Consider the following 56089-nt stretch of genomic DNA (forward strand, 5'->3'; position numbering starts at 1 on the left):
CGGCCCAGGATGTAGTCGAGCCCGGCGAACACGCCGTCGCGGTAGCGCGCTTCGCCCGTCAGGTCGAAGGCGGCGCCGACGACCACGAGCCGGTTGAGCACCGCGGAGTTCGAGCCCCAGTCGAAGCCGTTCGCCCCGTAGCCGAGGTCCCACGGGCTCGCGTCCTGCTCGTCCAGGTACACGTCCGCACCGGCGACGACCTCGGCGATGACGTCGTCGCGGCCCGGGAGCGCGTTCGGCACCAGCGCGAGGTCGAGCTTCGCGAGCTGCGCCACCTCGCCCCACCAGAAGCCGCTCGCGGCGAAGACGTCCTCCTCGTGCAGCTCGGAGCCGAGCACGTCCGCCTCGTAGGCGTCGGCACCGGTGGTCAGGAACAACTCGGCCGCCGCCCAGTAGAACTCGTCGGTGACCTTGTTGTCCCCGTAAGGACCGCCGCCCGCGCCGCGGTCGACCGCGTAGACCTCGGGGTTCGCCAGCGCCGCCGCGTAGGCGGTCTCGGCCGCCTCCAGGGCCTGCGCCGCGAACTCGGGGTCGTAGGGCTCGAACAGCCGCGCGGCCTGCGCGGCCGCGGCCGCCAGGTTGAGCGTCGCCGCCGTCGACGGCGGCTCCAGGAACCGCGCCTGCGGGTCGTCGGACGGCATGAGCGGCAGGCCGGTCCAGTTCTCGTCGTGGATCTTGTGGTGGGCCATGCCCGCCAGCTCCTCGCCGGCCGGCACTTGCATCGACATCAGGAACTCGACCTCCCAGCGGGCCTCGTCGAGGACGTCGGGGACGCCGTCGCCGTGCTCGGGGAGGCGCAGGGTCCCGTCGGCCAGGCGCGCGGGGTCGCCGGTGGGCGCGTGGAGCGTCCGCTCGTACACCGACATGAGCTGCGCGACCGAGATGCCGCCGTTGACCACGTACTTGCCGTGGTCGCCCGCGTCGTACCAGCCGCCGGTCACGTCCAGCGTGTAGTCGCAGGCCCCGCCGTAGCAGGTCACGGCCCCGTCGCCCTGGTTCGGCGCGACGTCGACGTGCCCGGCCTCGCGGCCGTACCCGGGGGCTACGCCATCGTCGATGGCGATGCCCGAGCGCTGCGGGTAGTAGAAGGAGAGCGCGTCGACGGCGAGGTCGCCGTAAGCGGCGGTGCCGATCGCGAACGGGTACGAGGTCTCCCCGTCGGCCGTCAGCGTGTAGCCCTCGCCGGCGGCGGTGACCTCGGAGAAGTCGATGACGTGCACCGACTCCCCGGAGGTCGACTCGGGCCCGTGCGGCGCGGAGTCGCCCTCGGCGACCAGGGCGCCCTCGGCGTCGTGCAGCTGCCAGGCCAGCGGGTCCTCGGACTCGGTGACGAGCGTGGCCCGCTTGGGGCCGTCGGGCAGGTAGCCGACCTGGTTGACCCGCACGCGCGGGCCGGTGTCGGGGTCGTAGACGGGCGGTTCGGCGCCGGTGAGCAAGGCGACCTCCGATAGGCACAGCTGCCAGGGTGCGTCGTTGCGACCGATCTGGAACGCGAGCTGTGCGTCCGGCCAGTCGGCGCTGGCGGTGAAGGCGTAGCTGAAGGTCTGCGCCTCCGCGGTCAGCGAGGGGAATTCTTCCAGGGCCGTCATCCAGGGGTCGACCGGCTGCTGGACGAGGGCGCGGACGCTGACGTCGGCCGAGGCCCGAGCGGTGAACTGGAGTTCGTAGGACTCGCCGGTGACCAGGGGCAGGTTGTCCTGGCCGACGATGGCGTCCCAGGGGTTGAGGGTCCCGCCGGGGACGTCGATGCACCACTCGCCGTCGGCGACCGCGCCGGTGAGGTTCGCGGTGGTCCACCATCCGTTGGTGCCGTCGGCGAAGTCGCCGTTGGTGACCAGGTTGGTCGGTTCCTCGTCCTGCGCCTGCGCGGCGGGAGCGGCGGCAATCGCTCCCACGGCGAGTGCGGTCGCGGCCGCGAGCGCGACGCGCCGGGGTGCTGATCGGGCTGGTGGTGCCAGTGCGGTTCGTGGCATGGAGGTGCTCTCCTCGAAAGGGTTGGGAGCGTTACCACCTGCATCCTTTCATTGAAGTATTTGAATGTCAATGACTCTTTCCCGTCGTTTCGACGGAAAGCGTTGTCGCCATTCGATTCCGGCGGCCCGCCCCCGCGGACCGCCGGGTACGCCTCAATGGGACGGCGGCCCGCTCGTGCCGCGGACCACCAGCCGCGACTCCAGTTTCAGCGTCGCCCCCGCCTCGCGGGCGCCGCGCAGCTGCTCGTCCGCCGCCGCGACCGCCAGGCGGGCCAGGCGCGGCACGTCCTGGCGCACCGTCGTCAGGTCGATGTGGCTGAGCCCGGCGATGTGGCTGTCGTCGTAGCCGACGATCGAGACCTGCTCGGGGACCTTCACGCCCGCGCGCGTGAACACGTCGAGCAGGCCGATCGCGCTCAGGTCGTTCGCGGCGAACACCGCTGTCGGCAGCGGGCCCTCGCCCTCCAGCAGCGCCCGCGCGGCCTCGGCCCCGCCCTCCTCGAAGTGGTTGCCCGGCAGCACCCGGATCCACTCCTCCAGCCCGTGCGAGCGCATCGCGTCGCGGTAGGCCCGGCGCCGCTCCGGCCCGCCCGGGCGGCTCCCGGCGTCCACGTGCACGATGTCGCGGTGGCCCAGGCCCACGAGGTAGTCCACCACCGCCCGCGTGCCCGGCCGGTCGTAGGAGGTGACCACGTCCACCCCGGCGTCCTTGATGAGGCGCCCGATCACCACCGTCGGCACCCGCCGGGCCAGGGCCGCGACCGCCTCGTCGTCGATCGTCGGCCCGCACAGCAGCAGCGCCTCGCTGCGGTGGCCGATGAGCGCCTCGATCGCCTTGTGCTCGTCCCTGGTGGGCACCGCCGCGCTCAGGACCAGGTCGTAGCCCAGCTCCTCGGCCGCCGGGTAGACCGCCTCCACCAGGTCCACGTGGTACGGGTTCCTCGCCGTGAACAGCACCCCGAGGACCCGGCTGCGCCCGCGCGCGAGCAGGCGCGCGGCCATGTCGGGCTTGTATCCGAGCCGCGCCGCCGCCGCGAACACCCGCTCGCGGGTCTCCGGGCTCGCGCCAGGCTGGCCCCGGAAGACCAGCGACACCAGCGCTCTCGAGACGCCGACCTCGGCGGCCACGTCCGTCATCGTGGGTTTGCGCGACCGCCGTGCCGGGAGGCGGTCCGCGGATCTCCGTGCGCGTTGGGGACTCATCGCACCGTCGTCCTTCCATCGTCGACTTGCTTGAAACTTGCAGTATCCCGTGTCTGACCTGCGCACATGATCGCCCGAGTCTAGCGGTGCGGCCCCACTCGCCCGCGGCGCGAGGAGGCCGTGAGTCCTCTGTGGCGCAACGGCTTCGACGCCCGATTCGGGCCCGCCGCCCGGCCCCCCGGCACCGGCCGGCCCATCCGTTGGGACACCACGTCCACCAGGTGCCGAATCACAGCCGTCCCAGTGGCAGACTTGACGGCGTGTTGCGATGGATGACTGCTGGAGAATCACACGGCCCCGAACTCGTGGTCACGCTCGACGGCCTGCCCGCCGGGATCGAGCTGACCACCGGCGCCGTCGGCGCCGAGCTCGCCCGCCGGCGCCTCGGTTACGGGCGCGGCGCCCGCATGAAGTTCGAGGCCGACGTCGTCAACTTCATCGGCGGCGTCCGCCACGGCCGCACCCTCGGCTCGCCCGTCGCCATCCGCGTGGGCAACTCCGAGTGGCCCAAGTGGGAGACCGTCATGGCCGCCGACCCGGTCGACCCCGCCGAACTCGCCGGGATCGCCCGCAACGCCCCCCTCACCCGTCCCCGCCCCGGCCACGCCGACCTCGCAGGGATGCAGAAGTACGACCACGAGGACGCCCGCCCGATCCTGGAGCGCGCCTCCGCCCGCGAGACCGCCGCGCGCGTCGCCGGCGGCACCGCCGCCAAGGCCTTCCTCAAGCAGGCCTTCGGCATCGACATCGTCTCCCACGTCAAGGCCCTCGGCGGCGTGCGCGCCAAGGAAGGGCTCGTCCCGACCCCCGCGGACTTCGCGGCCGTCGACGCCGACCCGTTGCGCTGCATGGACCCCGAGGCCTCCGCGCGCATGGTCGCCGAGGTCGACGCCGCCAAGAAGGACGCCGACACCCTCGGCGGCGTGGTCGAGGTCCTCGCCTACCACGTCCCGCCCGGGCTCGGCTCCCACGTCCAGTGGGACCGCAAGCTCGACGCCCGCCTCGCCACCGCGCTCATGTCCATCCAGTCGGTCAAGGCCGTCGAGATCGGCGACGGCCTCATGCAGGCCGCCGTGCGAGGCTCGCTCGCCCACGACGAGATCGTGCCCGGCCCGGACGGCGTCGAGCGCCTCACCGACCGCGCCGGCGGCCTCGAAGGCGGCATCACCACCGGCCAGCCCCTGCGCGTCTCGGCCATGCTCAAGCCGATCTCCTCGCTCACCCGCCCGCTGCGGACCATCGACACCGTCACCGGCGAGGCCGCCGAGGCCATCAACCAGCGCTCCGACGTCTGCGCCGTCCCCGCCGGGGCCGTGGTCGCCGAGCACATGGTCGCCTACGTCCTCGCCGAGGCCGCACTGGAGAAGTTCGGGGGCGACTCGGTCGGCGAGTCCCGCCGCAACTTCGAGCAGTACCTCGACCACCTGCGGGTCCGCTGAACCGCCCGCCGACCGCCGTGCACGCCACCGAACCGGAGTGAACCCATGAGTCTCGTCGTCGTCGTCGGGCCGCCCGGCTCGGGCAAGACCACGATCGGCCGCGCGCTCGCCGAGGCCCTCGGCGCGACCTTCCGCGACACCGACGCCGACATCGCCGACGCCGCGGGCAAGTCGATCCCCGACATCTTCGTGGACGAGGGCGAGGAGCACTTCCGCGCCCTCGAACGCGAAGCGGTCCGGCGCGCCGTGGCCGAGCACGAGGGCGTCCTCGCCCTCGGCGGCGGCGCCGTCATGGCCGACGACACCCGCAAGCTCCTCGCCGCCGTCACCGTCGTCCACCTCACCGTCGACCTCGGCGAGGCCGTCAAGCGCACCGAACTCGACCGCGGCCGCCCGCTCCTCCAGGTCAACCCGCGCGCCCAGCTGCGCCGACTCATGGACGAGCGCCTCCCGCTCTACCGCGAAGTCGCCGACATCGAGATCGACACCACCGCAAGGGAAGTGGACGAGTTGACCGCGGAGATCAAGGCCCGCCTCGCGGTGCGCACCGTCGTCGTCAACGACGCCGACGCCCCCTACGACGTCCTCATCGGACGCGGCACCGTCGAACGCCTCCCCGCCTACCTCGGCCGGGCCGCCCGCGTCGCCGTCCTCCACACCGCGAACACCGCCGCGCTCGCCGAGCGGGTCGGATCGCTCCTGCCCGACGGCGTCGAGCCCACCCTCATGGAGCTGCCCGACGCCGAGGACGGCAAGACCGTCGCCGTCGCCGAGCAGGTCTGGGACGCCCTCGGCGCCGAAGGCTTCACCCGCACCGACCTCGTCGTCGGCGTCGGCGGGGGAGCGGTCACCGACCTCGCCGGCTTCGCCGCCGCCTGCTGGCTCCGCGGCATCGGCGTCGTCCACGTCCCCACCTCCCTCCTCGGCGCCGTCGACGCCGCCGTGGGCGGCAAGACCGGCGTCAACACCGCCGCCGGCAAGAACCTCGTCGGCGCCTTCCACCCGCCCCGCGCCGTCCTGGTCGACCTCGACGCCTTCGTCTCGCTGCCCGTCCGCGACCTCGCGGCCGGACTCGCCGAGGTCGTCAAGGCCGGATTCATCGCCGACCCGGTGATCCTCGACCTCGTGGAGGCCGACCCCGAGGCCGCGCTCGACGCTCAGAGCCCGGTCCTCGCCGAACTCGTGGAGCGCGCCATCGCCATGAAGGCCGCCGTCGTCGCCGCCGACCTCAAGGAGGGCGGCCTGCGTGCGATCCTCAACTACGGCCACACCTTCGCCCACGCCGTCGAGAAGCTCGAACGCTTCACCTGGCGCCACGGCGACGCCGTCGCCGTCGGCATGGTCTACGCCGCCCACCTCGGCGCGATCACCGGCCGCGCCGACCTCGTCGCCCGCACCGAGGCCGTCCTCGAATCCCTCGGCCTCCCCACCTCCTACGAGGCCGGACGCTGGGACGACCTCCTCGCGACCATGAAGATCGACAAGAAGAACACCGGCGCCACCCAGCGCTTCGTGCTCCTGGACGAACTCGCCCGACCCGTGCTCGTGGACGACGTGACCATCGAGCAGCAGCGCGAGGCCTATGAGAGGCTGACGGCATGAGCGACGACTGGAAGATCCTCATCCTCAACGGCCCCAACCTCAACCGCCTCGGCCTGCGCGAGCCCGCGATTTACGGCGCCACCACCTACGCCCAGCTCGTCGCCCTCTGCGAGCGGCGGGGCGAGGAGCGCAAGGCCCCCGTCGAGGTCCGCCAGACCAACGCCGAAGGCGAGATGATCGACTGGCTCCACGAGGCCGCCGACCGCGGCTGGCCCGTCATCCTCAACGCCGCCGGCTGGACCCACACCTCCGTCGCCATCGGGGACGCCTGCGCCCAGCTCAGCGGCCTCCTCATCGAGGTCCACATCTCCAACATCCACAAACGCGAAACCTTCCGCCACCACAGCTACGTCTCCCCGCACGCGGACGGCGGCATCATCGTCGGCATGGGCGTCGCCGGGTACCTCCACGCCGTCGACCGGATCGCCGACGAGGCCCAGACCGACGCCGAATAGCCCGCCCGCCGATTCGCGAAACGCCATTTGCGACGGTCACCGGAGTGGTCGAATGAACCGGTGGAACTCAAGGACACCGTCTCCGGCCTGATGCCGCGCCTGTGCGACGAACTCGAACGCCTCGTCGCCATCCCCTCGATCGCCTTCCCCAACCACCCGAAGGAACCCGTCCGCCGGGCCCACGACTACGTCGTGGACCTCCTGCGCGACGCCGGGGTCCAGGACCTCGACGCGATCGAGCTGCCCGACACCTCCCCGGTCATCACCGGCCGCATCCCCGCCCCGCCCGGCGCGCCCACCGTCCTCCTCTACGGCCACTACGACGTCCAACCCGCGGGCGACGAATCCGCCTGGGAGACACCGCCGTTCACCCCCACCCGCAAGGACGGCGCGATCTACGGCCGCGGCGCCGCCGACTGCAAGTCCAACCTCATCGCCCACATCGGCGCCCTCCGCGCCCACGGCGGCCGACCGCCCGTCGGCGTCCGCATCGCCTTCGAAGGCCAGGAGGAGTACGGCTCCGCCTTCGACGACTACCCGCCCAGCGACCCCGGCCGCTTCGCCGCCGACGCCATGCTCATCTGCGACATGGGCAACGTCCGCCCCGGCTCGCCGACCCTCACCGTCGCCCTCCGCGGCGCCGCCGACGTCTACGTCGAGGTCCGCACACTCAAGCACCCCGTCCACTCCGGCGAGTTCGGCGGCGCCGCACCCGACGCCCTGCTCACCCTCATCGCCGCCCTCGCCACCCTCCACGACGCTAACGGCGACGTCGCCGTCCCAGGGATGCGCCGCGACGCCTGGGACGGCACCGCCTACTCCGACGAGGAGTTCGCCCACCTCACCGGGATGCTCCCCGGCACCGCCCAGCTCGGCACCGGACCCATCGGCGAACGCCTCTGGCACGGCCCCGCGATCACCGTCATCGGCCTCGACGCCCCCGCCGTCGACTCCGCCGCCTCCGCGGTCGTGCCCTACGCCCGCGCCTACCTCAACGTCCGCGTCCACCCCGAACAGGACGTCAAGGAAGGCCAAGCCGCCGTCATCCGCCACCTCGAAGCCCTGCGGCCCTTCGGCAACGAACTCAAGGTCACCGGCGGCGACGCCGGCGCCGGATACGCCGCCACCATGGGCGGCCCCGCCTACCGCGCCATGCGGCGCTCCATGGCCGCCGCCTGGGGCGCCGACGTCGCCGAGATGGCCTCCGGCGGCTCCATCCCCCTCGTCAACGCGCTCGCCAAGGCCCAACCCGCCGCCGAGATCCTCATGTTCGGCGCCGAGGACGGCGAATGCGGCCTCCACGGCCCCAACGAACGCGTCCTCATCGACGAACTCGAGAAGACCGTCCTCGCCGAAGCCCGGTTCTTCGACGAATACGCGAAGGAGGCCGGCCGATGAGCGGCACCGACACCGAGGCCCCCGCCGAGGAGACCGCGTCCAAGCAGTGGAAGTTCCCCACCGCCTACACCGTCCTCGCCGTCGTCACCCTCGCCGTCTGGGCCCTGACCTTCGTCATCCCGCCCGGCCAGTACGAACTCGACGACGACGGCCGCCCAGTCCAAGGCTCCTACCAGCAGATCGACGCAGACCAGTCCTTCGGCGACCGCCTCTACGACCTCTTCGTCTCACCCGTCAACGGCCTCTACGGCATCCAGGACCCCACCACCGGACTCGTCGGCCCGAACAACACCGGCGACCTCTACGGCGCCGTCCAGGTGTTCCTGTTCGTCCTCGCCGTCGGCGCCTTCATCACCGTCACCTTCGCCACCGGCGCCCTCGACCGCGGCATCGGCCGCCTCGCCCACCGCCTCCGCGACCGCGGCATCCTCCTCGTCGTCGGCATCATGGTCATCTTCGCCATAGCAGGCACGGTCGAAGGCTTCGCCGAGGAGACCCTCGGCTTCTACGCCCTCATCGTGCCGCTCACACTCGCCCTCGGCTACGACCGCATGACCGCCGTCGGCGCCATCATCCTCGGCGCGGGCGTCGGCGTCCTGTGCTCCACCGTCAACCCCTTCGCCACCGGCACCGCCTCCTCCGCCGCCGACGTCCCCATCGGCGACGGCATCGGCCTGCGCCTCGCCATGCTCGTCGTCCTCACCGCCGTCACCGTCCTGTACGTCCTCTGGTACGCCCGCCGCGTCAAGAAGGACCCCGCCAAGTCCCTCTCCGGCTGGCAGGACGGCGACCGTGAGTCCAGCGCCGCCGAAGCGCCCGTGCCCGACCCGCTCACCGGCCGCCAGCAGTTCGCCCTCTGGTTCGTCGGCTTCACGTTTCTGTTCATGATTTTCGCGATCATCCCCTGGGCCTCCGTCATCGAAGGCCCCGACGCCGCGTCCTACGCCTGGCAGCTCGACTGGTACTTCCCCGAACTCACCGCCATGTTCCTCGTCGCCTCCGTCATCACCGGCGTCGTCGGCGGCCTCGGCGAAGAGGGCGTCACCGGGAAGATCGTCGCGGGCTTCGGCGACTTCGTCGGCGCCGGACTCGTCATCGTCCTCGCCCGCGGCATCACCGTGATCATGAACAACGCCCACATCACCGACACGGTCCTGCACTCCCTCGAAGGCGTGGTCTCCGGCACCTCCTCGGGCGTCTTCGCCATCGCCGTGTTCATCGTCAACATCCCGCTCGCCTTCCTCATCCCCTCCACCTCCGGCCACGCCACGCTCGCGATGCCGATCATGGCCCCGCTCGCCGACTTCGCCGGCGTCCCCAGGTCCCTGGTCATCACCGCCTGGCAGTCGGCCAGCGGCTGGATGAACCTCATCGCGCCCACCACCGCCGTCGTCATGGGCGGCCTGGCGCTGGCGAAGGTCCGCTACGACCGCTACCTGCGGTTCGTGGGCCCGCTTCTGCTCATCCTGTTCGTGCTCATCTGCGGATTCCTGGTGCTGGGGACCGCGGTGGCCTGACCCGCTCCGGGGCGGGGCGCTGCGCCGCTGGACACAGCGGGCGCGGGCGGGGCACTGACCTGCGGGACCGGCAGCTACCATTGACGGTCGTCAACTCCGAACCTCGATTGAAAGAGACGAACGCCCGTGGCATCCACGAACGATCTCAAGAACGGCCTGGTGCTCAACCTGGAGGGCCAGCTCTGGCAGGTGCAGGAGTTCCAGCACGTCAAGCCCGGCAAGGGTCCGGCGTTCGTCCGCACCACCCTCAAGCAGATCCCGTCGGGCAAGATCGTCGACAAGACCTTCAACGCCGGCACCAAGGTCGAGACCGCGAACGTCGACCGCCGCACCATGCAGTACCTCTACAAGGAGGGCGAGGACTTCGTGTTCATGGACATGGAGTCCTACGACCAGTTCCCGCTCGGCCCGGGCCTGGTCGGCGACGCCGCCAAGTTCATGCTGGAGAACTCCGAGGTCACCATCGCCTGGCACGACGGCAAGGCGCTCTACGTCGAGCTCCCCGCCTCGGTCGAGCTCGTCATCACCTACACCGAGCCGGGCCTCCAGGGCGACCGCTCCTCCGGCGGCACCAAGCCCGCCACCGTCGAGACCGGCGCGCAGGTCCTCGTGCCGCTGTTCATCGACAACGGCGAGAAGATCAAGGTCGACACCCGCGACGGCAAATACCTCTCGCGGGCATAGGCGTGGGCAACCAGCAGAGCGGACCTGATCGGCTCACCGCCCGCACCAAGTGGCGGATGCGGGCCGTCGAGATCCTCTACGAGGCCGAGAGCCGCGACACCGAGCCCTCGAAGGTGCTCGCCGAGCGCGCCTCCCGCGCGTTCGCCGACCCCGAGGCACCGCGCCTGCCGGCCTACTCCGAGGAACTGGTGCGCGGCGTCGCCACGCACCTGGACGAACTCGACGCCATCATCGGCCGCTCCGCCTCCGGCTGGGCGGTGGAGCGGATGCCCGCCGTCGACCGGAACGTGCTCCGCGTGGGGCTCTACGAGATCCGCCACGTCGCCGACGTCGACACGCCGGTCGCCATCAAGGAGGCCATGCGCGTCGCGGAGCAGATCGGCTCCTCCGACGACACCTCCTTCGTCAACGCCGTCCTGGACGCCGCCGCCAAGGCCGCCCCGAAGGTCGAGGCCGAGGACGACGTCCCCGGCTGGAACCAGGTCGTCGTGGACGAGGACCGGGACTGACGCGAGCAGCTTGAAAGCGGCCGGACTCAGTGGAGTTCGGCCGCTTTCTCGTTGGGGTGCAAAGAAACGGCCAAGCCCTCGCGGTCGCATGAGCACTGTCAGGGCCCGGCCGTTCGCGGTTCTTCCACCCGGGCAACGAAAAACGGCCAAGCCCTCCGATCCAGGGCCCGGCCGTTCGAGTGGTGCGGTCCTACTCCTCCGAGGCGAAGAACGCCTGGAGGTCGTGGACGAGGACGCCGAAGTCCTCGAGCTTCTCGATGAGGCCCGAAGGCGTGGTCGAGTAGACGACGGCGAGGGTGTAGAGGTCGTCGGCGCGGATCGAGAGGATGCGGCCGTTGTAGTCGCCGCGGCGCTGCTGGATCGAGCGGGCGAGCTTGGCGACGTGCTCCAGCTCGGCGTCGGGGTGGTCGTACAGCGCTTCGAGGTTGAGGACGATCTTCTCGGCCTGCTCGACCGGGAGCGGAACGCCCTCGGGCAGCAGCTCGGAGACCGGGATGCGGTAGAAGTCGGCCAGTTCGGCGAGGCGGCTGACGGTGATCGACCTGTCGCCCCGCTCGTAGGAACCGATGACGACGGCCTTCCACTTGCCGCCGGACTTGTCCTCGACGCCTTGCAACGACAGCCCCTGCTGCATGCGGATGTCACGCAGCCGGTTGCCGAGCGACTTGGCGTAGTCAGATGTCGCCATGCTGGATCAACTCCAATTTTCGGTACGAGAGGAATCCTATTGTTGACTACGGTCGGTGACCATCGGCCGTTGGGGTGCCCCCAAACAGTGTTCTTCGTCGCGTGAGACCTTCGCGACCGCCGTGCAAACTCTACTAAATCAGTCATCAACGCCCGTAATGACGTCATGCTTTTGGGATCCGTCTTTACGCTCCGTCACCGGCGACGTAGTATGGCCCGCGACGAAACCGTTCTTTAACAGACCGTCCAGTGAGGCGGAGAAGGAGGTTCGCGTGGTTTCCCCTGCCCTCAGGCAGAACGAGGAAGACCCGTCGGGCAAGCACATCCTCGCGGCCGACGACATCGGCCGCATCCTCGACCGGATCGCGCACCAGATCCTGGAGAAGACCAAGGGCGCCCCCGACACCATGCTCCTGGGCATCCCCACCCGCGGCGTCGCCCTCGCCGGGCGCCTCGCCGACCGGATCAGGCGCTTCGCCGACCTCGACGTCCCCGCCGGGACCCTCGACATCACGCTGTACCGCGACGACCTGCGCCGCAACGCGCTCCGCGCGCTCGGCCCGACCGAGCTGCCGCCGGGCGGCGTGGACGACCAGCGGGTCATCCTCGTCGACGACGTCCTCTACTCCGGGCGCACCGTCCGCGCCGCGCTCAACGCGCTCTACGACCTCGGCCGCCCCGCCAGCGTCCAGCTCGCGATCCTGGTCGACCGCGGCCACCGCGAGCTGCCCATCCGCGCCGACTACGTCGGCAAGAACATCCCCACCGCCCGCGACGAGAACGTGGCCGTGCGCCTGACGGAGTACGACGGCTTCGACGCGGTGGTCCTGACCGGAGGCCGGGAGCGATGAGACACCTGCTCGACACCAGCGACCTCAGCCGCGAGGAGGCCGAGCTCGTCCTCGACGTCACGCAGCAGATGGCCGACGCTGTCACCGGACGCGAGGTCCCCAAGCTCCCCGCGCTGCGCGGGCGCACCGTCGTGAACCTCTTCTACGAGGACTCCACGCGCACCCGCACCTCCTTCGAGACCGCGGCCAAGCGTCTGAGCGCCGACGTCGTCAACTTCGCGGCCAAGACCTCCAGCGTCAACAAGGGCGAGAGCCTGCGCGACACCGCCCTCACCTTGCAGGCCATGGGAGCCGACGCGGTGGTCATCCGCCACCCGGCCGCCGGGGCCCCGCAGCGGCTCACCGAGTGGCTCGACGGCGCGGTGCTCAACGCCGGCGACGGCACCCACGCGCACCCGACGCAGGCCCTGCTCGACGCCTACACGATGCGGCGCCGCCTCGGCGGCGTCGAGGGCCGCACCGTCGCGATCGTGGGGGACATCCTCCACTCGCGCGTGGCCCGCTCGAACGTCTGGCTGCTGTCCAAACTCGGTGCGAACGTGCGCCTGGTGGGCCCGCCCACCCTGCTGCCCAAGGACATCGACGGCTGGCCCGTCGAGATCGGCTACGACCTCGACGCGAGCCTCAAGGGCGCCGACGCGGTCATGATGCTCCGCGTCCAGCGCGAGCGCCAGAACGCCGCGTTCTTCCCCACCGCGAACGAGTACGCGCGCCTCTACGGCCTCGACGAGCGGCGCCTCGCGCTCCTGCCCGACCACGCGATCGTCATGCACCCCGGGCCGATGAACCGCGGCATGGAGATCGCCGCCACGGTCGCCGACTCGCCCCGCGCCACCATCACCGAGCAGGTGACCAACGGCGTCTGGGTCCGCATGGCCGTCCTCTACCTGCTGCTGACGAACGGAGAAACCCGGTGACCGACACGCTCATCAAAGGCGCCGACCTCCTCGGCAGGGGCCGCGCCGACGTCCTGATCCGCGACGGCCGCATCGCCGAGACCGGCTCGCTCTCCGCCCCCGGCGCCCGCGTCGTGGACGCCGACGGCCTGGTGCTCCTGCCCGGCCTGGTCGACCTCCACACGCACCTGCGCGAACCCGGTCGCGAAGACGCCGAGACCGTCTACACCGGAACGCGGGCCGCCGCCAAGGGCGGCTACACCGCCGTGTGCGCCATGGCGAACTCCTATCCGGTCGCCGACACCGCCGGCGTGGTCGAGCAGGTCGCGGCCCTGGGCCGCGCCGCCGGATACGCCGACGTGCAGCCCATCGGCGCCGTCTCCGTCGGACTCGAAGGCAAGCGGCTCGCCGAGATCGGCGCGATGGCGCACTCCGCCGCCGCGGTGCGCATGTTCTCCGACGACGGCCACTGCGTGTGGGACCCGGTCCTCATGCGACGCGCCCTCGAATACGTGAAGACCTTCGGCGGACTCGTCGCCCAGCACGCCGAGGAGCCGCGCCTCACCGAAGGCGCCCAGATGAACGAGGGCGCCGTCTCGGCCGAACTGGGCCTGCCCGGCTGGCCCGCCGTCGCCGAAGAGGCCATCATCGCCCGCGACGTGCTCCTCGCCGAGTACACCGGCGCACGCGTCCACTTCTGCCACGTCTCCACGGCCCGCTCGGTCGACATCATCCGCGAGGCCAAGGCCCGCGGCGCGAACGTCACCGCCGAGGTCTGCCCGCACCACCTGCTGCTCACCGACGAGTCGGCCCGCACCTACGACCCGGTCTACAAGGTCAACCCGCCGCTGCGGCGCGACGCCGACGTGGCCGTCCTGCGCGCCGCCCTCGCCGAGGGCGTCATCGACGCCGTCGCCACCGACCACGCGCCGCACGCCCCGCAGGACAAGGACTGCGAGTGGGCCGCGGCCCGCCCCGGGATGCTCGGACTGGAGACCGCCCTGTCCATCAGCGTCCTCGCCCTCGGCGGACCCACCGAAGTGGACTGGGACCTCCTCGCCGAGCGCACCTCCCGCACGCCCGCCCGCATCGCCGGCCTCGACGCCCACGGCCGCGACCCCGAACCGGGCGCCGAGGCCAACCTCACCCTCGTCGACCCCGCCGCGTCCTGGACCGTCGTCCCCGCCGACCTCGCGTCCCTGTCGCGCAACACCCCCTACGCCGGGATGACGCTCCCGGTCACCGTCCAGGCGACGTTCCTCCGGGGACGCGCCACCGTGCTGAACGGCACCATCGCAGAGGAGATCCAATGAGCCGAGCACCAGCGATCCTCGTCCTCGAGGACGGCCGCGTCTTCCGCGGCGAGGCCTTCGGCTCCGTCGGCGAGACCTTCGGCGAGGCCGTCTTCAACACCGGCATGACCGGCTACCAGGAGACCCTCACCGACCCCTCCTATTACGGGCAGGTCGTCGCCCAGACCGCCCCCCAGATCGGCAACACCGGCTGGAACGACGAGGACGACGAGTCCCGCCGCATCTGGGTCGCCGGCTACGTCGTGCGCGACCCCTCCCGCCTCGCCTCCAACTGGCGCGCCAAGCGCGGCCTCGAAGACGAACTCGCCTCCCAGGGCGTCGTCGGCATCTGCGAGGTCGACACCCGCGCCCTTACCCGGCACCTGCGCGAGGCCGGCGCCATGCGCGTGGGCATCTCCTCGCGCACCACCGACGCCGAGGAGCTGCTCGCCCGGGTCCTCGCCTCCCCGCAGATGGCCGGCGCGAACCACGTCCCCGCCGTCACCACCGCCGAGCCCTACACGTACGAGGCCAAGGGCACCGCCGCTTACACCGTGGCCGCCGTCGACCTCGGCATCAAGCGCAACACCCCCCGCCGCCTCGCCGAGCGCGGCATCACCACCACGGTCTTCCCCGCGAGCGCGAGCGTCGACGAGCTCCTCGCCGACGGCCCCGACGCCGTGTTCCTCTCCAACGGCCCCGGCGACCCCGCCACCGCCGGCCACCAGATCTCGGTCACCCGCGAACTGCTGCGCCGCCGCGTCCCGGTCTTCGGCATCTGCTTCGGCAACCAGATCCTCGGGCGCGCCCTCGGCCTGGACACCTACAAGCTCAAGTTCGGCCACCGCGGCATCAACCAGCCCGTGCTCGACCGGCACACCAACAAGATCGAGATCACCGCCCACAACCACGGGTTCGCCCTCGCGCCCCCCGAGAGCGGCGAGTTCTTCGAGACCGAGTTCGGCCGCGTCCAGGTCAGCCACGTGTGCCTCAACGACGACGTCGTCGAAGGCCTCACCTGCCTCGACGCGCCCGCCTACTCCGTCCAGTACCACCCCGAGGCCGCCGGCGGGCCGCACGACGCCGACTACCTGTTCGACCGGCTCGTCGAACTCATCGACACCGTGCGCTCCAACGACGCCAAGGGGGCCAAGGCAGATGCCTAAGCGCGACGACATCAAGCACGTACTCGTCATCGGCTCCGGCCCGATCCAGATCGGCCAGGCCTGCGAGTTCGACTACTCCGGCACCCAGGCCTGCCGCGTCCTGCGCGAGGAGGGCCTGCGCGTCACCCTCGTCAACTCCAACCCGGCCACGATCATGACCGACCCCGAGTTCGCCGACGCCACCTACGTCGAGCCGATCACCACCGAGGTCATCGAGCAGATCATCGCCAAGGAGAAGCCCGACGCGATCCTGGCGACCCTCGGCGGCCAGACTGCCCTCAACGCCGCCGTCGGCCTCCACGAGGCCGGCATCCTCGAGAAGTACGGCGTCGAACTCATCGGCGCCGACATGGACGCCATCCAGCGCGGCGAGGACCGCCAGCAGTTCAAGGACGTCGTCCTCAGCGTCGGCGGCGAAGTGCCCCGCTCCGCGGTCTGCCACTCCATGGACGAGGTCCGCGCCACCGTCGAGGACCTCGGCCTCCCCGTGGTCATCCGCCCCTCCTTCACCATGGGCGGCCTCGGCTCCGGCATGGCCTACACCTGGGAGGACGTCGACCGCATCGCCGGCAACGGCCTCGCCGAGTCCCCCACCACCGAAGTCCTCATCGAGGAGTCCGTGCTCGGCTGGAAGGAGTACGAACTCGAACTCATGCGCGACCGCAACGACAACGTCGTGGTCGTCTGCTCCATCGAGAACGTCGACCCCATGGGCGTGCACACCGGCGACTCCGTCACCGTCGCCCCCTCCATGACCCTCACCGACCGCGAGTACCAGCACATGCGCGACGTCGGCATCGCCATCCTGCGCGAAGTCGGCGTCGACACCGGCGGCTGCAACATCCAGTTCGCCATCGACCCCGCGAACGGGCGCATGATCGTCATCGAGATGAACCCTCGCGTCTCCCGCTCCTCCGCGCTCGCCTCCAAGGCCACCGGCTTCCCGATCGCCAAGATCGCCGCGAAGCTCGCCATCGGCTACACCCTCGACGAGATCCCCAACGACATCACCAAGGCCACCCCCGCCGCCTTCGAGCCCACCCTCGACTACGTCGTCGTCAAGGTCCCGCGCTTCACCTTCGAGAAGTTCCCCGGCGCCGACCCGGTCCTCACCACCACCATGAAGTCCGTCGGCGAGGCCATGAGCCTCGGCCGGACCTTCCAGCAGGCCCTCCAGAAGGCCCTGCGCTCCACCGAGACCAAGGCCGCCGGCTTCTGGACCCGCCCCGACCCCGAGGGCGCCACCCTGGAGAACACGCTCGAAGCGCTCCGCACCGCCCACGACGGCACCCTCTACACCGCCGAGCGCGCCCTGCGCCTGGGCGCCACCGTCGCCGAAGTCCACGAGGCCTGCAAGATCGACCCCTGGTTCCTCGACCAGGTCTCCCAGCTCATCGACCTCCGCGACCGCATCGAGGCCGCCGCCGTCGTCGACGAGGCGCTCCTGCGCCGCGCCAAGCGCGCCGGGTTCTCCGACGCCCAGATCGCGGCCCTGCGCCCCGAACTCGCCGGCGAGGACGGCGTCCGCCGCCTGCGCCACAGGCTCGGCCTGCGCCCCGTCTTCAAGACCGTCGACACCTGCGCCGCCGAGTTCGAGGCCCACACGCCCTACCACTACTCGACCTACGAGGACGAGACCGAGGTCGAGCCCTCCAACCGGCCCAAGGTCATGATCCTCGGCTCCGGGCCCAACCGCATCGGCCAGGGCATCGAGTTCGACTACTCCTGCGTCCACGCCGTCCAGGCCCTGCGCGAGGTCGGCTACGAGACCATCATGGTCAACTGCAACCCCGAGACCGTCTCCACCGACTACGACACCGCCGACCGGCTCTACTTCGAGCCGCTCACCTTCGAGGACGTCACCGAGGTCTTCCACGCCGAACACGAGTCCGGCAAGGCCGCGGGCGGCCCCGGCGTCATCGGCGTCGTCGTCCAGCTCGGCGGCCAGACCCCCCTCGGCCTCGCCGAACGCCTCGAAGGCGCCGGCCTGCCCATCGTCGGCACCTCCCCGAAGGCCATCGACAACGCCGAGGACCGCGGCGTCTTCGGCCGCCTCCTCGACGAACTCGGCCTCGTCGCCCCCGCCGGCGGCACCGCGTTCTCCTACGAGGAGGCCCGCGAGGTCGCCGCCCAGATCGGCTACCCCGTGCTCGTGCGCCCCTCCTACGTCCTCGGCGGCCGCGGCATGGAGATCGTCTACGACGAGGACACCCTCGCCGGGTACATCTCCCGCGCCACCGAGGCCAGCCCCGAGCACCCGATCCTCATCGACCGCTTCCTCGACGACGCCGTCGAGATCGACGTCGACTGCCTGTGCGACGGCACCGAGTTCTACCTCGGCGGCATCATGGAGCACATCGAGGAGGCCGGCGTCCACTCCGGCGACTCCTCCTGCGCCCTCCCGCCGATCACCCTCGGCGCCGGCGTCATCGAGCAGATCCGCGACTACACCGCCAAGCTCGCCTTCGGCATCGGCGTCCGCGGCCTCATGAACGTCCAGTACGCCCTCAAGGACGAGCAGCTCTACGTCCTCGAAGCGAACCCGCGCGCCTCCCGGACCGTGCCCTTCGTCTCCAAGGCCACCGCCGTCCCGCTCGCCAAGGCCGCCGCCCGCATCGCCCTCGGCGCCACCATCGCCGAACTGCGATCGGAAGGCCTCCTCGTGCCCGAGGGCGACGGCTCCGACGCCGGACCCGACGACCCCATCAGCGTCAAGGAGGTCCTCCTGCCCTTCAAGCGCTTCCGCACCGTCGAGGGCTCCGGCATCGACGCCGTCCTCGGCCCGGAGATGAAGTCCACCGGCGAGGTCATGGGCATCGACGCCACCTTCGGCCTCGCCTTCGCCAAGGCCACGCTCGCCGTCTACGGCAAGCTCCCCACCTCCGGGAAGATCTTCGTCTCCGTCGCCGACCGCGACAAGCGCTCGATCGTCTTCCCCGTCCGCCGCCTCGTCGACCTCGGCTTCACCGTCTACGCCACCGAGGGCACCGGACTCGTCCTCAAACGCCACGGCATCGACTTCACCCCCGTCGCCCGCCACAGCGGCGCCAAGGGCGAGGGCGTGCCCGACGCGGTGAGCCTCATCGCCTCCGGCGAGATCGACCTGGTCATCACCACGCCCTCGGCCTCCACTGGACCCCGCACCGACGGCTGGGAGATCCGATCCGCCACCGTCGTCGCCGACGTCAGCTGCGTCACCACCATCCAAGGCGCCGCCGCAGCCGTCCAGGCCATCGAATCGGCCTCCCGAGGCGAGATCCGCGTGGCCTCCCTCCAAGCGCTCCACCGCCGCCTCCGCGGCGCCGAGACCGTCGCGGCCTGAGGCGGCGGCGGAACCGGAGCGACGAGAATGACAACCCCACCGGGTGAGCGACGAGGCACCAGTGTCGGTGTCGCTCACCCGGTGAATTGACGTATACAGGAATGACCATGCTGTATCAGAATCTGGCCCGCCCGGTCCTGTTCCGGATCGCACGCGGGGACGCCGAGCGAGCGCACGAGTCCACCCTGCGCTGGCTCGTCCGCCTGTCCGAACAACGGCAGGTCCGCAACGCGCTCATCAAGGTCAACCGGCCGAGCGCCCCCGTCACCGTCTTCGGCGTGCCCTTCCCCAACCCCGTCGGCCTCGCCGCCGGGATGGACAAGAACGGCATCGCCGTCGGCGCCTGGCCCGCCCTCGGCTTCGGCTTCGCCGAGATCGGCACCGTCACCGCCCAGCCCCAGCCCGGCAACCCCAAGCCGCGCATGTTCCGCATGCCCCGCTCCCAGGGCATCGTCAACCGCATGGGCTTCAACAACGACGGCGCGCAGGCGCTGGCCGCGCGGCTCTCGGCCGCACCGGCCGTCGACTGCCCGCTGGGCATCAGCATCGGCAAGTCCAAGGCCGTGCCGCTCGACGGCGCGATCGAGGACTACCTCCAGTCGATGCGCTTCCTCTACCCCTTCGCCGACTACTTCGCGATCAACGTGTCCTCGCCCAACACCCCGGGCCTGCGACAGCTCCAGGACGCCTCGTCCCTGCGCGACCTGCTCGGCGCCCTGCGCGTCGAGGGCGAGCGCCTCGCCGCGGGCCGGGCACAGCGCCCGGTCCTGGTCAAGATCGCCCCCGACCTCACCGAGTCCGCGATGTCCCAGCTCCTGGAGGTCTGCCTCGAAGCCGGGGTCGCCGGGGTCATCGCCACCAACACCACGCTGGGACGCGACGGGGTCGACCCCAGCGAGGACGCCGTGGCGGCCGAGCCCGGCGGCATGTCCGGGAGGCCCCTGACCGCCGTCTCCCGCGAGATCGTCCGCTTCGTGCACCGCGAGACCGGCGGGCGCCTGCCGATCATCGGCTCAGGGGGCGTCATGACCCCCGACGACGCCCAGGCCATGTTCGACGCGGGAGCCAGCCTCGTCCAGATCTACTCCGGCCTCGTCTACAACGGCCCCGGCCTGGTCCGCGGCAGCGTGCGCCGCTTCAAGAACCCCGCCAAGCGCCGCCACCGCGCCCCGACCCGAACCTGAGAGCCCGAACCGCCGGCTCCCGCACCTCCGAACCGAAAGAAGCGAACCAATGCCTGCCAGCAAGGAATTCGGCGCCCGCGCCTACCACCTCTCCCAGGTGCGCGGCCCACTGTGCGCCGGGATCGACCCCCACGGCGCGCTCCTCCAGTACTGGGGCTTGGACGACGACCTCGACGGGGCGGAGCGCTTCTGCATGACCCTCGTCGAGGCCCTCACCGAGCACGTGGCCTTCGTCAAGCCGCAGTCGGCGTTCTTCGAGCGCTTCGGCTCGGGCGGCATCGCCCTGCTCGAACGCGTCATCGCCGAGTCCCGCCGCGCGGGCGCGCTGGTCATCCTCGACGTCAAGCGCGGCGACATCGGCTCCACGATGGCCGCGTACGCGCAGGCGTACCTCGACCCGGCCTCCTCCCTCGCGGTCGACGCGATCACCGTCAGCCCCTTCCTGGGCACCGGCTCGCTCCAGCCCGCCTTCGACCTCGCCTCGGCCCACGGCAAGGGCGTGTTCGTCCTGGCCCGCACCTCGAACCCGGAGGGCAAGCAGGTGCAGAAGGCCCGCCGACTGGACGGCAAGTCGGTCGCCCAGGGCGTCATCGACGAGGTGAACGAGCACAACCGCGACGCCGAGCCGATGGGCTCCTTCGGCATCGTCGTGGGCGCCACCATCGGCGCGTGCGCCACCGAGGGGGACGCCCGCCTGCGTGAGTCGACTTACGGAATCACCCACACCACCGTGAGCCAACGTGACTCCGCTCACGACCTCTCCCAGTTCAACGGCCCCATCCTGGTTCCGGGCATGGGCACCCAGGGCGGGCGTCCGAGTGATCTTCCGCGCGTCCTCGGCCCGGCCATGAACTTCGCAATCCCGTCCTATTCTCGACAAATCGCACAGCCGGGGCCTGCTGCGGCGAGCATTCGCACCGCCGTCGAGGCGTTGCAGGAGGAATGCCGCGCCGCGATGGGGGAATAAACCGCCGATAACCCGGTCCGAAAAATGCCCCACCCCCGGTCGCAGGCGTGTCGGACCCTGGGGTTACCGTTCCCGAGCTGGGTATGCTTCACCGATACCCGCACGTCAAGGTCCACAGGGACGAAAACCACGACTGCAAGGAGACCCCGTGCCGCTCCCTAAACTGACTCCGGAACAGCGCGCCGCAGCCCTTGAGAAGGCGGCAGCCGCCCGCAAGGCCCGCGCCCTGCTCAAGGAGAAGCTGAAGTCGGGCGAGACCACCCTGGAAGCGGTCCTCAAGTCCGCAGCCACCGACGACATCTCGGGCAAGATGAAGGTCTCGGCCGTGCTCAAGGCCCTCCCGGGCATCGGCGACAAGCGCGCCACCCAGATCATGGAGAAGCTGAAGATCGCCGACTCCCGTCGCCTGCGCGGCCTGGGCGAGCACCAGCGCGCCGCGCTTTTGGATGAATTCAAGGGCGACCAGGCCTAAGTTCGGGTAGTAGTAGTCGCGTGAGCATCGATCGTCACCACGCAGCCCTCGCTCAGCGCCTGACGGTGCTCTCCGGCCCGTCCGGAGTCGGCAAGGGCAGCGTCAAGGCCCTCATCCAGGAGTACTACCCGTGGGTCTGGCTCTCCGTGAGCTGCACGACCCGCAAGCCGCGCCCGGGTGAGGTCGACGGCGCCGACTACCACTTCGTGTCGACCGAGCAGTTCGAGTCGATGATCGCCGCGGGGGAGTTCCTTGAATGGGCCTCCTACGCGGGGAACCTCTACGGAACCCCCCGCGGCCCGGTCGAGGAGCGCCTGCGCGCCGGACTCCCGGCGCTGCTGGAGATCGAACTGCAGGGCGCGCGCCAGGTCCGCCGGGCCATGGCCGACGCCCAACTGGTCTTCCTGGCCCCGCCGTCGTGGGACGAACTCGTCCGCCGCCTCACCGGGCGGGGGACCGAGGACGAGGCCACGATCGCGCGCCGCCTGGAGGCCGCCCGTTCCGAGCTGGCCTCGGAGGCCGAGTTCGATCACACAGTCACCAACGTGTCGATCGAGCAGGCGGCCGCCGAGCTGGTAGAGTTGCTCAGTTCTCCGGCCCTCGCGTCGGCATCGCCGTCGAGCCGCAAATAGCCTCGCCAAGGTGAGGCCCGCGAGCCGCACTTCAGCTCAGCACGCCCGGAGCCACTGAGCACCACGAGTCGCACACGAAGGATTACACGTGTCAGGGACTGTCGCCGACCCGGTCGGCATCACCAACCCGCCGATCGACGATCTGCTGGAGAAGGCCCAGTCGAAGTACCAGCTGGTCATCTACTCCGCCAAGCGGGCGCGCCAGATCAACGCCTACTACTCGCAGCTGGGCGAAGGCCTGCTCGAGTACGTGGGCCCGCTCGTCGAGACCACGCCCGAGGAGAAGCCGCTGTCGATCGCCATGCGCGAACTCGACAAGGGCCTCCTTGAGACGAAGGCCTTCGACGACCCCGAGGCGTAGGGCCGCACGTTTGAACATCGTCCTGGGCGTGTCGGGCGGCATAGCCGCCTACAAGGCCTGCATCCTGCTCCGCCTGCTCAAGGAGTCCGGTCACGACGTGACCGTGATCCCCACGGCGGCGGCGCTGGAGTTCGTCGGTGAAGCCACCTGGGAGGCCCTGTCGGGCCACCGGGTGGCTTCCGGCGTGTTCTCGGACGTCGCCGAGGTCAAGCATGTGCGGCTCGGCCGCGGCGCCGACCTCGTCGCCGTCGTCCCCGCCACCGCCGACCTCCTCGCCCGCGCCGCCCACGGCCGCGCGGACGACCTGCTCACGAGCACCCTGCTGACCGCGACCTGCCCGGTGGTCTTCGCGCCCGCGATGCACACCGAGATGTGGGAGCACGCGGCCACCAGGGCGAACGTCGCGACGCTGCGCGAGCGCGGCGCCCACGTCGTCGAGCCCGACTCGGGCCGCCTCACCGGCGCCGACACCGGCCCCGGCCGCCTGCCCGAGCCCGAATCGCTCTTCGCCCTGCTCAAGGGCTTCTTGACCTCCCCGGCCCGCGACCTCGTCGGCCGCAAGGTGCTCGTCACCGCCGGGGGCACCCGCGAGCCGATCGACCCGGTCCGCTTCATCGGGAACCACTCCTCGGGGCGCCAGGGCATCGCGATCGCCGCCGCGGCCGCCGCCCGCGGGGCCGAGGTGCGCCTCATCGCCGCGCACATCGACGCCCCGCTGCCCGCCGGGATCGCCGTGGAGCGCGTGGGGACCACCGGCGAGCTGTACGAGGCCACCGTCAAGGCCGCCGTCGGCGCCGACGCCGCGGTGCTCGCCGCCGCGCCCGCCGACTTCACGCCCAAAACGGCCTCGGACCGCAAGCTCAAGCGCAAGGGCGACATCGACCTCGCGCTGACCTCGACGCCGGACATCTCGGCGGCGGTGGGGCGCGCGAAGGCCCCGGGCCAGGTGCTCGTCGTCTTCGCGGCCGAGACCCACGACGGCCCCGAGCACGCGCGGGCGAAGCGCGAGGCCAAGGGCGCCGATCTGGTGGTGCTCAACGACGTCTCGGGCGGAGCCGTGTTCGGCGCCGCCGAGAACTCGGTCACGATCTTCGACGAACGTGGCGAAGTCGACGCTCTCGTCGACGCCTCCAAGGAATCGGTGGCCGACGCGATCTGGGACGCCGTCTCAGCTGCGCTGGGGCCGCGCGACTCCCGGTGAGTGGACGCCACGGACACCGCCCGGCGCCTGCGCGCCGACTTGGTGGGAGGATCGTGAGCGCATAGACTTGTGAGCTGCGAAGTCAGTCGAAGTGCGCCGCTTGGCGGCGTGGAAGTGTTGAGGAGTGCCGTGGCACGTCGCCTGTTCACCTCCGAGTCGGTCACCGAGGGCCACCCGGACAAGATCGCCGACCAGATCTCCGATGGGATCCTGGACGCCCTGCTGGGCGAGGACCCCGGGAGCCGGGTGGCGGTCGAAACCCTCATCACCACCGGTCAGGTGCACGTCGCCGGCGAGGTCACGACCCATGCCTACGCCGACATCCCCCGGATCGTGCGCGACACGATCCTGCGGATCGGCTACGACTCCTCCAAGAAGGGCTTCGACGGCGCCTCGTGCGGCGTGAACGTCTCGATCGGCGGCCAGAGCCCCGACATCGCGCAGGGCGTCGACAAGGCCTGGGAGTCCCGTGTGGACGCCGAAGGCCACGACGAGCTCGACCTCCAGGGCGCGGGCGACCAGGGCCTGATGTTCGGCTTCGCGTGCCGCGAGACCCCCGAGCTCATGCCGCTGCCGATCGCCTTGGCGCACCGGCTCTCCCAGCGCCTCACCGAGGTCCGCAAGGACGGCACCGTCCCCTATCTCCGGCCGGACGGCAAGACCCAGGTCACCATCGAGTACGACGGCAACCGCCCCGTGCGACTGGACACCGTGGTCGTCTCCAGCCAGCACGCCCCCGACATCTCGCTCGACTCGCTCCTGGCACCCGATGTCGCCGAGCACGTCATCGCGCCGGTCGTCTCCGGCCTCGACCTCGACATCGCCGACTACAAGCTCCTGGTCAACCCGACCGGCCGCTTCGAGATCGGCGGCCCGATGGGCGACGCGGGCCTCACCGGCCGCAAGATCATCGTCGACACCTACGGCGGATACGCCCGCCACGGCGGCGGCGCCTTCTCCGGCAAGGACCCGTCGAAGGTCGACCGCTCGGCCGCGTACGCGGCCCGCTGGGTCGCCAAGAACGTGGTCGCCGCCGGGCTCGCCGAGCGCTGCGAGGTCCAGGTGGCCTACGCGATCGGCAAGGCCAAGCCGGTGAGCATCGCGGTGGACACCTTCGGCACCGGGACCGTGGACCCCGCGCGCATCGAGCGCGCCGTGCTCGACGTGTTCGACCTGCGCCCGGCCGCGATCATCCGCGACCTCAACCTCATCCGCCCGATCTACTCGAAGACGGCCGCGTACGGCCACTTCGGGCGCGAACTGCCCGAGTTCACCTGGGAGGCGACCGACCGCGCCGCCGAGCTCAAGGAAGCCGTGAACTGAAGGCCCGCAAGCGAACACGTGAGCCCTCGCCGCATCGCGGCGAGGGTTCGCGCGTTTCCGGTGCCGCTCGGGCGACGTCACGGCGGCGATCCCACCGGCGCGGCCGTGCGGCGCCCCGGCGTCGGTGGGGACCGGTACGTTTACCGGATGGACGAGTACCCGGCGATCGCAGCGGTCTGCGTCGACCAGCCGCTGCCGCAGCTGGACAGGCTCTTCGACTACCGCGTCCCGGTCGAGCTGCGGGGCGACGTGCGCCCCGGCTGCCGCGTCGTCGTCCGCTTCAACGGCCGCAGGCTCAAGGCCACGGTCATCGAGATGCGCGACCGCACCGAGTTCCCCGGGAAGGTCCTGCCGGTCCTGGAGGTCGTGCCGCCCGGTGTGGTGCTCGCGCCCGAGGTCGCGACGCTCGCCCGGCGGATCGCCGACCGCTACGCGGGCAACCTCGCCGACGTCCTGCGCCTGGCCCTGCCCGAACGCAAGGTCCGGGTCGAGAAGGAGCCCGCCGCAGAACCGCTCGCCGTGGGCGCCCCGGTCGGCACTCACTGGAATAGATATATCCACGGCGATGCATTCCTACGCGCGGTGGGCGGCGGCCGCGAAGCCCGCATCGCCTGGAACGCCGTGCCCGGCGAGGACTGGGCCGCGCGCCTCGCCGAGGCCGCGGGCGCCGCCGCCGCGGCCGGTCGCGGCGCGCTGCTCGTCGTCCCCGACCAGTACGACCTCGAACGCCTCGACAAGGCCCTCACCGCGGCGCTCGGCCCCGATCGGCATGTGACGCTGTCGAACGCGATGGGCCCGACCCCGCGGTACCGGTCCTTCCTCAAGGCGCTGCGCGGTGAGGTGCGCGTGGTCGCCGGGACGCAGGTCGCCATGTTCGCGCCGGTCGCCGACCTCGGCCTGGTGGCCGTCTGGGACGACGGCGACAAGAACCTCATCAGCCTCCACGCCCCGCACCCGCACGCCCGCGAGGTGCTCCTGACCCGCGCCGAACTCGCCGGCGCCGCCTGCGTCGTCGGCGGTTTCGCGCGCACCGCCCAGGCCCAACTGCTGGTGGAGACCGGTTGGGCGGTTTCGGCGCACGCCCACCGCGAGGCGCTGCGCGCCGCCTCGCCGCGCGTCGTGCCGATCGGCGACGACGCCGACCTGGCCGCCGACCCGTCGAGCTCCACCGCTCGCCTGCCCACCGTCGCCTGGGACGCCGCCCGCAAGGCCCTGAACGCCGACCTGCCGGTGCTGCTCCAGGTCCCGCGCCGCGGCTACGTGCCCGCGGTGTCCTGCCAGCGCTGCCGCACACGTTCGATGTGCACGGCGTGCACCGGGCCGCTGCGACTGACCGGCCCGCGGCGCCCGCCGGTGTGCACCTGGTGCGGCCGCGTGGACGAGGACTACCGCTGCGGCGAATGCGGTTCGACCCGGATGCGCGCGGTGGTCATCGGCGCCGCCCGCACCGCCGAGGAGCTGGCCGGCGCCTTCCCCGGCGTCGACGTGGTCGAGTCGAACGCGGCCGAACGCCTGGACGCGATCCCGCCCGGGCCCCGCCTCGTGGTGTCCACCCCGGGCGTCGAACCCCTTGCGCCGCAGGGCTACGGTGCGGTGCTCCTAGTGGACACCTGGGCTCAGCTCACACGCGCCGAACTCACCGCTTCGGAAGAGGCCCTGCGGATCTGGATGAACGCGGTCGCCCTGTGCGCGCCGACCGGGACGGCGGTCGTGACCGCCGACGGCGGCCTTCCCGTCGTCCAGGCGCTCATCCGCTGGGACGCGGCCTGGTTCGCGACCCAGGAACTCCACGACCGCGCCGAACTGGGGTTCCCCCCGGTCATGCGCTTCGCCGCCCTGACAGGCCCGAACGGCGAGGCCGAGAAGCTCGCCGCCGACCTCCCCGCCGACCTCGACGCCGAGGTCATCGGCCCGATCCCGGTCGACGAGCGGACCGAGCGCCTCCTCCTACGAGTCCGCCGCCGCAACGGCCCGGCCCTCGCCGCCTTCCTCGCGAAGGCCGCCGCGGCCCGCTCGGCCGCCAAGACCGAACAGGTCCGCATCCAGATCGACCCCCGCGAGATCGCCTGACCCGCAGCCCCTATCGGTGCAGCGAGGCGTTCGCGAAGATCCAGTCGACCTCGTCGCGGAGCGCCTCGTCGTCGGGATAGGCCAGGCTGAACAGGAACCGCGCCGACAGTCCGTCCTCGGACGGGATCTGGAGCAGGCGCCCGTAGGCCGACTCCTCGTAGCGCGGGTGCGATACGACCCAGGAGACCTCGTAGGCCTCGGTGCCGCCGATGGTCCGGGTCTCAGAGGAGAGGAACTCCCATTCCTCGGGGACTGCGGCGTAGAAGATGCCGGTGGTGATTCGCGCGGACTCCTCCGCCGTCGCCTTCGGGTCGCCGCTCCAGTCCGGAATGACGAACGTCCAGATCTGCGCGATCGGTTCATCGGTTTCGGTTCGGGCTCCCGACGTGACGTCCTCTATGAACTCGACGCCCTTGTACTCGTACCAGCCCTCCGGGAGCGGATAGGTCAGGCCCGTCTCGGGTTCGACGACCGCGGAGGTCTCGGTGCAGCATTCGGGCCGCGGGTCGTCGGGTCTGACGAACAGCCAGACGACGCCCGCGGCGGCGACGACCGCGATCAGGGCGATGAGGAGGCCTTTGCGTAGCCTGGCGCCGGGGACGGGTTCGGGGAGCGGGGCGAGGCCCGCGGTCAGGGACCGTCGCACCGGGTCGGGCGGCGTGGCGGGTGCAGCGGGCTCGGGGTGCGAGTCCGGTTCTTGCTGTTCGTCGGTCACAGGCCCGGGCCGTCGGCCATGAGCCTGAGGATGCGGAGGGCGATGAAGCCCACGGAGAGCCAGCCGAGGACGATGCCGGCTATTGCTAGGCCGTCGCCGGACTGGCCGGTGGTCTCGATCCTGCGCCTCGCGGCGCTGCCGAGCGGGATGGCGATGAAGCCGAAGCAGAAGCAGAGGCCGACGATGCCGACGACCAGGGAGGCGATGGCCATGCCGTTGGTGCCCGGATGCGGGGCGCCTTCGCCGGGGACGGGCGGGTAGACGGGGTAGGCGGGCGGTTCTGAGGGGTTTTCGGGGTCGGGGGAGGGCACGTCGTCAGGGCTCATGGGGTCCTTGTCTTCGAGGGGGCGTCTTCGAGGGGGCCGCCGGGGCGGGGCGGGGGTGTCGCGAGGGGTTCGTGCGAACAGGGTCCATTGTCGCGGATCGCGGAAAGGGGTTTCGTGCGGGTGGCGCCGATGGCAGCGCGGGCCTGAGGGGTCAGCCGTTCGTGTCGCGGCTGAGGCGGGTGCGCAGGCCCGTCCAGAGGGTGCGGAGGCGTTCGCGGAGGAAGTAGGCGGCCGCGGCCGCGATGAGGAGGAAGGGGATGGCGATGGGGAGGACCGTGGTGAAGCCGAGGACCACGATGAGGGCCTCGACGCCGATGAGGGAGGCGACGCCCATGTAGCCGAATACGGTGAGGGCCTGGGCTCGGAACATCAATGCCGCCAAGGCGTTTCGCAGTCGTCCTCGTCCTTCGTCGCTCACCGTACCTGTATACCACCGCCGCTCGGGAACGACGTGAGGCGAGCGCCGGTCGTTCAGCACACCCGGCCGCCGGAGGCGGCCGTGGCCGCCGCCAGGTCGCGGACCAGGTCGAGGTCGACCCGTGCGGGGCTGCTGAAGCGCAGGCAGCCCTTGCCCATGTCGCGGCCCGCCAGGCGCTCCTCGAACGCCGCCCGCACGTCCGTGCGGAGCAGGTAGAACGATATGTACCGCTTCTGGGACGCGAAGGCGATCTCGACGCCCCCGGCCGTGCCGTCCCGCGAGAGCCCCGGCATCCCGTACGCCATGACCTCCGTGAACCCCGGCATCGCCTCCCGGCACGCGTCGCGGATCGCGCCCATCGCCTCGCGGCGGTCCTCGGGGAGCCCGGCCAGGTAGGCGTCCACGGTCTCGGCATCGCTCTGCACCATCCCCGAAACCTAGCGCCGAAGCGCCCGAACCGACGAGTTTCGGCTCGCCGGCTCGTCTCAACTGATGCAATCGCCGTACCGGCACCACACGAAGACCGCCGCTCGAAAGGACCGCGCCATGCCGCAGAAGATCGTCACCAACATCTGGTACGAAGGGGACGCCGAAGCGGCCGTCGACTTCTACCTCACCCTCTTCGACGACGCGAAGGTCACCAGCACCATCCCGTTCATCGAGGACGCCCACGGGACGCCCGGGCAGGCCATGGTCGTCAACTTCGACCTCGCCGGGCAGTCCTTCACGGCCATCAACGGCGATAATTCCGCCAAGCACGACCACGCCATGTCCCTCCTCGTCAACTGCGAGGACCAGGCCGAGATCGACCGCTTCTGGGACGCGATCCTCGACGGCGGCGGCAAGGAGATCCAGTGCGGGTGGATCGCCGACAAGTGGGGCGTCAACTGGCAGATCTGGTCCACCCAGGCCGACCGGTACGTCGGCGGCGAGGACAAGGAGGGCGCCGTGCGCGCCGTCAACGCCATGTACGCCATGAAGAAGATCGACCTCCAGGCCCTCAAGGACGCCTACGAGGGCGCTTGAGGGCGCGGACCGGTCCCCCGGACGGGGGACCGGCGCCCGGCCCTCGGGGGAGGCGCCCGGGCCCGCGACCGGCCACGCTGGAACCATGAGCTCCCGCCGCTGGCACAATGGCCCCATGCGCCTCCTCGCCCCGCTCTGGTCCAGGGCCACCTACCGCGGCTGGGTCTGGATCATCCTCGGCGGGGCGCTCATGATGCCGTTCATGATGGTCGGCGCCGTCCTCTACAACTGGTCCGACCCCTCGGGCGGCTTCGACGGCATCCTCTCGCCGCTCGTCTACCTCGGCGTCCTCCCGCTCGTCGCCGCCGCCTCGCTCCTGCTGCCCGACCGCGACGTCGAGCGCACCGCCGCCCGGCGCCTCCTGGGCGCCGAGTTCGCCTCTCCGACCGACGACGACACCTGGAACTCGCGCTGGCGCACCGGCTGCTGGTTCACCCTCCACGCCGCCGTCGGCGGCCTCCTCTCGGGCCTCACGCTCGCCCTGGTGCCCTTCGCGGTCTACCTGTTCTACAACGGCGCGCTCCTGACCGTCGGGGTCCTCGACGACGCGCCGCCGCTGTATTCGGGCGGTCTCGTCGAATGGGGCCTGGTCACCGGCCCGCTGTTCCTCGCCGGGCTCATCGGCGCCATCGCCCTCGCCACCGCGGGGATGCGGGCGCTCGCGCCCGGCCTCCTCGGCCAGGGGGCCGCCGACCGGCTCGCCGCCTCCCGCGCCGAGGCCGCCCGCCTGGCCGCACGCAACCGCATCGCCCGCGAACTGCACGACTCGGTCGGCCACGCCCTCTCCGTCGTCGTCATCCAGTCCGAGGCCGCCGCCCGCGTCATCACCGCCGACCCGGACTTCGCCGCCCAGGCCATGAGCGCCGTCGGCGAGACCGCCCGCGGCGCGCTCGCCGAACTCGACGCCGTCATCGGCGCCCTGCGCGAGGACCGCGACCGCTCGCGCGGCCCGCAGCGCGACCTCGCCGACCTCGAAACGCTCGCCGCCGAATCCGGGGCCACGGTGGAACTCCACGTCACCGGCGACCGGGACGCCCTGGGCCGCATCGCCTCACGCGAGACCTACAGGATCGTGCAGGAGGCGCTGACGAACGTGATCCGCCACGCCGACGAGCCCCGCGCCGACGTCACCGTCCACATCGGTGAACGCGAAGCGACGATCACCGTGACCAGCCCCGCCGCCCGCAGGCCGCGCGGGCGCGCCGGCGGCAGAGGCCTCATCGGCATGGCCGAGCGCGCCGCCGTGCTCGGCGGGACCGCCGAGGCCGCCTGGACCGCCGGCGCCTGGACCGTCCGCGCCACCGTTCCCACCGACACCCGAAAGGCCGAGGATGACCGCTCCGCTGCGCATCGCCCTGATCGATGACGAGGCCCTGATCCGCTCCGGGTTCGCCGCCGTCATCGGCGCCGAACCGGACCTCGACGTCGTCGCCGAAGGCGCCGACGGCATCGACGCGGTCGCCATCGCCCGCTCCGGCAAGGCCGACGTCATGCTCATGGACGTGCGGATGCCGAAGGTCGACGGCATCGAGGCGACCTCTCGGATCGTGTCCGAACTCGCCGACCCGCCCAAGATCCTCGTCGTCACCACCTTCGACAACGACGACTACGTGTGGCAGGCCCTGCGCGCGGGCGCCGACGGGTTCCTCCTCAAACGCACCCGCCTCGAAGACCTCCTCGCCGCCGTGCGCCTCGTGGCCCGCACCGACGCGCTCCTGTTCCCCGAAGCCGTCCGCCGCCTCGCCGCCGCCGCACCGACCCGCAAGCCCCCCAAAGGCATCGGCGACCTCTCCGATCGCGAGCGCGAAGTGCTCGCCCTCGCCGCGCGCGGCCTGTCCAACGCCGAGATCGCCGCCGAGCTCTTCCTCGGACGCGAGACCGTCAAGACCCACCTGAGCAGCGTCTACACCAAGCTCGCCGTCCGCGACCGCACCCAGGCCGTCATCGCCGCCTACGAAGGCGGCCTCGTCTGAGGACCCCGTCCGCCGCATCCGACCGCGGGGCGGAGGCGCCGTCCCCCGCCCCGTCGCCTCCTCAGCCCTCGGCGTCGGCCGTGTTCCAGCCGTCGCGGAAGGCGTACCGCGCCGGAGCCGACGCGTAACGCAGGAACGCGGTGCTCCCGGCCGTGCCGACCGCCGTGTTCGAGTGGTGGAAACGCGAGCCCTCGTAGATCATCTTGCCGTTCTGGAGCGAGGTTCCCGCCGCGTCGACCAGGTGGTACCCGCCGAGCACGCAGTCCTGGTAGCGCACGATCGGGATGCGCCCGCCCTCGCCGCTGTAGCGGTGCGTGTTGTAGAACGCGCTCGCCTCCTGGATCGCCGCGATGTCCGAGCACGAGGTGAAGGTGACCGTGCCGCGGTTCCAGCCGCAGTCGATGACCTTCTGGTCGGGGCTCTTCTTCGGCTCGAACCGCACCCCGTTGACGTTGAGCCGCGCGGCGGTCGTGTCCCCGTCGGCGGTGTACGGCAGCACGAAGTACCGGGCCGCGCTCGTGCCGACCATCGACCACGAACCGCCGTAGACGTTGATCGAGCCGCCCCGGTTGAACTTGAAGAAGTCGCCCCCGGCCAGCGCGAAGTTGCAGGACTGGACGAAGTAGTTGAGGAACTGGTCCTGCTGCTTGCTCCCGGCCGGGTCGGTCACGCCGCAGGTGAGGAACGCGTCGGTGTACCGCGAGACGGTGTCGGTGGAGCACAGCACGAAGTGGTGCTCGCTGTTGTTGTTCGCCTCCTTGTCGCCGTCGATGCCGATGACGCGGTTCCAGGAGCCCTTCCACTCGATGTCGCGGTACACGAAGTACTGGTTCTGCCCGTTGCCGTACTCGGGGTAGGTCGGGGTGCCCGCGAGGGAGTCGACCGACCAGTAGTACGCGAAGTTGTTGGCGGGGTTGGTCGAGGTGAAGCTCATGCCCTCGAAGTAGGTGTAGCGCAGGCGGACCGCGGCGGTGATGAGGTTGTTCTCGCGCGGGTCGGCGCTGGCGGCGAACGCGGTGTCGAATTTGACGTTCGTGACGCGCGGCCCGCAGCCGCGGAAGCGCAGGCCGAAGACCTGGTCGGCGTTGCCGGTGGTCGGGGACCACATGAGCGTGTCCTTCTTGGTGATCCGGTAGTCCCCGGGCGGGAAGAACACCTCTTTGCGGACGATGCCCGAGCGCCGCTGGGTGAGCGCTGCGGCGACGGCGGCTCGGATCGCGTCCGAGTCGTCGGTGACCCCGTCGCCGACCGCGCCGTAGGACTTGACGTCGACGCTGTACTCGGCCGGGTCGGTGTTCGAGGCGCTCTGGGCGTGCGCGGGGGCGCCGCCGAGGAAGGCGAGGGCGCCGGCGCCGCCCGCGGCGCCGAGGCCGAACGCGCGTCGGCTGATGGGGCGGGACGGGTCGGCGGGACCGGGTCGTGCCTCGGGCATGGGGTGCTCCCTTATTGGTCTGTTGTTGTCGGCATCGATTGCCGCGCAACACGTTACGGCAATCACACCGGCACTGGCAACGGTCGGCGGGGGAGCGGGGTTGACGGTGGCGGGGCTCTTCGTGCTATGGTTCATTAGTCAAGTAATGAACCTCTGAACCGACCAACCGAAACTCTAGACCGAAGGAGGCGAGATGTTCGATGACGGCACGCCGATCTACCGGCAGATCGCCGACCAGATCAAGGCCGAGATCATGAACGGCTCGCTCGAACCGGGAGGCAAGGTCATGTCGACGAACCAATACGCGGCGTTCTACCAGATCAACCCGGCCACGGCCCAGAAGGCGTTCCGGGAGCTGGTCGACGAGGGCGTCCTCTACAAGCAGCGGGGCGTCGGCATGTTCGTCGCCGACGACGCCCGCGACCGCCTCGCCGCCGACTTCCGCGAGCGGTTCTTCGAGCGCGTCCTCGCGCCGCTGGTCCGCGAGGCCCGCCAGGCCGGCATCCCCCTGACCGACATCATCGACTACCTGCGGGCCAGTCAAGACGAAGCCGCAGCCCAGACCGAGAAAGGCGCCCTCCAATGAGCTTCACCGTCAACCTCCGCGACGTCACCCTCAAGTACGGTGACGCGGACGCCCTCGCCGACGTGGACCTGACCCTCGAAGCCGGCAAGATCTACGGCCTGCTCGGACGCAACGGCGCCGGCAAGACCAGTCTGCTCAGCCTCATCGCCGCGTTCCGCCGCCCCACCGGCGGCGACGTCCTCGTCGGCGGCGAGCCGGTCTGGGAGAACGCGCCCGTCGTCTCCCGCGTCGCGCTCGTCCGCGAAGGCGGCGACTTCGACGACGCCGACACCGTCAAGGACGTCCTCGCCAGCGGCGAACTGCGCCCGAGCTTCGACCCCGACTACGCCGCCAAGCTCGCCGACAAGTTCGAGCTGCCGCTCAAGAAGAAGGTCCGCGAGCTCTCGCGCGGCAAGCGCTCGGTCCTCGCCGCCGTCACCGGCCTCGCCGCCCGCGCCGAGCTGACCATGTTCGACGAGGTCCACCTCGGCATGGACGCCCCCACGCGGGACGCGTTCTACAAGGAGCTCCTCGCCGAGTACATGGACCGTCCGCACACCGTCGTCCTCTCCACCCACCTCATCGACGAGGTCGCCAACTACCTCGAAGAGGTCGTCATCGTCGACCGCGGCCGCGTGCTCGTCCACCAGCCCGTCGAGACCCTCCAGGGGCGCGGCGCCACCCTCACCGGCGCCGCCGACCGGGTCGACGAACTCACCGAAGGCCTCGAACTCCTCGCCGAGCAGCGCCTGGGCGGCACCAAGAGCGCCACCGTCGCCGCCCTCGACGCGGACCTGCGCGCCCGCGCCGCCGCGGCGGGCGTCGAGATCGGCCCGGTCGGCCTCCAGGACCTCTTCATCCACCTGACCAACCCCGACCGGAACGGAGCGTAGCCATGTCCGACCTCTCCCTCGCCGCCCGGCGCTACCGACTGGGCCTGGGCATGTTCACCGAAGGCGTCAAGTACTTCGCCGGGTGGATCGTCGCCGCCGTCGTCCTCGCGTTCCTGGTGCCGTTCATCATCGGCCAGTGGGCCGACGTCAGCCAGTCCGGCTGGTACCACGCGGCCAACGTCGGCAAGATCTGCACCGCCATCGTCGGCGGCGGCTTCCTCTACACGATGATGCCCACGATGATCGCCCAAGGCGTCACCCGCCGCGAGCTCGCCACCGCCACCGGCCTGTTCGGCCTCCTGTGGTCGGCCGCGCTGGGCCTGGTCGCCATCGCCGGGTTCCTCGTCGAGCACGCCTACTACGGGCTCCTCGACTGGACCCAGGGCATCGACCAGGACACCCCGCTGCCGCTGGAGTCCTACGGCCACGCCTTCGAGTTCGCCGCCCACTACCCGCTGGTCTTCGCCCTCTACTTCACCGGCGGCGCCCTCGTCAGCGCCGCGATCTACCGCTCCGACAGCGGCTGGCTCGTGCTCATCCCCGTCATCCCGATCGGCCTCGCCCTCGACGACCTGCTCAGCAGCAGCGAACCGTGGGGGCCGGGCTGGATGGTCCGCTTCGTCACCGGCCTCGCCGACGACGTCGACCCGTGGATCGGCGCGGTCCTCACCGCCGCCTTCATCGTCCTCGGCGCCTGGATCACCCGCCGCCTCATCCTCGACAGCGCGATCCGCGCCAAGCAGGCCTGACATGGACGACGCACTCGCCAAGCGCCGCTACCGGATCGGCCTGCGCCTCTCCCTCGACGCCCTGCGCTGGATGATCTGGCCGCTCGCCATCGGCGTCGCCGTGTCCCTCGTCCTCGCCGCGGTGCTCGCCCTGACCGGGGCCGCCCCCGACGGCGGCGTCTGGGCCGTCTGGATCTCCATCGCGCAATGGCTGTGGGGCGCCGCCGCCGGGATCAGGCTCTTCGCGGCCGTGCCCGTCCACCTCGCCCTCGGCGTCACCCGCCGCGAGACCATCGCCGCCTTCGGCGTGTTCGGCGCGCTCACCACCGCACTCGGCGTGGTCGTGGCCGTCGGGGGCTTCCTCGCCGAGCACGCCGTGCTCCTTGCCGTCGCCGACCCCGACGGCACCTGGGGCGCCGCCGCCCTCGCCGGCACCCGGTACCTGCTCATCACGCCGATCTACTTCTTCGGCGGCGCCGCCATCGCCGCCGCGGCCCTGCGCTTCGGCTCCGGACCGCTCCCCGCCGGACTCATCCTCATCCTGGCCGGCGCCCTCTACACCGGAGCGCTCTTCCTCGAATTCGCCCCGCTCGCCGACGCCCTCCCGCTCTGGACCGGCGCCTGCCTCGTCCTCCTCGCCGCCCTCGCCGCGGCCTTCGACCTCGCCCTCCGATCCGCGCCGATCCGTCCCCGAGGAGCCTGACCATGACCGCGCTGACGCAACGCAAGTACCGCTTCGCCGCCCACCTGGCGACCGACGCCGCCCGCACCCTCGGACTCTGGACGGTCGCCGGATTCGCCGTGCTGCTCGCGGCCTCCGCGATCTACCGCGCGGCAGTCGGCGCCTACGCGGACTTCGCCGTCTGGGCCCTCCTCGTGATCCCGGCCGCCATGCTCGCCGCGGGCTGGCTCCACCTCCACAAGGCCTACCCGCGGGCCATCGCCAACGGCCTCACCCGTAAGGAGCTCATCGCCGCATTCGCCCTCTACGGCGCCGTCGCGGTCCTCGCCGCCGCGGCGCTCACCCAGGCCGGCAACGCCGTCATCGGGCTCTTCTCGACCTTCCGCGGCGTCGAGCACCACACGGGCTTCTACGGCCTCGGCTGGTTCGACTCGGTGGCCCGCCCGGCCCTGTGGTTCGCCGTCGGCGCCGCCGCCGGATCCGCGATGATCCGCTTCGGCCGCCGGTGGCTCGGCGCCCTCGTCAGCGCGCTCTTCATCTCCGTCGCCGTCTACCGGTCCGCCGTCATCTCACTCGCGGTCAACCTCGGCCAGCAGGTCCCCGACGGCGACGGCACCCTCATCGAGATACCGCTCGCCGTGGACGAGAACACGCTCGCCTGGATCGACCTCGCCCTCGCCGCCGCGGTCGCCCTCGCCGCACTCGCCCTGCTCGCCCGGGCCCCGATGCGACCGAAGCCGGCCTGAGCGATGGGCACCGTCGGCCTCCTGGTCCCGTTCCCGGTCATGGTGCTGGCCGCCTGCGTCGCGGCCGGCATCGTCGCCGGACTCCTCCTGGCCACCGGACCGGTCCCGCCGCCGGACCGGCGCGAGCCCCGGACCCGCACCACACCTCCCGCCGACCCCTCACGCCGACCGCCCGGCGGGTGGGACACTGGAGAACGGCCAGTACACGCTTCGGAAGGTCAGCACATTGTCGATCCAGCCCATCCGCATCTTCGGCGACCCGGTCCTGCGCACGGCCGCCGATGACGTCGACACGTTCGACAAGGAACTGCGGGGACTCGTGAAGGACCTCCTCGACACCATGCTCGACGAGGGCGGCGCCGGGCTCGCCGCACCGCAGCTGGGCGTCGGCAAGCGGGTCTTCACCTTCGACGTGGACGACGTCGTCGGCCACATCGTCAACCCCGTCCTCGAATTCCCCGACGAAGAGGAGCAGGACGGCCCCGAAGGCTGCCTCTCCCTTCCCGGCCTGTACTTCGACACCGTGCGCCGCCAGAACGTCGTCGCCAAGGGCTTCAACGAGTACGGCGACCCCCTCCAGATCGTCGGCACCGGCCTCATGGCCCGCTGCCTCCAGCACGAGACCGACCACCTCGACGGCATCATCTTCATCGACCGACTCGACGCGGAGCGCCGAAAAGCCGCGCTCACCGAGATCCAGGCCCAGGACTGGTACAACGAAGACGTCAAAGTGAAAGTCACCCCCCACGACACCAAGGGTGTGTTCTTTAAACGATGAGAATCGTCTTCGCCGGGACCCCGGAGGTCGCGCTGCCGACCCTTGCGGCCCTCCACGGCTCCGACCACGAGGTCGTCGCCGTCCTGACCCGACCCGACGCCAGGACCGGCCGCGGCCGCAAGGTCTCCCGCTCGCCCGTCGCCGCCTGGGCCGACGAACACGGCATCGAAGTCCTCACCCCCGCCAAACCCCGCGAACCGGAGTTCCTCCAGCGGCTGCGCGACCTCGACGCCGATCTCGTCCCCGTCGTCGCCTACGGCGCGCTCGTGCCGCCCGCCGCGCTCGCGATCCCGCGCCTGGGCTGGATCAACCTCCACTTCTCGCTCCTGCCCGCATGGCGCGGCGCCGCACCCGTGCAGCACGCCGTCCTCAACGGCGACGAGATGACCGGCGCCTGCGTCTTCCAGCTCGAAGCGGGCCTCGACACCGGCCCCGTGTACGGCCGCCTCACCGAGCCCGTCGGACCGGCCGACACCTCCGGCGCCCTCCTCGACCGCCTCGCCGACGCCGGCGCCCGCCTCACCCTCGACGTCGTCACCGCCCTCGGCCTCGGCGCACTCGTCGGTGAACCCCAACCCGAAGACGGCGTCTCCTACGCCCCCAAGATCACCGTCGAAGACGCCCGCGTCCGCTGGGGCGACCCCGCCTTCGCCGTCGACCGCCGCGTCCGCGCCGTTACCCCCGCCCCCGGCGCATGGACCGAGTTCGACGGCCAGCGCCTGCGACTGGGCCCCGTCACCGCCGACCCCGACGGCCCCGACCTCGCCCCCGGCGAGATCGCCCTCGCGAAGAAGACCGTCCATGTCGGCACCGCCACCGAACCGGTCCTCCTCGGCCAGGTCCAGCCCGCCGGCAAGAAGCCCATGGACGCCGCCGCCTGGGGCCGCGGCCTCCAAACAGAGAAGCCGGTGTTCGCATGAGCGACAAGAGGAACCGCCGCCGCGAGGCGGAACGCGACCTGCCCAAGGTCAACCCGCGCCGCGTCGCCTTCGACGCCGTCCGCGCCGTCACCGCCGACAACGCCTACGCCAACCTCGTGCTGCCGCGGATGCTCGCCGAGACCGACAACTCCGGCCGCGACGCCGCCCTCGCCACCGAACTGACCTACGGCACCCTCCGCAGCCTCGGCACCCTCGAAGCGATCCTCGCCGCCGCCTCCGGCCGCGACGTCCGCGAACTCCAGCAGGACCTCGTCGACGCCCTCTGCCTGGGCGCCTACCAGCTGCTGTACATGCGCATCCCCGCGCACGCCGCCGTCGCCACCACCGTCAGCCTCGTCAAGGCCGCCGTCTCACCGCGCGTCTCCGGCCTCACCAACGCCGTGCTCCGCAAGGTCGCCGCCAAGGACCTCGACACCTGGTGCGAGGAGCTCGCCACCGGCGACCGCCTCGCCGACCTCGCCCTGCGCCACGCCCACCCGAAATGGATCGCCGCCGAGTTCGAGGCGGTGTTGGGTCCGGACGAACTCGCCCCCGCTCTCGCGGCCGACAACGTCGCGCCCCCGGTCCACCTGTGCGCCAAGCCCGGACGCATCACCAAGGGCGACCTCTCGCGCGAGACGCGCGGCGGCGTCCACGGGCAGTGGTCCCCGTACGCGATCTACCTGCCCGGCGGCGACCCCGGGCGCCTCCGCGCCGTCGCCACCGGCCTCGCCCACGTCCAGGACGAGGGCAGCCAGCTCGTGGCCGTCGCGCTCGCCGAGGCGCCCCTCGACGGGCCCGACCGCTCCTGGATCGACCTGTGCGCGGGCCCCGGCGGCAAGACCGGCCTGCTCGGCGCGCTCGCCGCGCAGCGCGACGCCCGCGTCGACGCGGTCGAGATCCAGCCGCACCGCGCCGAACTGGTCGCCAAGGCCGCCAGGGGACTGCCGGTCACCGTCCACACCGGCGACGGCCGGGAGTTCGGCGAGCCGGGCACGGCCGACCGCGTCCTGGTCGACGCCCCCTGCTCGGGCCTGGGCGCGCTGCGGCGGCGCCCGGAGGCGCGCTGGCGCAAGCAGCGCAAGGACATCGACGAGCTCGTGCCGCTCCAGCGGGAGCTGCTGGCCTCGGGGCTGCGCCTGGCGCGGCCGGGCGGGATCGTGGCGTACGTGACCTGTTCGCCGGTGGCGGCCGAGACCGAAGAGGTGGTCGCGGCGGTGCTCAAGGACGGCGGCGCCGAGGTCGTGGCCGCGGAGTGGCTGACCGGGCGCGTCCCGGACTCCCGGAGGGGCGACTACGCGCAACTGTGGCCGCACCGCCACGGCACCGACGCGATGTTCCTGGCACTGCTGCGCAAAACCGGGTAATCGGTTACATCGCATGTCAAAGGGCCCCGGCGGACGAATCCGTCGGGGCCCTTTCGTGCATCTGAATTGGAAGCGCTACCATAAATAGACATCAGTAAATATCCTCCGGGTTTCCGGCATGAAAAAGACCCCAAGGAGTGCACCATGAAACGACGTCAACGTCTCGCGGCGATCGTCGCGGGAACGGCCACCGCCGTGGCCACGGCCCTCGGCACGGGCGTCCTGCTCAGTCCCAACGCGGGCGCGCAGGACGTCTCGGCCCAGGCCCAGGCGCTGTGGACGAACCCGAACACGCAGGCGGCCGAATGGGTCGCGGACAACCCGAACGACTGGCGCGCGGCCATGATCGGCGACCGCGTCGCCGAGACCCCCGCGGGCACCTGGTTCACCCAGTACAACCCGAACACCATCCAGTCCCAGGTGCAGAGCGTGGTCTCGGCGGCCGCCGCCGACGGCGCCGCTCCGATCATGGTCGTCTACAACATCCCCAACCGCGACTGCGGCGGCCACTCCGGCGGCGGCGCCCCCGACCACCAGTCCTACCGCCAGTGGGTCGACCGCTTCGCGGACGGGCTCTCCGGGCCGGCGTACATCATCCTCGAACCCGACACCCTCCCGCACGACTGCGCCGACCAGAACCAGCGCCAGCAGATCAACCAGTCGCTGACCTACGCCACCCAGGCCATCAAGGGCGCCGACTCGCAGGCCAAGGTCTACATCGACATCGGCAACTCCGACTGGCTCGCCCCCTCCACGGCGGCCCAGCGCCTCCAGGACGCCGGCCTCCAGTACGCCGACGGCTTCGCGCTGAACGTCTCGAACTACCGCACCACCGAGGAGACCACCTCCTACGCCCACCAGATCCAGAACATCGTGGGCTCGAACAAGGGCGCCGTCATCGACACCAGCCGCAACGGCAACGGCCCCCAGGGCAGCGAGTGGTGCGACCCGTCCGGGCGGGCGATCGGCGCCTACCCGACCACCTCCACCGGCCTCTCCGGCATCGACGCCTTCCTGTGGGTCAAGCTCGTCGGCGAGGCCGACGGCTGCGCCGGCTCGGCGGGTCAGTTCATTCCCGACCTCGCCTACCAGCTCGCCAACGCCGCCGGATCGGACTGGCCCGGCGACGTCGAGCCGACCGACCCGGTGACCACCGACGACCCGACCTCGGACGACCCGACCAGCGACGACCCCACCACCGGCGGGCCCTCCGAGGACGGCTGCACCGTCCACATCGAGTCCGTCAGCAGCTGGGGCACCGGCTGGCAGGGCAAGGTCTCCATGACCACCGACCAGGCCGTCAACGGCTGGGACGTTTCGTGGACCTGGCCCTCCGGCCAGTCGATCCAGAGCAGCTGGAACGTCCAGCTCTCCACCAGCGGGTCCACCGTGAACGCCTCCGACGTGGGCTGGAACGGATCGGTCGCGGCGGGCCAGACCAAGGAGCTGTTCGGCTTCGTGGCCCAGGGTCCGGCCGTCGACCTCGAGGTCCCGTGCTGATCTGAACCACAACTGACACCAGGTGTCCGGCCTGCGTCGCGGTTGCGCGACCTACACTGTCCGTGTGGCACAGTTCCAAGCGGCGCAGGCCGACACCGTCATCGCCCCGAGTCTTTTGGCGGCCGACTTCGCGCGCCTCGCGGAGGCGGCGGCGGCCGTCGAAGGGGCCGTCGACTGGCTCCACGTCGACGTCATGGACAACCACTTCGTCCCCAACCTGACGCTCGGCCCGCCGGTCGTCAAGTCCCTCAAGGCCGCCACGGACATCCCGCTCGACTGTCACCTCATGATCGAGGACCCCGAGCGGTGGGCCGTCGGCTACGCCGAGCTGGGCGCCCACAACGTCACCTTCCACGCCGAGGCCTGCGCCGACCCCGTCACGCTCGCCAAGCGTCTGCGCGCCGCCGGCTCCAAGGCCGGACTCGCCGTCGACCGCGACACCCCGATCGAGGACTACCTCGACCTCCTCCCCGCCTTCGACACGCTCCTCGTCATGACCATCAAGGCCGGGTTCGGCGGCCAGTCCTTCATGCCCGAACTCCTCGCCAAGGTCCGCACCGCCCGCACCCACGCCCGGACCGGGCACCTGGAGCTGCGCATCGAGGTCGACGGCGGCATCGCCGAGGACACCATCGCCGCCGCCGCCGAGGCCGGGGCCGACGCGTTCGTCGCCGGCACCGCGATCTACGGCGCCGCCGATCCCGCCGATGCGGCCAGGCGCCTGCGCGCCCGCGCCGACGCGGCGCGATCAACCGGATGAGCGCGCCATGCCAGCCTCCACCCCCGACCTGGTCCTCATCGCCGACGCCGATCCCGAGATCGCCGAGTTCCTCGCCGCCCGCCTGAGGGCCGACGGCTTCGACACCGCCCTCGCCCGCGACGGCTACCAGGCCCTCGCCGGGATCGCGCTGCGCCGCCCCGGCATCGTCCTCCTCGAAGCCGACCTGCCGTTCATCGACGGCCTCGCGCTCACCCGCCAGCTGCGCGCCGACCCGGCCACCGCGAGCCTGCCGATCATCCTGCTGTGCGCCAAGGCCTCCTCGGCCGACAAGATCGCCGGGCTCAAGGCGGGCGCCGACGACTACATCGCCAAGCCCTTCGACCCCGCCGAGGTCTCCGCGCGCATCGACTCGGCCATCCGCCGCCACCGCGAGGTCCGCGAGTCCTCACCGCTCACCGGGATGCCCGGCAACGACCGCATCCTCCGCGAACTCCAGTCCTGGATCAAGCGCGGCGACCCGTTCGCCTTGTGCTACATCGACATCGACCAGTTCAAGGCCGTCAACGACGTCTACGGCTTCGTGCGCGGGGACGAGTTCATCAGGGCCCTCGCCGAATCCGTCTACGCCGCCGCGGGCGACGCCGGGGCCGCCCCGGTCTTCCTCGGCCACGTCGGCGGCGACGACTTCACGATCCTGTGCCTGCCCGACCACGCCGAGGCCGTCACCGGCTTCCTCAACGACCACTTCGCCAGGCGCGTGCGCCAACTGTGCGACCCCCGCGACGTCGAGCGCGGCTACATCGAGCACGCCGACCGCAACCGGCGCATGACCCGCTCGCGCCTGCCAACCCTCTCCACCGGCGTCGCCCTCTCCACGATGCGCCGCTTCGGCGACGCCTACGAGGCCGTCGCCGAGGCCACCACCCTCAAGAGCGTCGCCAAATCCCACTCCGGGAACTACGTCGCCTTCCCCGAGGGCCGCGCACCCGGCAAAACGGGCAGGCGGCCGGTCTTCTGGACGAACGACCGGTGACACTGAGTAGGGTGCGTCACAGTACGAACCCGGCCGGAATACCGGCGTGGCACAATTCCTTGTAGCAAACGCGCGTCAGCGGGGTCGGTGCAATTCCGAGCCGGCGGTGAGCGGCGAAAGCCGCGAGTCCGCGACCCGTCCGCAACCAGCGGACGGTTGACCTGGTGAGAACCCAGGACCGACGGTCAAAGTCCGGATGGGAGCAGACGCAACGCGGGAGGCCACTGGTGGCCCCTGCGAGCCATGCTCCTGCCCCGCCTGCGTGCCTCAGCACCAACGCAGCAGGTAGGGAGTTCCACAGGTGTTCACCGGAATCGTGGAAGAGCTCGGCGAAGTCGTCAAGGCCAGTGAAGCGTTCCTGGCCGTCCGCGGCCCCCTCGTCACCTCCGACGCCCGTCTGGGCGACTCGATCAGCGTCAACGGCGTCTGTCTCACCGTCGTGGCCGTCGAAGGCGACGTCTTCACCGCCGACGTGATGGAGGAGACCTACCGCCGCACCGCCATCGGCAGGCTCGACGCGGGCGACCCGGTCAACCTCGAACGCGCCGCCACCCTCACCACCCGCCTCGGCGGGCACCTCGTGCAGGGCCACGTCGACGGCGTCGCCGAGATCGTCAAGCGCACCCCCGCGGCCGAATGGGAGGAAGTCACCTTCCGACTCCCGCCCGGCCTCGCGAAGTACGTGGTCGAGAAGGGTTCCATCACCGTCGACGGCACCTCCCTGACCGTGGCCGCGATCGACGGCGACGAGTTCACCGTCGGCCTCATCCCCACCACGCTCGAAGCGACCACACTGGGCCGCAAGCAGATCGGCGACCCGGTCCACATCGAGACCGACGTCGTCGCCAAGCACGTCGAAAAACTCCTCCAATCAGCCGGGAGCATCCGATGAACGACATCCGTTTGGACACCGTCGACGAGGCCATCGCCGCGATCAAGGCCGGGAGGGCCGTGATCGTGGCCGACGACGAGGGACGCGAGAACGAGGGCGACATCATCTTCGCCGCCGAGGACGCCACTCCCGAACTCGTCGCGTTCACCATCCGCCACACCGGCGGATACCTGTGCGTTCCGATGCTCGCCGACCGGGCCGACCACCTCCAGCTGCCCCCGCAGGCCGCCGAGAACCAGGACCCCCGCGGCACTGCCTACACCGTCACGGTCGACGCCCGCCGCGGCATCGCCACCGGCATCTCCGCGGCCGACCGCGCCCACACCATCAACGTGCTCGCGAACCCGACGACCGCCGCAGGTGACCTCAGCCGACCCGGCCACGTCGTCCCCCTGCGCGCCCAGGAAGGCGGCGTCCTCGTCCGCACCGGCCACACCGAGGCCGCCGTGGACCTCGCCCGCCTCGCGGGCAAACGCCCCGTCGGAGTCCTCTCCGAGATGATGAACGACGACGGCACCATGATGCGCCTGCCCGAACTCCGCGAGTTCGCCGACGAGCACGGCCTCGCGCTCATCACCGTCGCCCAGCTCGTCGAATGGCGCCAGCGCAACGAGGTCCACGTCAAGCGCCTCGCCGAGGCCCGCCTGCCGCTGGAGGCCGGGCACTTCACCGCCGTGGGCTACCGCGCCGCCTTCGACGGCAACGAGCACGTCGCCCTCGTCAAGGGCGACATCGGCGACGGCCGCGACGTCCTCGTCCGCGTCCACTCCGAGTGCCTCACCGGCGACGCCTTCGGCTCCCTGCGCTGCGACTGCGGCCCCCAGCTCCAGGCCGCTCTCCGCGCCGTCGAGGCCGAGGGCCGCGGCGTGGTGCTCTACATGCGCGGCCACGAGGGCCGCGGCATCGGCCTCGTCCACAAGCTCCAGGCCTACCAGCTCCAGGACCAGGGCCGCGACACCGTGGACGCCAACCTCGAACTGGGCCTGCCCGCCGACGCCCGCGACTGGGCCGTGGGCGCGCAGATCCTCGCCGACCTCGGCATCAAGTCGATGCGCCTGCTCACCAACAACCCCGACAAGCGCGCCGGGATCGAAGGCCACGGCCTCGAGGTCATCGACCGCGTGGGGCTGCCGACCTACGCCACGCCCGACAACATCGCCTACCTGACCACCAAGCGCGACCGGATGGGCCACCTCCTCGGTGACCTGCCCCGGCTCGCGCCCGTCGCGAGAGAGGCCGCCTGACATGGCAGGACACGGAGCACCCGAGGTCCACGTCCCCGACGCCGCCAGGCTCACGCTCGGCATCGTCGCCACCGACTGGAACGCCGGCGTCGTCGGCCAGCTGCTCAAGCGCGCGCTCGACGCCGCCGCCGACGCCAAGGTCGCCGACGTCAAGGTCCTGCACGTGGCCGGGGCGGTCGAACTGCCCGTCGCCGCCCAGGCGCTGGCCCGCCGCTACGACGCGGTGGTCGCGCTCGGCACCGTCGTCCGCGGCGGCACCGCGCACTTCGACTACGTGTGCAAGTCCGTCACCGAGGGGCTCACCCGGATCGCGCTCGACGAGTCGACCCCGGTGGCCCACGGCGTCCTCACCGTCGAGAACCAGGAGCAGGCGCTCGCCCGAGCCGGCTTCCCCGACTCCACCGAGGACAAGGGCTACGAGGCGGTCGTGGCCGCCCTCGGGGCGGCCCTGGCGATCCGCTCCCTCGACTAGCACCGCATGACGCCGCCGCCCGCAGTAGCGGGCGGCGGCGTCGCCGCGTCCTCCCCTTACGCTGGGAGCCATGAGCTTTCAGCCCGGACAGACCATCCTCCGCCGCGACGTCGGCCGCGACGGCCGCATCGCCGCCGTGGTGAGCGTGCGCGTCGTGTCCGACGACGAGCGCGGCGTCTTGACATGGACCGCGGAGGGTTCCGAGGTCATGTGGCGCACGACCCTGGCGGGGGAGCGGGTCCGCAAGTTCAGCGCGAACGACCTCGCTGCGACGCCGACGATGCTCTCGCCGTCCGCGTGGACGGGCACGAACGTGCTGTGGCTGACGCCGCCGGGCGCCGCGCACACCGTCGGCTGGTTCTTCGGCGCCGACGGCTTCTTCGGCTGGTACGTGAACCTGGAGACGCCGAGCCGCCGCTGGTCGGGCGGGCTCGACACGACCGATCTCGCCCTCGACGTGTGGGCGACCCCGGACGGCGCGTGGAACTGGAAGGACGAGGACGAGTTCGCCGAACGCACCGGCCGCCCCGAGTACTGGACGGCCGGGGAGGCCGATGCGATCCGCGCGGAGGGCGAACGAGCCATCGCGCTGATCGAGGCGAGGGACCACCCCTTCGACGGCTCGCTGACCGACTTCGCGCCGGACCCGGCGTGGGGCCCGACGGCGCTGCCGCCGGGCTGGGACCGGCCGCTTCAGGAGTAGTGCTGGAATTCCTCCCACAGCTCGTCCCACGGCAGGACCGGACCGGTGCAGACCGCGACCGTCTCGCCTTGCTCCTCGTTGTCGACGACCCCGTTGTCCAGGACGGCGACCGCCTCGCAGGAGGTGAAGTGCGCGGCGAGCCGGTCGAGCGGCAGGCCCACGGTCAGGACCGTCCCGGCGTCCGCCGGGGGAGGGCCGTACTCGTGGAGGGCGTTGTGGCCGCTGTAGACCGGCGGTAGGTCCGCGCCGTAGCGGTCGATTGCCCCGGCCTCGCCGTAGTTCGCGGTGATGATCACCGCGTCGTCGGGGAGCCCGGCGGCGGCGTCCCGGACTTGTTCGACGTAGACCTGCCATCCGACCTGGTCGGGGACGGTGCTGTTCATGTCCGGAATCGGCGTGTCGCCCACTTCCGCGACGGGGATGAGCGGCAGCGCCACCACCGCGGAGACCGCGGTGTTGAGCGCGACCGCGCCGAGCAGGACGCCGCGGCGGCCCCGGCTCCGCGCCCAGGCGGCGACCGGGACGCACCCGGCCGCGTAGAACGCGATGACCAGGCCCATCGAGTAGTAGAACTGGCCGCCTGTGGCGAGCACGACCCCCAGCAGCACAGGGTAGGCCACCGCGAGGGCCCGCAGGGGCCGCCATTCGGGCTTGCGCAGCAGCGCCCACAGCCCGGCGATCCAGACGGGCACGAGGAAGAGCCCGATGAGCAGGAACTGGAAGGGCACCAGCAGGATGCGGTTCTCGGTGCCGTCGGTCTCGTTGATGGCCGAGGCCATCTCCAATTGCGGCCATCCGTTCACGGCCTGGTACACCAGGTTCGGCGAGCCGACGGCGAGTGCGATCGCGACTCCGGCCCACAGCCACTTCGATCCGAGGGCCTTGCGTGGCCCGACCACGAGCAGCCCGACCGCGAGCGCGAGGAGCAGCAGCACGACGAGGTGCTTGTTGTAGAGACCGACGCCGGTGGCGGCGCCCACCGCGAGCCACCACTTCGGGTCGCGCAGCAGGGCTCGGATCGCGAAGAGCAGCACCAGGGTCCACACCACGAGGTCCACCGTGGCCGTGGCGAGGGTGTGCCCGAAGGCGAGCGCGACTCCGGCGAAGGCGAGGCCCCAGGCGCACAGCGCCTGCGCGCCCTTGCCGCCGCCGAGTTCGCGGGTGATGAGCGCGGCGATCCACAGGACGCCGACCATGCACAGGAGGGACGGGAGGCGCAGGGCCCACAGCGAGTCGCCGAGGAGCGCGGTGGCGGCGTGGGCGAGGAGCGGGGTCAGCGGCGGCTGGTCGGCGTAGCCCCAGGCGGGGTCGAGCATCCGGAAGTAGAGCTCGTCGCGGTGGTAGTCGTAGCGGGCGTTGGTGGCGGCGAGGACCGCGGCGAGCGCGAGGCTCGCCAGGGTCGGGTGCAGCCGGTGGAGGGGTCGCATGAGGGGCCTTTCGGTTCGGGCTGTCGCTCTAGAGCATCCCGCAGCGGTCGTTGCGGCGCAAGCTCACCGGGCGTCGCGGATCGCCTCGATCGCCTCGTGGAAGGCGGGCGCGGCCCGCTCGAAGTGCTCGGTGAGGGTGGCGATCTCGTCGGCGGTGCAGTCGGCGAAGACCCTGGCGAGCTTCTCGCGGGCGGGGGCGAGGGCGTCGTCGAGGTCGACCCCCTGCGCTTCGACCGCTTCGACCAGGACGCGGCGGCGGTCGGCGGGGTCGGGGACGCGGCGGACGAGGCCGCGTGCTTCGAGGCGGTCGATGAGCCTGGTGGTGGCGCCGGTGGTGAGCCCGGTCTTGGCGGCGAGTTCGCCGGAGGTCATGCGGCCGTGGAAGACGAGGGTGCCGACGGCGTAGAGGTCGGTGGGGCCCATGCCGACCGCCTGGGCGGTGGCGAGGCCGTGGAGGACCACGGCGTTGAGGTAGCGCGGGTAGACGGCGCCGAGTTTCGCGAAGTCGGGACTTGACACGGCCGTTCCTCTTCCTTAAGCTAATATCTGCACTCATGCAGATAATGTTTTGACGCAGTTGTTGCGTCAAGCTACCAGAAGGGACCTCAACATGGACACCTCCGCACCCGCCGACCTCGTCCGGGCCCGCATCGCGGCCGCCGTCGACGCCTGGGAGGCCGGCGACGGCGCGGCCTACGCCGAGGCCTTCACCGCCGACGCCACCTACGTCACCTGGATCGGCACCGTCTACCGGGGCCGCGAAGAGATCGGCCGCGCCCACCAGGTCCTGTTCGACAGGTTCCTCAAGGGCAGCGTCCTGGTCGACGACATCATCGGCATCAAGTTCCTCGGCGCCGACACCGCCGTCGTCACCAGCCGCGGCGAGGTCGGCAAGGGCGGGCGCCGCCCCGCGAAGCTCACCAAGGTCCAGACCTACACCCTCGTGCGCGAGGACGGCGGCGATTGGCGCATCGCCGCCTTCCAGAACACGAAACGTAAGACGATCATGGAGCGGATCTCCTTCGCGTTCGCGCCCGAGACCGCCCCGGTGTGAGGGCCCGCGATGAATCCGCGGGCCGCGGATCGTCTCCACCGGTGACACCACCGGAGGAGACGACATGAGCGAGACCGCGCCGCAGGCGATCGACTACACCTTCACCGCCCTCATCGAGAAGGACGGGTCCTTCCCGACCTACCTCACCGTGCCCGGCTCGGCCGAGCTGCTCGGCACCCGCAAGGCGGTGAAGGTGACCGGCACGCTCGACGGGCACGAGTTCGCCGCGACCCTCATGCCCTCCGGCAAGGGGCCGCACTGGCTGCCGGTGCGCGCCGCACTGTGCAAGGCCATCGGCAAGGGCGCGGCGGGCGACGAGGTGACCGTCCACCTCGCCGAACGCCTCACCTGAGCCAGGGCCTCACCAGCGGTAGTCCAGGAACTTCCCGTCGAAGGTCACCACGACCCGGTCGCCGTCCGGGTCCGCCCTGCGGGCGATGTCGACCTTGAAGTTGATGGCGCTCATGATGCCGTCGCCGAACTCCTCGTGGATGAGCTCCTTGAGCGCGGGCCCGTACACCGCCAGCGCCTCGTTGAACCGGTAGATCGTCGGGTCCGACAGGAGCGCCGGGTCGATGCCGCGCGAGGGCTGGAGCCGCAGGCTCTCCTCGACCGAACCGTCCAGGTCCAGCAGCGAGCAGACCGCCGCGGCCTGCTCGGGCGACAGCGGGTGCTGGCCCAGCAGCGCCGCGGTCGTCCACACCGGCGGCGCGTCGATCGCCTCGGCGATCGCCGTCCACGTCAGGCCCTTGCGGATGCGGGCGGCGACCACGAGCTCTGCGGCGGCGGACTTGCTCAAGATGGGGGTCACTTCGGGACTCCTTCGACGGTTCGGGTCCCGCCAACGTAGCGGCGCCCGCCGCCCGCGGCCAGGGCGCGCCGGTGATGGAAACGAACTCTTAACGGCGCCGTGAAACGCCGACCGGTAACGGGGCGGGACCGGCGTTGTGCGGCGGGCGTGACGAACGGGCGCTCCGCACGTTACCGCCCGGAAACGGCGCTCGGGCAGACTCCCCTCGACCGGCCGAGGACCCGGAAACGCCGACGGCGGCCGAACGGCGTCCTCAGGCCAGCCCACGACGATGGAGCCGCCGATGTCCTATGTGAAACCCTCCGAGTTCACCGCCAAGATGATCGACGCCGGTGAAGCCAAGGTCTTCATGTCGCTGCGAGACACCGTGATCCGCGCCTTCATGGCCGGGGCGATCCTCTCGCTCTCCGCGGCCTTCGCGGTCACGGTCACGGTGAACACGGGCCAGCCCCTGCTCGGCGCACTGCTCTTCCCGGTCGGGTTCTGCCTCCTGTACCTGCTCGGCTTCGACCTGCTGACCGGCGTGTTCACCCTCGTCCCGCTCGCGTGGATCGACCGGCGCCCCGGCGTGCGCCTCAACCTCGTCCTGCGCAACTGGGGCCTGGTCTTCGTCGGCAACCTCGCCGGGGCGCTGACCGTGGCGCTCATGATGGCAGTCATCGTCACCTTCGGGTTCTCGGTGGAGCCCAACGAGATCGGCAAGGCGCTCGGCACGATCGGCGAGAGCCGCACCGTCGGCTACGCCGACCACGGCGCCGCCGGGATGCTCACCCTCTTCATCCGCGGCGTCCTGTGCAACTGGATGGTCTCCACCGGCGTCGTCGCCGCCATGATGTCGACCTCCGTCTCCGGCAAGGTCATCGCCATGTGGATGCCGATCCTGGTGTTCTTCTACATGGGCTTCGAGCACTCCGTGGTGAACATGTTCCTGTTCCCCTCGGGCCTCATGCTCGGTGGCGAGTTCTCGCTCATGGACTACCTCGTGTGGAACGAGATCCCCACGGTGATCGGCAACCTCGTCGGCGGCCTCACCTTCGTGGGGCTCACCCTCTACGCGACCCACGCGCGCACCGGCCCGAGCCGCCCCGCCGTGGTCCTGCCCGAGAAGGCCCCCGCGAAGGCCGGGGCCCGCTAGCTCTGCGGGGCCGCGGGTCGCCGACCCGCGGCCCCGCACGTTCAGACCGCGTCGAGCCGCGCGAAGTACGCGTCCACCAGCGGCTTGCCGACGCCCGTCATCCACTCCTCGAAGGTCAGCAGCCCGGGATGGACGCGGCGCAGCGCCGGGATGTCCACCGCGAACCGGTGCTCGTTGATCGCCAGCATCGTCTGCGCCGTCGAGGGGCTCGCCTCGCGGATCTGCTCGATCGGGATGCCCACGTACGGCACCTCCCGGCCCGCGACCCGTCCGATGAGCGCGGCCTTCTCCACCTGCGTCAGGTCGTCCCCGGCCAGCTCGTACGCCTGGCCCGCGTGGGCCGCGGGGTCGGCGAAGGCGATGGCGGCGAACGCCGCGATGTCGTCGGCGGCGATGAGCGGCTCGTACGTGTCCGCCCACAGCGCCGAGACGTGCGCGCCGCCCTGGAGCTCGCGCGGGGAGTCGAAGTTGTTCTCCATGAACGCCGTGGGCCGCAGCAGGGTGAGCCCCAGCCCGGTCGCCCGCCACGCCGCCTCGGCCGCGGCCTTGTACCGCAGCATGTCCAGCACCGACTCCAGCGGCGTCCCGATCCCGACCGCCGAGGAGTGCACGACGTGGACGACCCCGGCCGCCTTCGCCGCGGCCCCGAGCTTCGCGGCGCTGCGCTCCTCGTGGTCGGTGTCGTGGCCGTAGGGCCCGCCCTCGTACGCCCCGGCGTGGACGCTGAAGACGCCCCAGGCCCCGGCAACGGCCCGGTCGAGGGACGCGCGGTCGTCCAGGTCGCCGACGACGACCTCCGCGCCGGCCGCCGCCAGCGCCCGCGCCTTCGCGCCCGAGGCGTCCCGCGTGAGCGCCCGCACCGCCCACCCGTCCGCCAGCAGCCGCGCGGCGACCGCGCCGCCCTGGCGCCCGGTCGCCCCGGTCACGAGGATGATCTTCTCGCCTGTCATGAGGAGTCCCTTTCCGTCACGAGGGCCGCCGGATAGTATCGGAGCCGACGACCCGCTTACTGAAGCGGAACATTACACCCGTTTAAAGCCGGGTCCGAAGGGGGCACGCCCGTGAACGCCACCGCGCCGAGGGCCGAGCGCGTCGACGCCCAGCGCAACCGCAGGAAGGTCCTGGAGACCGCCGACCGGCTCTTCGCCGAGCGCGGCACCGCCGTCGCACTGGGGGAGATCGCGACCGCCGCGGGCGTGGGCGCCGGGACCGTCTACCGGCACTTCCCCACGAAGGAGGCGCTCATGGCGACGGTCCTGGACCTGCGCACCGAGCAGCTCACCGCCCGCGGCCTGGCCCTGCGCGAGGAGCGCGGCCCCGGCGAGGCCTTCTTCGCGTTCCTGCGCCACGTCTCCGAGCAGGCCTTCGCCAACCGCGGCATCTGCGAGGCGCTGGCCTCGCGGGGGGAGTGGCGCCGGCCCCTGCCGACCGAGGGCCGCTGCGTGGTCGACTCGCCGCTGGCCTCGCTGCTGCTGGACGCCCAGCGCGTCGGCGCCGTCCGCCCCGACCTGGACGTGGACGACGCGCGGGCGATGATGCTCGGCTTCGTGGCGATGGCCCAGACCCTCGCCTCGCCCGAGCGGGCCTGGCGGCTCATGGAGGTCCTGCTCGAAGGCCTGCGCACCGACGTCGACGGCACTGTTGCAGACGGCACGGATGCGGACGGCATGGAGATGAAACGAAACTCAGCGACCCGTAACGAAATTCCCGTCGGCGCCGAGATTCGTAACGAAACGAAACGGAAGTGTCCGGTCTGCGGTGCCGCCGTCCCGGTCTCGGCGACCGGGCGCCCCGCGAAGTACTGCTCCTCGGCGTGCCGCCAGAAGGCCTTCCGCGAACAGCGAAAAACCGCGGCGCCCCCCGCCGGAAGCGGTCCCCGACCCGGCAAAGTCGGATCCCGCTGAACCGGCGGAGTGCGCCGCGGCCCCCGCGGCCTGTGAAGGGAGCGTCCCCTAGGTCGTCAGTGAATAGCTGTTGACCCGGAAGTCGCGGCCGCCCGAGGAGGAGGTGATCTCCCAGCCGAACTGGATCTGGTCGATGCGCACGTTCGGCATCCGCCCGGTGTTCACCAGCCACTGGCAGTGGGCCGTGATGTTCACCGTCGAGTTCGTGGTGTGGGTGTGGGCCAGGAAGTTGTACACCGGGTTGGACCCGTTGTGCCCCTGGTAGTAACCCCAGTTCCGGCCGCCGAGGTTGACGTTGGTCTGGAAGCTCCCGAGCGGGCCGACCGCGCCGTACCACTGGGTCCAGATCATAATCTCGTGGGCGTGGCCGTTGCCCCACACGTCGTAGGCGCTGTTGTAGGCCAGGCCCGAACCTGTCGGCACGGTGATGTTGTGCGAGCTGGAGACGTTGCCCATGCTGGAGACGTTGCGCCCCAGCGTGTACGAGACGTTCGGGTAGGACTTGATGCCGCCGGTGTTCGGGTGGTTCGCCCACACGCCCCAGTTCGAGGCGGAGTTCGCCCAGATCGACTGGGCGCCCGCGCCCGAGCCCCAGATGTTGTTGTAGAGCGTGTACGGCCCGGTGGTCCAGTTGCCCCACTGGTCGGAGGAGGACCAGACGGCCGCCTGGGCGGGGGATTGGAGTGCGCCGACGGCGCCTGCGGTGGCCACGGGGGCGGCCAGCGCGGCGGTGAGGAGCGATCTGCGTCGCATGCGGTCTGCGCCTTTCTCGTGAGATGCGGTTTCAGTCACCGGCATTCAGTCTTGAAATATGTTGAAGAATGTCGATGCATTAATTAGATCACACGACCAAATTAATGTCCAGGCCCGTCACGCACCGTGCCCGCTCCCGCGTGATCCCCGTCTCGGCCGTCCCGCACTGCGGTAGCCGGGGCGCATCGGCGTCGCTGCCGTCTCGTCCGCCACGTAGAATTCCCGGTCGTGAAGACCTTCGAGCAGCTCTACGCCGAACTCGCCGAGAAAGCACAGACCCGACCTGAGGGCTCCGGCACCGTCGCCGCCCTCGACGCCGGGGTCCATGCCATCGGCAAGAAGATCGTCGAAGAGGCGGCCGAGGTCTGGATGGCCGCCGAGTACGAGTCGGACGAGGCCGCGGCCGAGGAGATCTCCCAGCTCCTCTACCACCTCCAGGTGATGATGGTCGCCCGCGGCATCAGCGTCGAAGACGTCTACCGGTACCTCTAGAAAGGCCCATCCGCATGCTCCGCATCGCCGTGCCCAACAAGGGCGCGCTCTCACAGGGCGCCACCGACATGCTCACCGAGGCCGGCTACCGCCAGCGCCGCTCCAGCCGCGACCTCCAGTCCGTCGACGCCGACAACGGCGTCGAGTTCTTCTACCTGCGCCCCGGCGACATCGCCACCTACGTCGCCTCCGGCGACCTCGACCTCGGCATCACCGGCCGCGACCTCGCCGTCAACTCCGGCGCCGAGGTCGAAGAGGTCCTCTCGCTCGGCTTCGGCCGCTCGACCTTCCGCTACGCCGCCCGGCCCGGCACCGTCGACTCGGCCGCAGGCCTCGACGGCAAGCGGATCGCGACCTCCTACCCGGGCGTGGTCGAACGCGACCTCGAACTGCACGGCGCCAAGGCCGCGGCCATCGTCGAACTCGCCGGCGCGGTCGAGAACGCCATCGCCCTCGGCGTCGCCGACGCCATCGCCGACGTCGTGGAGACCGGCACGACCCTCAAGCAGGCCGGCCTCGCCGTCTTCGGCGAGCCGATCATGCACTCCGAGGCCGTCCTGGTCCGCAAGACCGGCAACGGCGCGCCCGCCGCGGTCGACCAGCTCCTGCGCCGCCTGCGCGGCGTGCTCGTCGCCCGCTCCTACGTCATGCTCGCCTACGACGTGCGCGCCGAACTCCTCGAAGCCGCGGTCGAGCTGACCCCCGGCATCGAGTCGCCGACGGTCTCGCCGCTGCATCGGGAAGGGTGGGTCGCGGTGCAGTCGATGACCGAGCGCGCCGACCTCCACCGCGTCATGGACGCCCTCTACGAGATCGGCGCCCGCGGCATCCTCGCCTCGAACATCGACGCCTGCCGACTCTGAACCCGCGCGGCGGACCGGGCCCGGCCCGGTCCGCTCGCCGCTCTTCTGGCGCAGCGGTTCAGGACAGCCGCGGCCGCTCCAGCGCCGCGGCGGCGTCCGCCCGCTCCCGCAGCTCCGCGGCCATCGCCACCGCCTCGCGCACGTCGCGGTGGACCGCGACCGCGTCGTGCCCCAGGCCGCCCGCGGCCATCGCCCGCACCGTCGCCAGGCCCTGCATCCGCTGCACGCGGCCCTGCGTCACCCGCACCGACTGGATGCGCGCGTACGGCACGGCCACATGGACGTTCACCCACAGGCCGTGGCGCACCACGAACGCCCGCTCGGTGAGCGCCGCACCGGTCCGCTTCCAGCGCAGCGGCATCCGCCACCGCGCCCGCCGCGGCGGCCGTTCGACCGCGCCCTGCCGCAGCACGGCGTCGCTCGGCAGGTCCGGGACCGCCGCGCCCGCCACGACCGCGACCTCCTCGGGGCCGCCGACCGGCAGCGCCGTGGTCGACTTGACCGACATCGAGCTCTGCTGCGCCACCGCCGCCGTCCACACCTCCACGCGGCGCCACCGCCGCGAGCGCCACAGCACCGGCTCCACGAAGCTCACGCCCGTCACGCGGTCCACCGGCACCGTCTCGTGGCTCGTGTCCGTCAGGCCCCGCTGGATGAGCAGGTTCTCCCCGTCGCGCGCGATCCTGAAGCGCCCGTTGCGCAGGAAGCGGTTCACGACCGCCACCGTGCTCTGCACGTAGCCCAGCAGCGCGGGCGCGAAGAACGTCACCCACAGCGTCGTGGCGACCCTGTCGTACCCGAAGATCGCCCCCAGCACCGAGAACGCCGTCCCGAACACCAGCAGCGCCGCGACCTGCACCGGCAGCGCCTCCAGGAGCGAGGCCAGCGCCAGGCGCTTGACCGTGGTCTGCGGGACCAGCAGGCCCGCGTCCCGATCCGGCTCCGGTGCCTCCTCGGCCTCGTCGGTCGCCTCCACGGTCTCCGGCACGGCCGCCGGGCGTCCCGCGATCGCCAGCAGCTCCGCGCGCAGCGCCAGCGCCCGGTCCACCTTCAGATACGCCAGGCGCGCGTCCGTGCCGTCGCCGCCGGCGACCTCGATGTTCAACTGCGCCAACCCGAACAGCCGCGCCCGGATCGGCCGCGACAGGTCCACCGACTGGAGCCGGTCCAGCGGCACCGTGCGATGGCTGCGGGTGAAGACCCCGCTGTAGATGTGCAGCTCGCGACCCCAGATGACGAAGCCGCGGTATTGGAGCGCGATGAGGCTCGCGATGCCCCCGGCCACGGCCGCCGCCACCGCGATGTACACCGC

General features: G+C 71.4%; 57 protein-coding genes, 1 pseudogene and 1 riboswitch (2 of these 59 only partly in view). Of the genes and pseudogenes, 44 read left to right on the forward strand and 14 right to left on the reverse strand.

Annotated features, from left to right (window positions below):
* Together E9998_RS04960 and E9998_RS04965 are read right to left on the reverse strand one after the other, a co-directional pair.
* Nucleotides 1-1973: the 5' portion of a glycoside hydrolase family 9 protein gene (locus E9998_RS04960; RefSeq protein WP_158299696.1), read on the reverse strand. The gene continues 622 nt to the left of window position 1, outside the view; 1973 of the gene's 2595 nt are visible here — the first part of the coding sequence; its start codon is at nt 1971-1973; its stop codon lies beyond the left edge, outside the window.
* Between the two features lie 153 nt (nt 1974-2126).
* Nucleotides 2127-3110, reverse strand: a complete 984-nt coding sequence (locus E9998_RS04965) for a LacI family DNA-binding transcriptional regulator (RefSeq protein ID WP_136528600.1) — start codon at nt 3108-3110, stop codon at nt 2127-2129.
* Nucleotides 3111-3436: 326 nt separating this feature from the next.
* Here E9998_RS04965 and aroC point away from each other — a divergent pair, with 326 nt between their 5' ends.
* The 7 genes from aroC to nusB all read left to right on the forward strand — a co-directional run bounded on the left by aroC (nt 3437) and on the right by nusB (nt 10780).
* The gene (aroC, locus tag E9998_RS04970) at nt 3437-4615 is read left to right on the forward strand and encodes a chorismate synthase (RefSeq protein ID WP_136528601.1); all 1179 of its coding nucleotides are present in this window, start codon (nt 3437-3439) and stop codon (nt 4613-4615) included.
* Nucleotides 4616-4660: 45 nt separating this feature from the next.
* A complete protein-coding gene (aroB, locus tag E9998_RS04975) occupies nt 4661-6217 on the forward strand; it encodes a 3-dehydroquinate synthase (protein ID WP_136528602.1) in 1557 nt (518 codons plus the stop codon).
* Nucleotides 6214-6672, forward strand: a complete 459-nt coding sequence (gene aroQ / locus E9998_RS04980; RefSeq protein ID WP_136528603.1) for a type II 3-dehydroquinate dehydratase — start codon at nt 6214-6216, stop codon at nt 6670-6672. The genes aroB and aroQ overlap by 4 nt, the downstream gene beginning before the upstream one ends.
* A 90-nt stretch (nt 6673-6762) precedes the next feature.
* Complete coding sequence (locus tag E9998_RS04985) at nt 6763-8070, forward strand: M20/M25/M40 family metallo-hydrolase (protein ID WP_136528814.1); 1308 nt, start codon at nt 6763-6765, stop codon at nt 8068-8070.
* Nucleotides 8067-9587 carry a YfcC family protein gene (locus tag E9998_RS04990; protein ID WP_136528604.1) on the forward strand — a complete coding sequence of 507 codons (1521 nt, stop codon included), beginning with the start codon at nt 8067-8069 and terminating at the stop codon, nt 9585-9587. The genes E9998_RS04985 and E9998_RS04990 overlap by 4 nt, the downstream gene beginning before the upstream one ends.
* Nucleotides 9588-9713: 126 nt before the next feature.
* Nucleotides 9714-10271 (forward strand): elongation factor P, encoded by a 558-nt coding sequence (efp, locus tag E9998_RS04995; RefSeq protein WP_136528605.1) that lies wholly within the window; start codon nt 9714-9716, stop codon nt 10269-10271.
* A 2-nt stretch (nt 10272-10273) separates the two neighbouring features.
* Nucleotides 10274-10780 (forward strand): transcription antitermination factor NusB, encoded by a 507-nt coding sequence (gene nusB, locus E9998_RS05000; RefSeq protein WP_136528606.1) that lies wholly within the window; start codon nt 10274-10276, stop codon nt 10778-10780.
* A gap of 190 nt (nt 10781-10970) precedes the next feature.
* Here nusB and E9998_RS05005 read toward each other — a convergent pair whose 3' ends face one another.
* A complete protein-coding gene (locus tag E9998_RS05005; RefSeq protein ID WP_136528607.1) occupies nt 10971-11468 on the reverse strand; it encodes a transcriptional regulator in 498 nt (165 codons plus the stop codon).
* 271 nt (nt 11469-11739) lie between these two features.
* Here E9998_RS05005 and pyrR point away from each other — a divergent pair, with 271 nt between their 5' ends.
* The 13 genes and pseudogenes from pyrR to E9998_RS05070 all read left to right on the forward strand — a co-directional run bounded on the left by pyrR (nt 11740) and on the right by E9998_RS05070 (nt 27204).
* Nucleotides 11740-12318, forward strand: coding sequence for a bifunctional pyr operon transcriptional regulator/uracil phosphoribosyltransferase PyrR (gene pyrR / locus E9998_RS05010; protein WP_275669494.1), 579 nt, complete (start codon nt 11740-11742; stop codon nt 12316-12318).
* The gene (locus E9998_RS05015; protein WP_136528609.1) at nt 12315-13235 is read left to right on the forward strand and encodes an aspartate carbamoyltransferase catalytic subunit; all 921 of its coding nucleotides are present in this window, start codon (nt 12315-12317) and stop codon (nt 13233-13235) included. Before pyrR ends, E9998_RS05015 begins: the two co-directional genes overlap by 4 nt.
* The gene (locus tag E9998_RS05020) at nt 13232-14527 is read left to right on the forward strand and encodes a dihydroorotase (RefSeq protein ID WP_136528610.1); all 1296 of its coding nucleotides are present in this window, start codon (nt 13232-13234) and stop codon (nt 14525-14527) included. Before E9998_RS05015 ends, E9998_RS05020 begins: the two co-directional genes overlap by 4 nt.
* Nucleotides 14524-15672, forward strand: a complete 1149-nt coding sequence (carA, locus tag E9998_RS05025; RefSeq protein ID WP_136528611.1) for a glutamine-hydrolyzing carbamoyl-phosphate synthase small subunit — start codon at nt 14524-14526, stop codon at nt 15670-15672. The genes E9998_RS05020 and carA overlap by 4 nt, the downstream gene beginning before the upstream one ends.
* Nucleotides 15665-18994: a carbamoyl-phosphate synthase large subunit gene (gene carB, locus E9998_RS05030; RefSeq protein WP_136528612.1), complete on the forward strand. Its 3330-nt coding sequence runs from the start codon at nt 15665-15667 to the stop codon at nt 18992-18994. Before carA ends, carB begins: the two co-directional genes overlap by 8 nt.
* A 107-nt stretch (nt 18995-19101) precedes the next feature.
* Nucleotides 19102-20143: pseudogene (locus E9998_RS05035) on the forward strand (quinone-dependent dihydroorotate dehydrogenase); the annotation flags it as partial.
* An 84-nt stretch (nt 20144-20227) separates the two neighbouring features.
* Complete coding sequence (pyrF, locus tag E9998_RS05040) at nt 20228-21145, forward strand: orotidine-5'-phosphate decarboxylase (RefSeq protein ID WP_136528614.1); 918 nt, start codon at nt 20228-20230, stop codon at nt 21143-21145.
* Nucleotides 21146-21293: 148 nt separating this feature from the next.
* Nucleotides 21294-21617: an integration host factor, actinobacterial type gene (mihF, locus tag E9998_RS05045; RefSeq protein ID WP_136528615.1), complete on the forward strand. Its 324-nt coding sequence runs from the start codon at nt 21294-21296 to the stop codon at nt 21615-21617.
* Between the two features lie 20 nt (nt 21618-21637).
* A complete protein-coding gene (gmk, locus tag E9998_RS05050; RefSeq protein ID WP_240037506.1) occupies nt 21638-22249 on the forward strand; it encodes a guanylate kinase in 612 nt (203 codons plus the stop codon).
* Between the two features lie 88 nt (nt 22250-22337).
* Nucleotides 22338-22610: a DNA-directed RNA polymerase subunit omega gene (rpoZ, locus tag E9998_RS05055; RefSeq protein ID WP_030156662.1), complete on the forward strand. Its 273-nt coding sequence runs from the start codon at nt 22338-22340 to the stop codon at nt 22608-22610.
* A gap of 10 nt (nt 22611-22620) precedes the next feature.
* Nucleotides 22621-23811, forward strand: coding sequence for a bifunctional phosphopantothenoylcysteine decarboxylase/phosphopantothenate--cysteine ligase CoaBC (coaBC, locus tag E9998_RS05060; RefSeq protein WP_136528616.1), 1191 nt, complete (start codon nt 22621-22623; stop codon nt 23809-23811).
* A gap of 129 nt (nt 23812-23940) precedes the next feature.
* Nucleotides 23941-25134: a methionine adenosyltransferase gene (gene metK, locus E9998_RS05065; RefSeq protein ID WP_136528617.1), complete on the forward strand. Its 1194-nt coding sequence runs from the start codon at nt 23941-23943 to the stop codon at nt 25132-25134.
* A 147-nt stretch (nt 25135-25281) separates the two neighbouring features.
* Nucleotides 25282-27204: a primosomal protein N' family DNA-binding protein gene (locus tag E9998_RS05070; RefSeq protein ID WP_136528618.1), complete on the forward strand. Its 1923-nt coding sequence runs from the start codon at nt 25282-25284 to the stop codon at nt 27202-27204.
* Nucleotides 27205-27214: 10 nt separating this feature from the next.
* Here E9998_RS05070 and E9998_RS05075 read toward each other — a convergent pair whose 3' ends face one another.
* The 4 genes from E9998_RS05075 to E9998_RS05090 form a co-directional block, all read right to left on the reverse strand.
* Nucleotides 27215-27919: a hypothetical protein gene (locus E9998_RS05075; RefSeq protein WP_136528619.1), complete on the reverse strand. Its 705-nt coding sequence runs from the start codon at nt 27917-27919 to the stop codon at nt 27215-27217.
* On the reverse strand, nt 27916-28245 hold the full coding sequence (locus tag E9998_RS05080) for a DUF4190 domain-containing protein (protein ID WP_136528620.1): 330 nt from the start codon (nt 28243-28245) through the stop codon (nt 27916-27918). Before E9998_RS05080 ends, E9998_RS05075 begins: the two co-directional genes overlap by 4 nt.
* A 151-nt stretch (nt 28246-28396) precedes the next feature.
* A complete protein-coding gene (locus E9998_RS05085) occupies nt 28397-28615 on the reverse strand; it encodes a hypothetical protein (RefSeq protein ID WP_136528621.1) in 219 nt (72 codons plus the stop codon).
* A gap of 101 nt (nt 28616-28716) precedes the next feature.
* Nucleotides 28717-29091: an iron chaperone gene (locus E9998_RS05090; RefSeq protein ID WP_136528622.1), complete on the reverse strand. Its 375-nt coding sequence runs from the start codon at nt 29089-29091 to the stop codon at nt 28717-28719.
* Between the two features lie 118 nt (nt 29092-29209).
* On the opposite strand from E9998_RS05090, the gene E9998_RS05095 reads away from it, so the two are divergent.
* From E9998_RS05095 to E9998_RS05105, 3 genes are all read left to right on the forward strand, one after another.
* Nucleotides 29210-29689, forward strand: coding sequence for a VOC family protein (locus E9998_RS05095; RefSeq protein ID WP_136528623.1), 480 nt, complete (start codon nt 29210-29212; stop codon nt 29687-29689).
* 85 nt (nt 29690-29774) lie between these two features.
* Entirely contained in the window at nt 29775-31055 is a 1281-nt protein-coding gene (locus tag E9998_RS05100) for a sensor histidine kinase (protein ID WP_136528624.1), read from the forward strand.
* Nucleotides 31021-31662 carry a response regulator transcription factor gene (locus tag E9998_RS05105; RefSeq protein WP_136528625.1) on the forward strand — a complete coding sequence of 214 codons (642 nt, stop codon included), beginning with the start codon at nt 31021-31023 and terminating at the stop codon, nt 31660-31662. The genes E9998_RS05100 and E9998_RS05105 overlap by 35 nt, the downstream gene beginning before the upstream one ends.
* Before the next feature lie 61 nt (nt 31663-31723).
* On the opposite strand, the gene E9998_RS05110 is transcribed toward E9998_RS05105, so the two are convergent.
* Nucleotides 31724-33094 carry a glycosyl hydrolase family 28-related protein gene (locus E9998_RS05110; protein WP_136528626.1) on the reverse strand — a complete coding sequence of 457 codons (1371 nt, stop codon included), beginning with the start codon at nt 33092-33094 and terminating at the stop codon, nt 31724-31726.
* 193 nt (nt 33095-33287) lie between these two features.
* Between E9998_RS05110 and E9998_RS05115 the strand changes: the two genes are divergently transcribed.
* The 15 genes from E9998_RS05115 to E9998_RS05185 all read left to right on the forward strand — a co-directional run bounded on the left by E9998_RS05115 (nt 33288) and on the right by E9998_RS05185 (nt 46338).
* The gene (locus E9998_RS05115; protein WP_136528627.1) at nt 33288-33680 is read left to right on the forward strand and encodes a GntR family transcriptional regulator; all 393 of its coding nucleotides are present in this window, start codon (nt 33288-33290) and stop codon (nt 33678-33680) included.
* Entirely contained in the window at nt 33677-34552 is an 876-nt protein-coding gene (locus E9998_RS05120) for an ATP-binding cassette domain-containing protein (RefSeq protein ID WP_136528628.1), read from the forward strand. Before E9998_RS05115 ends, E9998_RS05120 begins: the two co-directional genes overlap by 4 nt.
* A 2-nt stretch (nt 34553-34554) precedes the next feature.
* Nucleotides 34555-35301: a hypothetical protein gene (locus tag E9998_RS05125; protein WP_136528629.1), complete on the forward strand. Its 747-nt coding sequence runs from the start codon at nt 34555-34557 to the stop codon at nt 35299-35301.
* A gap of 1 nt (nt 35302) precedes the next feature.
* Nucleotides 35303-35983, forward strand: a complete 681-nt coding sequence (locus E9998_RS05130; RefSeq protein WP_136528630.1) for a hypothetical protein — start codon at nt 35303-35305, stop codon at nt 35981-35983.
* Nucleotides 35984-35985: 2 nt separating this feature from the next.
* Nucleotides 35986-36708, forward strand: coding sequence for a hypothetical protein (locus E9998_RS05135; RefSeq protein ID WP_136528631.1), 723 nt, complete (start codon nt 35986-35988; stop codon nt 36706-36708).
* Nucleotides 36709-36934: 226 nt separating this feature from the next.
* Nucleotides 36935-37486, forward strand: a complete 552-nt coding sequence (gene def / locus E9998_RS05140) for a peptide deformylase (RefSeq protein ID WP_136528632.1) — start codon at nt 36935-36937, stop codon at nt 37484-37486.
* Nucleotides 37483-38406 carry a methionyl-tRNA formyltransferase gene (gene fmt / locus E9998_RS05145; protein ID WP_136528633.1) on the forward strand — a complete coding sequence of 308 codons (924 nt, stop codon included), beginning with the start codon at nt 37483-37485 and terminating at the stop codon, nt 38404-38406. Before def ends, fmt begins: the two co-directional genes overlap by 4 nt.
* Nucleotides 38403-39773, forward strand: a complete 1371-nt coding sequence (locus tag E9998_RS05150) for an RsmB/NOP family class I SAM-dependent RNA methyltransferase (protein WP_136528634.1) — start codon at nt 38403-38405, stop codon at nt 39771-39773. Before fmt ends, E9998_RS05150 begins: the two co-directional genes overlap by 4 nt.
* Before the next feature lie 144 nt (nt 39774-39917).
* Nucleotides 39918-41273: a glycoside hydrolase family 6 protein gene (locus E9998_RS05155; protein WP_136528635.1), complete on the forward strand. Its 1356-nt coding sequence runs from the start codon at nt 39918-39920 to the stop codon at nt 41271-41273.
* A gap of 64 nt (nt 41274-41337) precedes the next feature.
* Nucleotides 41338-42033, forward strand: coding sequence for a ribulose-phosphate 3-epimerase (gene rpe / locus E9998_RS05160; RefSeq protein ID WP_136528636.1), 696 nt, complete (start codon nt 41338-41340; stop codon nt 42031-42033).
* Nucleotides 42034-42040: 7 nt separating this feature from the next.
* A complete protein-coding gene (locus E9998_RS05165; RefSeq protein WP_136528637.1) occupies nt 42041-43027 on the forward strand; it encodes a GGDEF domain-containing response regulator in 987 nt (328 codons plus the stop codon).
* Between the two features lie 70 nt (nt 43028-43097).
* Nucleotides 43098-43239: riboswitch (FMN riboswitch) on the forward strand.
* An 89-nt stretch (nt 43240-43328) separates the two neighbouring features.
* The gene (locus E9998_RS05170) at nt 43329-43919 is read left to right on the forward strand and encodes a riboflavin synthase (protein ID WP_136528638.1); all 591 of its coding nucleotides are present in this window, start codon (nt 43329-43331) and stop codon (nt 43917-43919) included.
* On the forward strand, nt 43916-45163 hold the full coding sequence (locus E9998_RS05175) for a bifunctional 3,4-dihydroxy-2-butanone-4-phosphate synthase/GTP cyclohydrolase II (RefSeq protein ID WP_136528639.1): 1248 nt from the start codon (nt 43916-43918) through the stop codon (nt 45161-45163). The genes E9998_RS05170 and E9998_RS05175 overlap by 4 nt, the downstream gene beginning before the upstream one ends.
* Before the next feature lies 1 nt (nt 45164).
* The gene (gene ribH / locus E9998_RS05180; protein ID WP_136528640.1) at nt 45165-45635 is read left to right on the forward strand and encodes a 6,7-dimethyl-8-ribityllumazine synthase; all 471 of its coding nucleotides are present in this window, start codon (nt 45165-45167) and stop codon (nt 45633-45635) included.
* 70 nt (nt 45636-45705) lie between these two features.
* Nucleotides 45706-46338, forward strand: a complete 633-nt coding sequence (locus E9998_RS05185) for a ribonuclease FAU-1 family protein (protein ID WP_136528641.1) — start codon at nt 45706-45708, stop codon at nt 46336-46338.
* Here the strand turns inward: E9998_RS05185 and E9998_RS05190 are convergent.
* A complete protein-coding gene (locus tag E9998_RS05190) occupies nt 46329-47765 on the reverse strand; it encodes a glycosyltransferase family 39 protein (RefSeq protein ID WP_136528642.1) in 1437 nt (478 codons plus the stop codon). The two genes, E9998_RS05185 and E9998_RS05190, sit on opposite strands and share 10 nt — an antisense overlap.
* Nucleotides 47766-47828: 63 nt before the next feature.
* Entirely contained in the window at nt 47829-48284 is a 456-nt protein-coding gene (locus tag E9998_RS05195) for a MarR family winged helix-turn-helix transcriptional regulator (RefSeq protein WP_240037507.1), read from the reverse strand.
* Between the two features lie 91 nt (nt 48285-48375).
* Here E9998_RS05195 and E9998_RS05200 point away from each other — a divergent pair, with 91 nt between their 5' ends.
* Nucleotides 48376-48819: an SgcJ/EcaC family oxidoreductase gene (locus E9998_RS05200; protein WP_136528643.1), complete on the forward strand. Its 444-nt coding sequence runs from the start codon at nt 48376-48378 to the stop codon at nt 48817-48819.
* Nucleotides 48820-48883: 64 nt separating this feature from the next.
* Nucleotides 48884-49171 carry a DUF1905 domain-containing protein gene (locus tag E9998_RS05205; RefSeq protein ID WP_136528644.1) on the forward strand — a complete coding sequence of 96 codons (288 nt, stop codon included), beginning with the start codon at nt 48884-48886 and terminating at the stop codon, nt 49169-49171.
* Nucleotides 49172-49180: 9 nt separating this feature from the next.
* Here E9998_RS05205 and cynS read toward each other — a convergent pair whose 3' ends face one another.
* Nucleotides 49181-49630 carry a cyanase gene (cynS, locus tag E9998_RS05210; RefSeq protein ID WP_136528645.1) on the reverse strand — a complete coding sequence of 150 codons (450 nt, stop codon included), beginning with the start codon at nt 49628-49630 and terminating at the stop codon, nt 49181-49183.
* A gap of 283 nt (nt 49631-49913) precedes the next feature.
* On the opposite strand from cynS, the gene E9998_RS05215 reads away from it, so the two are divergent.
* Nucleotides 49914-50765, forward strand: a complete 852-nt coding sequence (locus E9998_RS05215; RefSeq protein ID WP_136528646.1) for a formate/nitrite transporter family protein — start codon at nt 49914-49916, stop codon at nt 50763-50765.
* Between the two features lie 41 nt (nt 50766-50806).
* Here the strand turns inward: E9998_RS05215 and E9998_RS05220 are convergent, their stop codons facing one another.
* A complete protein-coding gene (locus tag E9998_RS05220) occupies nt 50807-51715 on the reverse strand; it encodes an NmrA family NAD(P)-binding protein (RefSeq protein ID WP_136528647.1) in 909 nt (302 codons plus the stop codon).
* A gap of 111 nt (nt 51716-51826) precedes the next feature.
* On the opposite strand from E9998_RS05220, the gene E9998_RS05225 reads away from it, so the two are divergent.
* Nucleotides 51827-52669 carry a TetR/AcrR family transcriptional regulator gene (locus E9998_RS05225; protein ID WP_136528648.1) on the forward strand — a complete coding sequence of 281 codons (843 nt, stop codon included), beginning with the start codon at nt 51827-51829 and terminating at the stop codon, nt 52667-52669.
* 48 nt (nt 52670-52717) lie between these two features.
* Here the strand turns inward: E9998_RS05225 and E9998_RS05230 are convergent, their stop codons facing one another.
* Entirely contained in the window at nt 52718-53422 is a 705-nt protein-coding gene (locus E9998_RS05230; RefSeq protein ID WP_136528649.1) for a GH12 family glycosyl hydrolase domain-containing protein, read from the reverse strand.
* Between the two features lie 228 nt (nt 53423-53650).
* Between E9998_RS05230 and E9998_RS05235 the strand changes: the two genes are divergently transcribed.
* Both E9998_RS05235 and hisG read left to right on the forward strand, forming a co-directional pair.
* Entirely contained in the window at nt 53651-53914 is a 264-nt protein-coding gene (locus E9998_RS05235) for a phosphoribosyl-ATP diphosphatase (RefSeq protein ID WP_136528650.1), read from the forward strand.
* 14 nt (nt 53915-53928) lie between these two features.
* Nucleotides 53929-54777, forward strand: coding sequence for an ATP phosphoribosyltransferase (gene hisG, locus E9998_RS05240; RefSeq protein WP_136528651.1), 849 nt, complete (start codon nt 53929-53931; stop codon nt 54775-54777).
* A 58-nt stretch (nt 54778-54835) separates the two neighbouring features.
* On the opposite strand, the gene E9998_RS26670 is transcribed toward hisG, so the two are convergent.
* Nucleotides 54836-56089, reverse strand: the 3' portion of a protein-coding gene (locus E9998_RS26670) for a PH domain-containing protein (protein ID WP_136528652.1). It continues 207 nt past the right edge of the window; the window shows 1254 of its 1461 coding nt (coding positions 208-1461); its start codon lies off the right edge, out of view; its stop codon occupies nt 54836-54838.

The sequence above is a fragment of the Glycomyces paridis genome (assembly GCF_004912155.1).
In the GTDB taxonomy this organism is placed as follows: Bacteria; Actinomycetota; Actinomycetes; order Mycobacteriales; family Micromonosporaceae; genus Glycomyces; species Glycomyces paridis.

Bases quoted from the DNA above. Each gene is read 5' to 3' on its own strand.
- E9998_RS04965 (WP_136528600.1), bottom strand. From the start codon at position 3,110: ATGACGGACGTGGCCGCCGAGGTCGGCGTCTCGAGAGCGCTGGTGTCG.
- aroB (WP_136528602.1), top strand. From the start codon at position 4,661: ATGAGTCTCGTCGTCGTCGTCGGGCCGCCCGGCTCGGGCAAGACCACG.
- aroQ (WP_136528603.1), top strand. From the start codon at position 6,214: ATGAGCGACGACTGGAAGATCCTCATCCTCAACGGCCCCAACCTCAAC.
- E9998_RS04985 (WP_136528814.1), top strand. From the start codon at position 6,763: ATGCCGCGCCTGTGCGACGAACTCGAACGCCTCGTCGCCATCCCCTCG.
- E9998_RS04990 (WP_136528604.1), top strand. From the start codon at position 8,067: ATGAGCGGCACCGACACCGAGGCCCCCGCCGAGGAGACCGCGTCCAAG.
- E9998_RS05005 (WP_136528607.1), bottom strand. From the start codon at position 11,468: ATGGCGACATCTGACTACGCCAAGTCGCTCGGCAACCGGCTGCGTGAC.
- E9998_RS05015 (WP_136528609.1), top strand. From the start codon at position 12,315: ATGAGACACCTGCTCGACACCAGCGACCTCAGCCGCGAGGAGGCCGAG.
- carA (WP_136528611.1), top strand. From the start codon at position 14,524: ATGAGCCGAGCACCAGCGATCCTCGTCCTCGAGGACGGCCGCGTCTTC.
- carB (WP_136528612.1), top strand. From the start codon at position 15,665: ATGCCTAAGCGCGACGACATCAAGCACGTACTCGTCATCGGCTCCGGC.
- pyrF (WP_136528614.1), top strand. From the start codon at position 20,228: ATGCCTGCCAGCAAGGAATTCGGCGCCCGCGCCTACCACCTCTCCCAG.
- E9998_RS05070 (WP_136528618.1), top strand. From the start codon at position 25,282: ATGGACGAGTACCCGGCGATCGCAGCGGTCTGCGTCGACCAGCCGCTG.
- E9998_RS05080 (WP_136528620.1), bottom strand. From the start codon at position 28,245: ATGAGCCCTGACGACGTGCCCTCCCCCGACCCCGAAAACCCCTCAGAA.
- E9998_RS05085 (WP_136528621.1), bottom strand. From the start codon at position 28,615: ATGTTCCGAGCCCAGGCCCTCACCGTATTCGGCTACATGGGCGTCGCC.
- E9998_RS05090 (WP_136528622.1), bottom strand. From the start codon at position 29,091: ATGGTGCAGAGCGATGCCGAGACCGTGGACGCCTACCTGGCCGGGCTC.
- E9998_RS05095 (WP_136528623.1), top strand. From the start codon at position 29,210: ATGCCGCAGAAGATCGTCACCAACATCTGGTACGAAGGGGACGCCGAA.
- E9998_RS05100 (WP_136528624.1), top strand. From the start codon at position 29,775: ATGAGCTCCCGCCGCTGGCACAATGGCCCCATGCGCCTCCTCGCCCCG.
- E9998_RS05105 (WP_136528625.1), top strand. From the start codon at position 31,021: ATGACCGCTCCGCTGCGCATCGCCCTGATCGATGACGAGGCCCTGATC.
- E9998_RS05110 (WP_136528626.1), bottom strand. From the start codon at position 33,094: ATGCCCGAGGCACGACCCGGTCCCGCCGACCCGTCCCGCCCCATCAGC.
- E9998_RS05115 (WP_136528627.1), top strand. From the start codon at position 33,288: ATGTTCGATGACGGCACGCCGATCTACCGGCAGATCGCCGACCAGATC.
- E9998_RS05120 (WP_136528628.1), top strand. From the start codon at position 33,677: ATGAGCTTCACCGTCAACCTCCGCGACGTCACCCTCAAGTACGGTGAC.
- E9998_RS05125 (WP_136528629.1), top strand. From the start codon at position 34,555: ATGTCCGACCTCTCCCTCGCCGCCCGGCGCTACCGACTGGGCCTGGGC.
- E9998_RS05130 (WP_136528630.1), top strand. From the start codon at position 35,303: ATGGACGACGCACTCGCCAAGCGCCGCTACCGGATCGGCCTGCGCCTC.
- E9998_RS05135 (WP_136528631.1), top strand. From the start codon at position 35,986: ATGACCGCGCTGACGCAACGCAAGTACCGCTTCGCCGCCCACCTGGCG.
- fmt (WP_136528633.1), top strand. From the start codon at position 37,483: ATGAGAATCGTCTTCGCCGGGACCCCGGAGGTCGCGCTGCCGACCCTT.
- E9998_RS05150 (WP_136528634.1), top strand. From the start codon at position 38,403: ATGAGCGACAAGAGGAACCGCCGCCGCGAGGCGGAACGCGACCTGCCC.
- E9998_RS05155 (WP_136528635.1), top strand. From the start codon at position 39,918: ATGAAACGACGTCAACGTCTCGCGGCGATCGTCGCGGGAACGGCCACC.
- E9998_RS05165 (WP_136528637.1), top strand. From the start codon at position 42,041: ATGCCAGCCTCCACCCCCGACCTGGTCCTCATCGCCGACGCCGATCCC.
- E9998_RS05175 (WP_136528639.1), top strand. From the start codon at position 43,916: ATGAACGACATCCGTTTGGACACCGTCGACGAGGCCATCGCCGCGATC.
- ribH (WP_136528640.1), top strand. From the start codon at position 45,165: ATGGCAGGACACGGAGCACCCGAGGTCCACGTCCCCGACGCCGCCAGG.
- E9998_RS05185 (WP_136528641.1), top strand. From the start codon at position 45,706: ATGAGCTTTCAGCCCGGACAGACCATCCTCCGCCGCGACGTCGGCCGC.
- E9998_RS05190 (WP_136528642.1), bottom strand. From the start codon at position 47,765: ATGCGACCCCTCCACCGGCTGCACCCGACCCTGGCGAGCCTCGCGCTC.
- E9998_RS05200 (WP_136528643.1), top strand. From the start codon at position 48,376: ATGGACACCTCCGCACCCGCCGACCTCGTCCGGGCCCGCATCGCGGCC.
- E9998_RS05205 (WP_136528644.1), top strand. From the start codon at position 48,884: ATGAGCGAGACCGCGCCGCAGGCGATCGACTACACCTTCACCGCCCTC.
- E9998_RS05215 (WP_136528646.1), top strand. From the start codon at position 49,914: ATGTCCTATGTGAAACCCTCCGAGTTCACCGCCAAGATGATCGACGCC.
- E9998_RS05220 (WP_136528647.1), bottom strand. From the start codon at position 51,715: ATGACAGGCGAGAAGATCATCCTCGTGACCGGGGCGACCGGGCGCCAG.
- E9998_RS05230 (WP_136528649.1), bottom strand. From the start codon at position 53,422: ATGCGACGCAGATCGCTCCTCACCGCCGCGCTGGCCGCCCCCGTGGCC.
- hisG (WP_136528651.1), top strand. From the start codon at position 53,929: ATGCTCCGCATCGCCGTGCCCAACAAGGGCGCGCTCTCACAGGGCGCC.